This is a genomic window from Pyrobaculum neutrophilum V24Sta, assembly GCF_000019805.1.
Classification (GTDB): Archaea; Thermoproteota; Thermoprotei; order Thermoproteales; family Thermoproteaceae; genus Pyrobaculum; species Pyrobaculum neutrophilum.
Window position 1 is genome coordinate 936049 of the sequence record NC_010525.1, and the last position, 55815, is coordinate 991863.

A 55815-nucleotide genomic window follows, 5' to 3' on the forward strand; every position below is an offset into this window, starting at 1 on the left:
TGGAGGAGAGGGAGATACTCTCCATGGCCACCGTCTGGGGCTGGGAGAAGATGAGGTGCGTCCCCCCCATCGAGCCCGGCCACAGGCTTAGGGCGATCGCCGTGGCGGCGCCGTACGCGGGGGAAAAGGTGCTGAAGTTCCTCGTGAAGAGGGCCGCCCACACAGACCTCGTCGCCTTCGTGGAGGGCTCCTCTATAGAGCCGCCCCCCTCCTGAGGCTGCCCCCCGCCGCCTCCTGGTTCCTCGTCCACTTCGCCACGAACTGCCTGTAGCACTCCCTCGAGCAGAAGACCCACGGCTTGTTGACGCAGCAGGTCTTGACCACTATGGCCCCCGCGCCTACAAGCCTGCCGCAGTTGGAGCAACGGAGCTCGGTAGGCCTCTGCCTAAGCTCGAACGGCATACTCCACCAAGTCCTTGTGTATTATCTCGGCGGCTCTCCTGCCGGAGAGGAGCATCCCGCCGAAGATGGGCCCCATCCTCGGGAGGCCGTGGACGGCGCATACGGCCATGCCGGCGGCGTATAGGCCGGGCGCCACCCTGCCCGTGTGCTCCACCACGAGCTTCTCAGACACCTCGGCCCAGGCCGACTTCTCCCCCCGCACCTCCACCCCCAGCTCGGGCACCTTCCTCGACGCGATGGAGATCACCTCGGCGTCGTGGCCCGTGGCGTCTAGCACAGCCCTGGCCTGGGTGTAGAGGGGGTCCACGTGCGAGCCGGACATCTGTATCGGCGTCCACACCCACAGCAGGCCGGCCACCCTCGGCGGGTCGCCCCGGAAGATGACGTCGTCCACGTGCACCCCCAAGATTATCTTCGCGCCGGCGTCTATGGCGCCGGCGGCCAGCTTGGCTATCAGCTCGGCGGGGTCCACAGTGTAGAGGCCGTCGCCCACCGGCCTATACCTAACCCTGAAGTCCTTGAGGACCGGCACGGCCTCCTCCTGAACCACGATCTTTGGGATCATGTTGCCACCTGGGCCTATGCCTCCACCGAAGGAGAACCTCCTCTCGTATACAACCACCCTGTGGCCCCTCTCCGCCAGGTACCTAGCGGCCGTCAGCCCGGCGGGGCCGGCCCCCACCACCGCCACATCCACCTCGCTGTATTCGTAGAGGTCCTCAAGCCCGTGTTTGATTATTGCCCTTGCGATCTTCAGCTCCATAAGCAACAAATATAATCCAAATAAATAGATTTTGGACGCAGAAGCTACCCCACCACAGCCGCAGCCGGAAAACGAACAGGAGAAACGCCCCCCACCGTCGCCTACTGCCAAGGCCGCGGATTAGGCAGAGTCCACCTCAACATGTGTATGTAGAAGTGTGTAGTGTGTAGGTCCGGCCTGTCCTCAACAACGCCAAATCTGTAGCCGCATTTTCTGCAGGAGTAGATGTGGACCCCTCCGTATATGTAGACGTCGAAGCTGTCTCTCCCGGAGGCGCCGCAGTTGGGGCAACGCCACAGCTCGAACTCCCACTCGGAGCCGCATATGCACCTCGCATACGGCCTATGTCTCTCGTAGATGCCGAGGTCCTCCCGCCTCAGCACGATGAGGGAGGCGGGGTCGCCGCAGTTCTTGCAGCGGCCGCCCACCCCGCCGCTCCCAAACCTAAAGTAGAGGGCTCTCCTAACCACGTAGTCAACCAGTTGCCTCGGGACGCCCCTCCCCTCCGCCTCCCTTCTAAGCCTCTCGACGTCGACGGACTCGACGGCGTATTGACCAGGTCTGTCCACGTGTATCTCCAGACCTCTCGCGATCTGGTCGAGCTCGGATAAAAAACGGGGGGTTTCTCTCGCCTCCCTGAGGCACTCCTGGTCTTCGCCGCAGAGGGCTCTATACAGCGGCTCCACGTCTCCTCAGGTAGTTTGGCATGTGTGTTTTTGCCCAGTCTAGTGGGATGGTCCCGTCGCCGAACATGGCGTTGAGCAACGGCCTGTTGGCGGGGTGCAACACGGCGAACACGTGGAGCGCCACGAAGAGTAGCCCAAGGGCGAAGCCGACGTCGTGTAGCAACAGCATAAGCCTCGCCTCTTCCACAGATAGGCCAAGGGCATCTCTATAGACAAGCGCCACGCCGCTTATGGAGAGGAGGACCACGGACGCGATAAGCAGAAGCGCCATGTAGGCAACGAACACGTTGTGCCTCTCCATAGACGCCTTGACGTCCTCGGGAAGCGGCCTGCCGAGGAGGTAGTGCCCCGCCAGCGCCTTAGCCTCCCTAATCTGCCGGCCAAGCGGCTTGCGGAGGGCGTCGAAAATCCTCACCTTTCTAAAGAATAGCAGATTGACGGCGTACACCAGGAGCAACGCCCCCCATATGTGCCCCAGAAATCTGTGGGATGTCCTCAGTAGCTGCGCCCCCGCCGTGACGGCGTCGGTGCCCACAGCCGCCGCCAGGGGGGCGCCCACGGCGTACACCAGCGGGGCCAGCACCTCGATGGCGAATAGGGCGCCCCCAGTTATCGCCAACACAGTAAACAAAAGCAAATTCCAGTGGTGGGCTATCCTATACCCGATACTTACAACTTCTACTTTATCCATGTATAATAGCTAGGTAGAAGTTTAAAAACTTTTCTATTGTTTTTTCTCCTGTACTCTCTCCCGCCGCCAGGCGGCTAAGCCCAACACGGCGAGGGCGCCAGCGAGCGCCGCGCCCCCCACGGTCACAAGCGGCTTGAGAACCTCTCTCGCCTCCTCCACAGCCACGGGCTTGCCCTTATCCGCGAAGTGGCTATCCAAGGCAAAGCCCCTCCTCTCCGAGGTCACATAGATCCACCTGACCGAGCCGCCCACATACCTATCCACGTTGAGGCCGTAGACCTTCCTGCCCTTGGCCTCCTCCTGCCTAGCCCTCTCTATGACGTCTTTCGCGGGGCCGAAGGTGAAGACCCTCGTGGGGCACACCTCCACGCACGCCGGCTCCCTCCCGTTTTGTATCCTGTCTACGCAGAAGGTGCACTTGTAGAACTTCCCGTCGTCTCCTCTCTTCGGCACGTCGTAGGGACACGCCATCTGGCAGTAGCCGCATCCGATGCACTCGTCTTTCTCTATCACCACGGCGCCCTCGGGCGAAACCTTAATAGCGCCGACCGGGCAAGCCCTGGCACACGGCGCCTCTACGCAGTGCATACAGTTGTAGGGGAGAGGCGCCACCTCCACCTGGCTGAAGGCCACCTCGCCAGAGGGCGTCAGGAGGCGCTTCCTGGTGGCCCCCTCGTAGTAGAAGACCACCTTCCAGTCCTTTGAGGTTAGAGACTGGGGGGACGTCAACACGCCTTGGAACTGGGTGCGCTCGGCCGAGAGGCCGTTCCACTCCTTACACGCCACCTGGCACGCCCTGCATCCAATGCACTTGTCTAGGTCTACCAAGACGGCGTAGCCCTCCTCCGGCCTTGGGAACTTTATGGAGACCATGGCTACGCCCCCTCGGCCTTCTTTATTTTGCCGAGCCAGGCCTTGGACTCCTGTATGGTCGTCACCACGTCTCCCACGTCTGGGTTGATGAAGTTGGCCTGCGCCCCGGTGGTGTAGCCCAGGAAGCTGAAGGACCACACAACGTTTACGACCGGTAGCCTCCTGCCGTTTACCTCCAGGTAGGCCTCGCCCTCTGTCACATATGCCTTAAGCCTCACCGCGCCTCTCGCGGTGATCAAATCGACGTACTCACCAGGCGACACGCCAAGCTTCTGGGCGAGGGCCTTGGGGACGTAGACGAAGGGCTCAGGCACCAGCTCCGCCAGCAGCGGCACGTTCCTGGTCAAGGTCCCGCTGTGGAAGTGCTCCGTAAGCCTGTTGCTTGTCATAACCACCAGCTCCCCCGGCAACTGCTCCAGATCCTTAGGCTCGAGCGCCACCCCCACCGGCTTGCCTTTTACGATATCCGGTTGCTCGTTGAGGACGGATAGGTTGTATGGGTTGAGCCACGCCAGCGTTGGGTACCTCAGGGCGAGCTCCACGTCGGGAGACTCCACCGGCTCGGTGTGTATAGGCCACTGGAAGTTGTAGCCGGCGTACCACCCGCCCATTTCGCTTATGACCTTCAACGTGGCCGTCTTCAAGCTCCCCGACTCCTGGTAGTACCTCTTGAGCAGCTCCCTCATCTGCTCCATCTTCGGCTTGAAGGCGCGCCACCCCCCGCCGGAGAAGAAGGGCCTCTTCACGGCGGCTTTGAAGCCTGTGGTGTCCTCGTCCCAGTAGAGCGTGTCGTTGACCCAGAGGTACCTCATGCCGGTCTTTGCCGCGTACTCCTCGTAGGTGATCGTTTTAACGCCGTCTCCCTCCTCCACCGCGAACCTCCCGTCTATCTTCACGGAGCCTGTCCTGATGTATGTGATGAGGTCTAGCCCCCCGAAGAGGTCGGCCACCCCGCTCAGCCTGCGCTTGAAGGCCCTTGGGACCCAGAAGTTGTGGCCGGGTATAAACGCCGGCTTGTACTCGCCGGTGTATTCGTCTATCCACTCGCCGGTCTCTCCCGTCACCACGTACTCCTTCCCAGCGGCCTTCACCTTTGCCTCAGCCCCCAGCACCGCCTTCAGCGAGTCGTAGTTGTAGAGGAACCTCACGTTCATAGGCCAGGACCACCCCCAGTCCTTGTAGACCTTGAACTGTCTGCTGAATACGCCGTCTATCTCCCCCTCTCCCCTCAGCCTTGTGCTCCTCCTCATGGTGGTGAACTCGTCTCTGATGGGGTCGTATATGCCCTGGTAGATGAAGACGGCGAAGTTTATCTCCTTGTTTATCAGCCTCGGGTTGACCTCCGCCTCGATGGGCGACACCGGCGTGCTTTTCCCTGTGCCGCCGGAGTAGTTCCAGCTTTCGTCGGGCCTGAGAGGCCTCTCGTATATGAAGACGAGGCTTCCCCCCTTTCTGAACGCCACCCTCTCCCTCCTCACCCCAGCCGCCTCGCTGGGTAGCTGGATGACGCCCCCCCTCCTCAAGGCCTCATAGAGCTTGGTTATGATCCAGTAGTCCGGCCTGGACTCCCCCTTGGGCGGCACAGCCCTGTATGTCCACTGGATCACTCTGTTTCCGTCGGTGCGGGTGCCCTCCTTCTCCGCGAAAGACGCCGCCGGCAGGACCACGTCTGCGAACCAGGCGGTCTCGCTCTGGAATATGTCGCTTACCACCAGAAGCTCTAGGGAGGATAGGGCTGCCCACACCAGCTTGGCGTTGGGGTTCGTCACGGCTGGGTTTTCCCCGAATATGATGGCCGCCTTTATCTCGCCTGCCAGGGCCCTCCTTACGAAGGTTATCTCCGAGGAGCCTGTGCCGAAGGGGAAGTCGCATACGACTGTGCCGTTGGCTGGGTCCTCCTCGGGCTTGGTGCCGCAGAAGAGACCCCACGCCAGCTCCAGCCTACGCCAGCCGTAGAACTTGAACACCTGTAGGACCTTGGCCAGATCGGCCTTGCCCTTGTCGGGGGCGGCCGTGGAGAACTTGCCGCGGGCCCACTGGGGGACCTCCCAGCTCCACGCGTCTGGCATGCCCTGTAGCTTCCAGTCTTGGTAAAGCCTCACCTCGAAGGCGCTGGTGGGGTTTCCGTGGTAGCCGGGCAAAGAGTCCCAGCCCCCGCCCTGTACGTCGTTGGCGCCTTGGACGTTGCTGTGGCCTCTGAAGGGGTGGGTCCCGCCGCCTGGGAAGCCGACGTTGCCCAGCAGGAGCTGCACGATGGCGGCGGCGCGGATGATGTTGATCGTGGCGTTTGTGTGCTGGGTGAGCCCCATGGCCCACTGGATGACGCCGTGTTTCTTGTGGTTTGTAACAACGCCGCTGTTTTCCACGTAGATCTGGGCCACCGTCCTCAGCAGATCGGCGGGGACGCCCGATATCCTCGACACCTCCTCCGCCGTGTAGTCCCTGAGGAGCTCCTTCAAATCCGCCAAGTCGTCGTCAGTTATGTTCCACCTAGACATCAGCCTGCGGAACTCCGGAAGCTGATCTATTGGCGGGTTCCTCTCGAAGAAGGCGTAGTGGAGTATGTAGTTTAAGACGGCGGCGTCTGTCCCCGGCCTAAAAGGCACCCAGATGTCGGAGGCCGCGGCGGTTCTGGAGTACCTCGGGTCGAAGGCTATGAAGATGGTGCCCCTCTCCCTCTTCCCCTTGAGGAAGTACTGGAAAGACAGGGGGTGGGCCTCGGCGGGGCTGGAGAAGAAGAGAACCACGTCTGCCAGCGCCACGTCCTCAATGGAGGCCGTCTCGGCGCCCCAGCCGTACGTCACAGCGAGTCCCGAGACGGTGCTCGAGTGGCACTTCCTATACTGCGAGTCCATGTTGGCCGTGCCCAGAAACACCGCCAGCTTTCTGCTGAGGAAGGCCTCCTCGTTTGTCAATATGGAGGAGCCTATTATCTGGAGAGGCACGTCCTTGCCCACGTAGTAGTACCCGTCTTTCTGCGCCGGCGCCCCAGTGCTCTGCCTCCAGCGGCTTAAAATCTCGCCTAGCCTCTCCGCAATGTACTGAAGCGCCTCCGTCCAGCTGACCTCCCTCCACTTAGGCGGGTACTTCTTGGCTACAGCCACCAGCTCGTCCCAGCTCTTGGCGTTGAGGAGCTCCTCAGGGGGCGGCTTGGGGCCTGTCCTAATCAACGGCCTTCTAAGCCTAAGCTCGTTTTCCACGAGCTGGAAAGCCGCCTTGCCCTTGGGGCACAGCGCCCCCCAGTTTATGTAGGAGTCCTGTGAACCTGTGCTGTGTACCACCCTGTCGCCCGCGACGTACATGTCGATGGAGCATCCCATGGAGCAGTACGGGCATATCACCGGCACCACGGAGGCCTTAACCACCTCGGCCTTCCCACCGATCTCCCCGAGAGCCCACTGCGTCTTCCACTCCTTAAACGGCACCTGCCCCGACGCCGGAAGCGCGAAGGCGGTGCCCGCGATCGCGGCTATCTTCAGCAGGCCCCTCCTCGTCGTTGCCAGCGTCATAACACGCTCCTAGCCGCCCCCTTATCCCTCCGGCCTAGCAACTTCTTCGCCGTGAAGCAGGTGTAGTCCTCGGCGGCTTCGTAGAGGCTGGATAGGCCGTCCGCTGCCTCGGGCATCACGCCGAGTAGATCCTCAATGTCTCTCCTAACTCTTGCGTACTGGACCTCCGCCGCCTTAAGAGCGGCCTCAAAAGACTCCGGCATGCCCCCTCCTCCGACTTGGCTTATATGCCGTATTCGAGCGGGCCTCGAACAAAATTTATATGGTGGAGGGGCAGAGCGGGGTGAAGCCTCTGGTTTTTACGTTGGCCACCAGGGGGATCCCCAGCTTACAAGCCGCCTCGACCCCGCTGTAGAGGGGCCCCCGGAGTGAGACTATCGCCGAGACTCCAATGGAGGCCAGCCTATTTACGATGTCTGCCGAGACGCGGCCGGTGGTAAAGCCTATCTTCCTCTGCCCCACGAGGCCCTCCATTAGGTACCTCCCCACGAGCTTGACAACCCCGCTGTGGCGGCTTGTGTCGTGGACGACAAGCCAAACCCCGTCCACGTAGAGGGCCGAGGTGTGCATAGCCAGCTCGGGCTCGACATGCCAAACCGTGTATTTGGCGAACTCCCTCGCGAGGTCGACGGCGACGTCCAGCGGAACCTCGACGCCTTTCTTAAACTTAACGAGGGGCGCCACGCCGCAGTCCTCCGTATATGTAGAAACCGCGGCTGCTCTCCCCCTCGACACCTCGGCCCAGATCCTCCTACCCTCTATTTTTAGGCCGGCTTGGGATAGGTCGTCTATGTACCCCTCCGAGTATAAGTAGCCGTAGGCTAGAGCCTCCAGATCGACCGGAGCCGTTATGAATACGGCTGACCTCTCGCCGTTTACGTAGACCTCGACCTCAGCATCTACAGCTATCTTGATTCCCCCTACTTCTTTATACATGGCGTAACCACGAGGCCGCACCTCCTGCAGTGCCCGGCGAAAACTCCGTTCACAGCGACTCCCCGGTGGATCTCGTCTAGCTCCATGCCGTATTTCGCGGCTATTGCGGCGACAAGACTGCTTTTAACCCCCCGGAGGAGAGCCGCCACGGCCAGCTCCAGCCACGTGCCGGGATGCGTATCTGCAAGCGACGCAAAAAAGCCGCAGATCTCATCTCTGTCAAACTGGCCGAACTCCCTCTTGACTGCCTCAGCCAAAACGTCGTCGCAACCGAAGGCCCGGTAGTAGGCTAGGTAGGCACCCGCGTTGGCCTCGCATCTGCCTGCTCCACAGCGGAGAGCCCCGTCTCTGTTCAATTTCTCAACGGCGTAGTAGACGGTTGAGTTTGAAAACGGGGAGAGGGAGGCGAGGCGGTAGACGGAAAAGGACCCCAACTCCAGAGCCCTCCTCAAAACCCATCTGACAGACACGCACAATTATAATTATGTACAATATAAATTTTCACCCGAAGCCCGAGCCTGCGCCTGCCGCCTCCTCCCCCGTAGGCACTGTGGCGTTGGTGGGGGTGAAGGTTGGCAGTGTTACGTTTGCCGTGAAGTTAAGCGTCTGGGCGTGGCTTGGGTAGAGGTAGGGCGTTAGGAGGATCAGCCCAGCCGCGGACACGGCGGCGAGGGCCAGCACCCCGATGAGGAGGTAGGCGGCAAGGCTAGGCCTAGTCGCCATCTCTATCGCCCCCCTTGGGCATGTATAGGTGCAGAGGCCGCAACCGGTGCAACGTGAGTAGAGGACGCGGGGAGGCTTCAGAGCGCCGGTGGGGCATGTTCTTACACAGAGGTTGCATTTTGCGCACCTCCGCCCGTCTATCGCCGCGACTCTCCTAGTTAGCTTCATAGCGAGAGGGCTCGGGCCAGCCCCTCTCTGTGGGCCACCGAGAGGTGGGCCAGGTAGCGCTGCACGTCGAGATCTCCCGTTAGTATGAACTCCTCGACGGGGGTCGGCTTGGGCTCCCTGAGGTAGATCCACTCGCCGCATCCCCTCAGCGTGAGGAAGTCGATGTAGTTGTCCACAACGACGAAGTCCCCCTCCACACAGCCGCCTAGTCTTGGGAACTCGATTTTCACATCAGCCTCAACCCCCCGTAGCTTGAGGAAGGCCAGTTGCGCCGCTTGATACATCGCCCTTTCCCGGCCTTTTACCAGGTCGGGGTCGTAGTAGCACCTAACCTCGAACCTCTTGGTAAGGCCGTGCAACTGTCTAATGAGGCCCTCCCCCCTCGCGTAGAAGGCGTCGGAGAAGCCCGTCTTCTCGAGCAGTTGCCTCTTTGAGAGGCGGCCGTAGGCATGGGAGATGAGGAGGGGGCAGTGGGCCAGTGGGAGGGAGAGGGTTTTGCCCCTCCCCCTCAGGAGGTTTATCAAAAAGGGGTGGGTTTCGGGGACGGAGTATATGTATATCACGGAAGCTCGCGGAGGTCCGGCACCTTCGGAGGCCAGTAGTAGGCAGACTTGGCGGGCTTGGGGCCTATGCCCAGGCCCCACAGGAAGGTGCGCCTCATCCTGACCAAGTCGGGCCTCGCGCAACCGGGCGCGCCGGGCTTGGGGCACAGCACCTCTCCCCTGATTATGCCGAGTATACGTGGGAACTCCAGCCTCAGCCCGCCCCACCTCTGGGACCACAGGCTGTATATGCCCTGGGCCAGCTTGCCTCTGCTGCCGTGTGTCAGTAGTTTGTAGAAGAAGTCGAAGGCGGCCTTCGCGGCCTCGAAGTCGAACTCCATAGAGCCGTACTCCTTGGGATCCGCCTTCTCTATCTTGACCTTGAAGTGCCAGAGGTTAGTCCAGGCGATTGGGTCATTGGTCTGCGGGAGTACGAAGTCGTAGGTGGTGCCGGTCTCCTTCCACCAGACGTACTTGGCGAGGTCCCAATAGGGCATGCCCCTCTCCTTGTACAGCTTCGTAATCGCGATCTTGCCGAGCTCCTCCTCAGTGAGGGGCGCGGGGTCGGCGACCTTAGTCCACTTGAGGCGTTTCCAGTTGAAGTCCCCCGCCCGTATCTTATCCACGAGGCCTGCGCCGTCTACCTTGATGTCGACGGTCTGGAAGACCGCGGAGGTTGGGTAGGAGCCGGCGACCTCCAACACTCTGCTGTGGTTCCACCAAGCCGGCCTCCACCTATATGCGCCGTGTAGAAGCACCACGACGCCCTCCCTCACCCTGGGAGTGACCCACACCTTCGTCACCATGCTCGAGACCTCAAGGTCATTCAACGCCTGGATTAAGAACCTCACCCTCACCGCGTCGCCGGTCTTGAGGCCCAGCAGCTGGGCGTCTATGGGGTTCATCCAGAGGTAGAGCGAGGGCCACAGCTCGAAGGAGTACCACATCTGCTGCACGCGGGAGTTCTCGCCTTGGTACAGGAAGCGGGAGTTGGCGACGAAGTCGAACTCGCCCTTCCTCGGGTCGACGCCGGTGGTTAAGCCGGGGATCCTCGCCCAGAAGTCGTGAATCGGTATGACGAAGTGTAGCTTCGCGTTTATCAGCTTCTGTACCGTCCCCAAGTCACCTGCAATGGCCTTCTTTAGGTCCGCCTCCAATGGGATAATGGGTATAGACACCTCTCTCAGCTCCTGCTCGGCCATGGCCGGGTTGTACCACTCAAGCTTCAGAGTGTGGGTGACTGTGCCGAGGACGTTGAACCCGAGGTATATCTCGCCGTCGATTTCTACGCCGGCGATGCCCCCCGCCTTGTCGTAGGCCAGCTTCGTGATGGGGTCTACCCTAGCCACCTGCTCCCTCGGCACCTTCTTTAGGTAGGTCTTCTCGGCGTATACGTTAGTGTCGTGTATGACGAACTGGTACAGCTCCAGCGCCTCCACGGGCTCCAGGCCTTTGTCCTTTGAGAACTTGACGACGGTGGGCGAGTAGGCGTATACAGCCCAGTTGTACATATCCCACATCGTCGGCACCACCTGCTTCCTAATGTCGTTTACGAACTGCTCGTAGGTGATCTTCCCGTCGTAGAGGTCCCTAATCAGCTTCTCGGGCAACTGCTCGGGCGGAATGCCGAGCTGCGCCGCGTAGCGCTTGCCTCTGTTGACATCGATTAGGAAGGCCAGCCTGTCGGCGAGGCTGGGTATCTTCACCTTGGCCCCCAGGTAGTCCACCTCCTTATCCCTTAGCAGATCCTCCACTGGCTTCCCGTTTTTCTTAGCCATAAGCACAGTCTTCGCTATGGTTCTCCAGGCCAGCTCCAGATACCACTCCTCCGGCGAGATGACGTCGCCAAGGCCTATCTGCTGGTGGGCCTCAAGCGCAGATCTGTGCGGGTCCTTCGGCCTCCAGCCCATCCTCATCAAGAATATGACGTAGGAGGGCCACCGCACGCTGAACCACCTATCTGGCGCATATATGCCGGGGGCGGCCGGCTGGGGGTCGTGGCGCTCGAACCAGTGCCCCTCAGATATGCAGAGGTCTGAGAAGTAGCAGGTCTCGTTCCAGAACTGGGTCATGTGTACCTTCAGCTCCACCTTTTCTGGGTTTGCGAAGAACCTCACCCACTGGGCGCCGGCTTGATATGTGGCTGGCGGATTCACCACACGGGAAATCCATACATACACTCTGTCGGGCACCGCGAAGCCGAGGCTTCTCCAGTACTCCTGCCACTCGGGGTCGTACATCCTGAAGGGTATGGTGTTGGTGGGGTCGTAGGACCCGAAGGCGCTCTCCTCTGGCGCTATCATGTTTATGTTCCAGACGGCGGGTCCGTCTAGCTTCCTCTTCAGCACCTGGGCCGCGAGGGTGCCCTGCCACCAGTAGTACACGAAGTCGGTGTTGTGCCACGAGGCCGCGCCGGTGCCTCCCACAGTGCCGACGGCGCCTGTCAGCGCTATTAGTAAGAAGAACATCCTCGCCAGCATCCACCCGCCGTAGGTCTGGCCGGGGCCGCGCCACTGGTTTATAGACAGCGCCTTGCCCGCCGCGGCGACTTCTTTAGCTATGGCGCGTATCAAGGCGGCGGCGTTTCTGACCTCCTCCTCACTCAACGGGTCGGGCGGCGGCGTCTTGGCGTTTAGCCTCGTGACCCACGCGGCGTATTCGGGGGTGAAGTTCGCGAAGTACTCCCTTAGGAACTTCTGGAAGTAGTCCCACGCCTTGGCGTAGTCCTTTATGTAAACCACGCCGTCTTCCGTCACGCCGTATATGTCGTCGGGCGGGAGCGTCTTTATGTAGCCCATGTTGTAGAGGTGTTGCAGCAGCTTCCTATCCCTCAGGAACCAGTCCCAGTTCCACCACCTCCTGACGAACTCCCAATCCACCGCGTTTAGCTCGTTGATGAGGACGTTTGCCACAGCCGCCCACAGCCACGCCTCGGTGCCAGGCCACGGAGTCACCCAGTAGTCGGCTAGAAGCTCCGTGTGGAAGTACTTCTCCCTCACCGAGATGATCTTAGTCCCCTTTAACCTCGCCACCGCCAGCCTAGGGCCGTGGGACATTAGGAAGTGAGCAGCGTCTCCCAGGTGGCCCATGCCGTGATTGACCACCACCTTCGCCCTGTAGTAATCCGGCGAGTTGCGGTCCATGGCGATCCAGAGGTTGTTGCCTAGGCGGGCTCCAGCCGAACACAGGTTGGTGTGGCTACCGAAGGCGTGTTGTTGCTCCCAGTCTTTAACCCAGGGGTGGTGGGTGAAGTAGCCGGTCTGTAGAGGTCTGCCCTCGTGCCAGTGCAACCTCGTCGAGCCTATGGGGTTGCCCTCGACGAAGTACTCGTAGAAGGCTTTTGCGTAGTAGTCAGATACGATTTCGAGAGACTCGTCGTAGGTCACCCTAACGAAGTTGTCGTCGCCCCTGGCGCCCACCCTCTTGCCCGTCTTGGGGTCTATCTTGCTTAGTATATACACTATCCTGTCTGGGTGGGCCGCCGCGGCGGCGGCGCTCTGGCCGCGCACGCAGAGCCCCCAGTTGCTCTTGTTGAGCGGGTTGACCATTACCTTCCGCGCCAGTCTCGTGTCTTTGTCTATCCACACCACGAAGTGGCAACTCACCTCGCACCCGCCGCAGACTCCGCCGGTGGCTATGAAGTACCTCCTCTCCCTGGGCTTAGGCCACGCCTTAGCGTCGTACTCCCGCCAGTCTATCCAGTTCTCCCACCACTTCAGAGATATGGTCTTCAGCCCGTCGGGGGTGCTCACCTCGAAGGAGCCGCCCACCTCCTTCACCCCGCCAGTGGGCGGGACGCGGTATAGGGTTGGGTACCCCTTGAACTTGCCGGTGGCGCCGCTCCACCAGTTCTGGTCCTGCTCCACCTCGCTGTAGAGCTGAGCTTTTACAAAGGCGCCGGCGGCGATCCCCACCGCCATCGCCGCGGCGCTCGCCTTTAGGAAGTCTCTCCTAGAGAGGACCGCCTCCGTCATGGCCCACCCCTCTTCTTCACCTCTTCCACATACGCCTTGTGGTGCGCCATCCACCACTCAATCGGCACATAGCCTTTCGCCAACAACTGCGACTTCAGCATCGGCCAGTTGGTGGGGAAGATCGACATGATGAAGTGTATGGGGAGTGCGACGTAGAAGATGAACGCGCCGAATATGTGCAACAGCGACATGAAGCCCCTCCACCAAGGCGGTAGGATCTGCATATAGAACCACTTCTCCACCACCAGGAACAGCCCGGATACGCCCAGGAGGAGTAGCCCCAAGATGACGCCCCACACCCACATAACTTGGAACGGGTGGTAGAACGGCGTGGGCGGATACTCCTTTCTACGGCCTAGCCTGTACTCGGCGACTTCCTTAAACACGCGGAGCGCCTCGCCGAACTTCGTGATTTCCCTAAGCCCAGCCCTCTTGTCTGAGGCGGCCAGGACAATCAACACTCCTATGAGCATCAGTATTGGCCCAACCCAGTCGTGGAGTATGCTTATCAGCTGGCTGGAGGTGTGCGGCGCCGGCAGGCCTAGCGCCGCCCCAAGCCCCTCGAATATGTTGACCTCGCCGAATTTGAAGAACATGGGGAGGCCCGTTATGAAGCTGATGGTCATGCCCACGAGTAGGAACAAATGCGCAATCTGCGTAGCGGGCTTAAACCTAAGGACGTATTCCTTGCCCCCCTCGGTCTTTATCAACGGCCTCATAGCCCTAGTGCGCCGGCTTTATTAGCCCTGTCCATACCGCGCCCGCGCCGGCGATTACCAACAGCGCAATGGCCGCGTATACCAACGCCTGGCGGGTATCCCTAACTGCGTTGCTCAGCTCCGCAGTTGAGGGGTCCTTCGTCGGTCTGTACTGCTTCCAGAGCCCCAGCGCGTTTGGCTCAGGAGACCACTCGGGGTGTGCGCCGGGCTGCAGCGCAGGGTCTGCGTTTGGGTTCCAGGTGCTGAGGTCGACGACGGTGTCGACAAGAGCTCTGTTGCTGGCCTCGGCTGTGACCACTTTCTTAAACGCGCCGGCGTCTGTGTTTATGGGCCTCTCTGCTCCAAACGGCGCGAAGAAGAGCCTCGGCTTCACCACCTCCGCCACCTTGCCCACTGGCTTAATCCTCCCCTCTCTGTAGAGCTTCCCAATGAGGGAGTTGGGGTCTTCGATGTCTCCAAATATGCGGGCTCCCGTGGGACACGCCGCGACGCAGGCGGGGAGGAGGCCAGAGTAGACAAGGTGCTCGCAGAAGGTGCACTTATCCGCCTTGTTCGTACGGGGGTCTATATAGACGGCGTTGTAGGGACACGCCCTGGTGCACGCCCTACAGCCGATGCAGAGGTCCTTGTCCAGCTGGACTATGCCCGTCTCCGGGTTGTGTCTAAGAGCGCCGGTGGGGCACGAGTTGACGCAGGGTGCGTTTTCACAGTGGTTACACTGGGGCAGATGGAGTATGTAGCCAACGACGTTTGGATACTCGCCGGCGTAGTGCTCCGTTATAAACAGCCTCCATTTCCCAAGCGGTACGTCGAACTCCTGCTTACACGCCGCGACACACGCCCAGCATAGCATACAGAGGTCCTCAATCGTGGCCATCGCGAGTTTAGGCATATTCCCTTTACTGCCAAGGTCTTATATTGCAAATTTCCCAAGTCCGGTGTAGCATGGTATATAAACTAAAGATAGAAGTTTGTGGATGAGTCTCGATGAAAAGATGCAGTATGTACAGGGCTACGGTGTGCTTGTGGCGGTGAGGCAGCTGGCTAGGCTTCTCTCCGCCCCGGCTAAGGCGGGGTTCTACATCTCGGTGCCCGACGTTTTAGAGATCGCCGAGTCTCTCGGCGTGCCGGCCATGCCCCGCAACGAGCGGCAGTGGTTTTTCGAGGAGGTCATGAAGGCGGCTCTCGACATGGAGAAGCTAGACGCGTTTCTAAACGAGCTGAGCAAGCTCATAGACGAGAGGGCGAGGGAGGTGGCCACCTACGTAAACAAGTATCCAAGAGCCGGCGAGTACCTCAGGTGGAGTCTTGAGAGGGCTGAGGAGCTGAAGAAGAGGATTAGGGAGACCGCCAGGATCTACCAAGGCTTTCTAAGGCTAAAGAAAGAATACGGCGAGCCTGGCTAGGGAGGGGAGCTCCGGCTTCATATACCGCGCCGCGCCGGGGATTCCGGCTTGGCCAACCGCGTTTTTCAGCCTCTCGTAGAACTCCAGCACCTCCTCCCTCCTCGCGGCGCCCCATCTCAAGAGGAGATATGCCTCTACCGCGTGGTAAAACAGCGTCAGCTTGTCCATCGGGTCTATCCTAGAGGCTACAGAGGCGAGCGCCTTCGGCTCCGCCCCCTCGGCCAGTAGCTTCAACAACGTCTTCAGCTCCGGCCTGATGTCTAGTTTCTCCAGCTCGCCTCTGACGTCTAAGCCAGCGGCTAGGCCGGCCAGCGCCGCGATTACGTCCGCCCCCGCCTTCCTGGCGTACTCCCTAACTGCGGCGGCCTTCTTCGACGTTAGGAAGAACAAAGCCGCGGTTTGGAAGCCCCTGTATCTCCTCAGCATTTCCCGCGCCGCCTTGAACTCCCCAAGCATGATGTAGGCCCAGCCCAGGTTTAGCTTCACCACGTCTTCAAAGCTCCTCTCCAGGCGGAGAGCCGCGTGCTCATCCTCAAGGAGGCGCTTCACCTCCCTCCAGTTGCCCAGCAGAGCCTCTCTATAGGCGAGGAGGAGGTGGAGGACTCTCTTTGCCCTTATCCAGTCTTCGCCCTCCAGCTTGAAGAGCAGATCCTCAACTATCGAGAGGACGGACTCCGCCTCTCTGTACTTCCCCCGGCCCAGGAGGAGGGCTCCCAGGTTGTAGAGGGCGCTGTAGGCCTCCTCCGCCGGCGCGAGTGCGGCGGCCCTCCTGGCGAGGTATACGACGTCGGCAGTGGTGAACTCTAAATACCGCATAGCCTCGCTTAGGGCTAGAATCGCCTTCGCCTCGCCCCTCCTCCCCCCGGCCCTGCTTTCCAGAAAGTAGATAGCTAAGTCGGCGGCCACCTGCGGCGGAGCTTGGAAGAGGGCGTCGACGTATTTTGCGCTGTCTTCCAAGTATTTATTGACCCCCAGCCTCCAGAGCAACGCCTCGTAGTAGAGCCGGCGGACTGGGTCTTTTACTATCTTCAGCGCCTCCTCTAGAAGCCCCTTGGCCAGCTCCGGGTCGTACTTCACGGCAAAAAACTGAAGCCACGGCAACCTAAGCACATATGTGTCACCCCGCCTCTCGAACCACGCCCCCGGCCTAATGCCGAGTTGCCCCAGCTCCTCCTCCGAGAGGTAGCCGAGGACTGCGCCCTTTAGAAAGTCCGGCCCGAAGGACTCCACAGCTTCTAAGAACCACAGCGGCTTCAAGCCCAGCTCTTCGACGTGTTCTTTTGCGATCTTCCCAGGGTAGTTCAACTTCTCGAGGGCGGCGCAGAGGGCCTCGGGGTAGCCGCCTGTGATGTATATCAAGTCCTCGGCGGCGTCAGGCTCAGTCGCTTGGCCGAACGTTGCGAGAAACTCCAGCAGCTCCGCCTTGCTCATCGGCGGCATAACGTAGGCCCCAACCCTCCCAGCCACCTCCATCACCTCTGCAAGCGGACCTGTGGCCACCGCAAAGGCGCCGCACCTGACGGCCTTCTCAACCTCTGCAGGTGAGACTTCCACCACGGCGTAGGAGCCGCATTTTAAACCCTCGCCAACCTCCACCCCCGCGATGTTGGCTAGTCTCTTCGCCGTCGTTGAAACGCCGGATCTCCTCGGCCCTAGCAACGCGCCGGGCCTCCTCTGCTCTAGATCTGCCAGCACTGCCCGGTCAACGGGCCTGGGCCAGTAGCTACACTCCATACACCTCCCTAATCAGCTCTCTCCCAACTCCACACACAGGACACACGCCCCTCTTCTTGGGATACACCGTGCCGCAGTTGGGGCACTGCTCCACCTCGAATAGGTAGGTCTCCACGGGCTCTCCCCCCTCCACGAGCTTGATCGCGCCTTCTGGACAAGCCTCGGCGCAGAGGCCGCACTCCGCGCATTTGTAGCCGTCTACCTTTAGCATAACCTCGTCCTCGTCTACCTCAATGGCTTGTATTGGACACACGCCGGCGCATAGGAAGCATGCCGTGCACTTCTCCACGTCGATAGCCGGCCTCCTGGGGCTGACCAAGCCCAGCTCCACCGCTTTCTCTCTGTCGTAGGAGATACGCCGGGGCGGGCCCCTCTTCACCTCAAGTAAGTCGCCGCCGGCGAGCTTGGCGAGGCCCCTCCGGAGGAGCATCCTTCTGCCTACGTCGCCGCCGCGGCCTCTGATAACCCTAATTTTTAGACCCGCCTTCACCGCCTTCTCAAGCTCCTCTAGCCCCCTACCCCTGAGGCTACAGTCGTCGCATCTGGCGTCTACCGTAACCTCGCCGTATTTCTCCACCAGCCTCAGGTAGTCCTCCGCCCTTAGGCCGTTTATACAGACCCCGCCCTCTCTACAGCTGATGTAGGGCCCCAGCTGGGCTGTGAAGACGCCGGTGGGACATGCCGACATGCAGACGCCGCAACCGACGCAGAGGCTTGGCTCGGCCTTCACAAACCTCCCCTCGACGTAGAGCGCGCCCGCGGGACACACGTCAACGCATTTTCTACAGCTTGCGCCTGTCCAGAAGCCCCTGACGCACCTGCCGAAGTCAGCGTAGATTTTCATAGTCCTCAAGTAGGAACTTCACGACGAGATCCCCCACCGCCGAGTAGAAGGGCGTAGAGGCGGCCTCCCTAATGGCTATCCCGGCGAGAGGCCCCCACCTAAGTAGGTGCCGTTCTAGGAACTGGAGGGCCTCGGCGGTCTTACCCTCCTCTAGGAGTATTCCAACGAAGGCCAGCTCTAGGCCTAGGTGATCTCCGCACCGCACCCTAGCCTCCCTGAGGTCGGGCTCGTAGCCCATCTTCCTGTAGAACCTCACCACCTCGCTTGAAAGATCCGTGCATAGCAGTCCAGAGGGGTCCCTGAAGACGGACTCATAGGGGTGGACATACTGGATGAAGGTCTTTGTGTAGTCAACCCTCAGCCTGAGGTAGGCCTCTTCCCTCTTCAGCTCGCCCAACATAGCGCTTCTATAGGGCTCTGGAAGCTCGGCGGCGACCTTCTCCACCTGTGGTAGCTCGGCGGGCTCAAGCTCCTTGAGGACAAGCCTGCTTAAAAAGAAGTACATCCCGGCGCTAGACACCGTATCCAGGGCGCGGAGAAATTTGAGGCTTACTACACCTATGCGGTGTAGTAAAAACTTAAAAAACGCCGGTAGAGTAGTTCGTGGAAAATCTTCTTTCTCGATTTAGAGAGGCGTGGAAAGGCCTTATTCCCCCCCTCACGGACAACCAGAGGGCTATTTTAGAATACTGTCTTTCTAGATACCCCTCCTCCTGTAGTCCCTACGAGGTGTATAAGAATACGCCACTACAGGTATCTTCGGTCTATAAGGGATTTAGATGGCTGGTGGGCAATAGACTAGTTCTCCCGCTTTCAGTGAAATACATCGCCAACGTCAAAGCCGCCATAGCGCTTCTCTTCCACGGCAATACCTTGGCGTTGCCCTACGTGGCTAAGATATGGGGTCTGTCAGCCCCTCCTCTCTCCATCCTCGCGTGGCTTATAATCCTAGGCGCGTCGCTTTCTAAGCTCGGTTTTGATCTAAGGTCGGCCTACATTTGTTCACCCCACGGAGCCGCCGCGTACATCTCAGAGCATATCCGCGGAGGATTTAGGTCGCTTAGCGACACTCTCGGCATAGAAAAAGAGATTCTGGTGAAATCTTATGAAGCTCACCTCGAAATTATGAAGCCTTATATGTTTAGAAGAGGCAACGTAGAGATCTTCATAAGAGTTCGAAATGGGAATGTTGATATAATTGCGGCTAGATGTCCCAGGTGGAGGACGTGTTCCCACGAGTTTCCCGACGAATGTCCAGAGACGAGGAAAATCGTCTATGCTTCCGCTCCACGTTAAGGGGGCGGGGGTTAGGAACCTCCTACGCCACTTCCCGCCGCTGGCCTACCTCGTCTTGGTGGAGTTCGAGGGAGGCGACGCGTCCGACGAGGCGGAGGCCATGGGCCTGCCGCGGGAGCTGGGGAGCTACGTGAGACAAGCCGTAGAGCGGCTTGAACGGGAGCTGTTGGCCGAGGTCCTAAGCCGGCTGAGCCAAGACCAGCAGTTCCTCAACGGCCTCCACCAGTGGATCTCACAGGCCGTAATCGGGAGGGAGGAGCTGTGGGGCCCCGCATCGCTCTACATCAAGCACCTCTACTGGGAGGCTGAGGAGGGGCCCTACAGCCGCTGTATGGAGGCCGAGGAGCTCGAGGCCTACCTTGCGATGGCTCAGGGCCGGCCGGAGCAACTGAGGGCCGCCGGCCTCGTCTACTGGAGGTACGACCCAACCCTCTCGAGGCATCTCTACTGCTCCCCCCGATGGTACAGCGCCGTCTTCCAGCGGATCTCCGCCGCGGTTAGGGAGGAGCTGGGAGGTGAGGCCTACGCCTACGTAATGAGCTTTGTGGAGAGGCTCTTCTGGAACCCCAGGGGCTACGCCTACTTCAGATCCGCCGTCTTTAAAGACACGCCTGTGGTGCCCTACGACGAGTTTGTGGGCGACGCCGCGACGCTCCCCGGCGTCTTCGACGGCCGGAGGCTCAACCCCACCTACAGAGAAGCCGCCAAGAAGGCGATCTTCCAAGTGGAGCGCATAGACGCGGCGGCTCAGCTAGACGAGGAATTCGGCGTGTATGTAGACGGCGGAGAGGTGGTGGCCCCCACGGTGGAGGCTGTGGGCCACAAGATGCTGGCGAAGTACCGGGGCAAGAGGGTGGTAGCCCTCGCCAAATTCGACATAGAGATACCCAAGCTCAAGCCCAAGCTGGAGATCTACGGCGTAGAGATAAAGCCACGCCGCCACTACCTCAAAACAACAGCCCCCTCAGAACCCCCCTAAAGACGCCAACCCCACCCCCAAGAGCCGCCGCGCCCAACACGGTAGCCCAACTCGCCGAAGACCCCCCTCCACAACGCCGCCGAAAGCTCTAGCCCCCACCCTATGCGGCCACGCCCGCCACGCCAAGGCGAATCCCCCCACCAGGCAGCGCCACATAAACCAGAGCCTGAAAAACTCAACCCTAAAACCTCCTCAAACGGCGCGCGTGTTAGCCTCAAAGGGGACACGGCGGATGTGACTCCCACCCCTAAGGCGTGGCTTCCCGAGGGCTCGGCCGTTGCCCGGGGGCCGCGGCGGAGCGGGCACCGCGGCGGGGCGTCCCCCCGCCGGGGCCATCTTGCGTGTTTTTTTGGGCGGCCGTGTGGCGCGTACCGCTATTGCTTTCTCCGCCCTCTTCGCCGCTCTGCCATTAAAGGCTCTAATCCACCCCCGCCCTGATGGCGGGCTGTTGTAAGAGCCGAAGACCTGCCCGCCCGCCGGCCACGGCCGGGGGCCGTCAGTTTTTTATAAGGCTCTCTAGAGATATAACGTGAGTGTTGCAGAGGAGGTTAGGAGGGTTTTGCTTGAGCATCCTGAGATTATTGCTGAGGCTATCGAGGCTAGGCCTGAGGTTCTCTACAGAGCTCTCGCCAGGCTTACGCCGTGGCAAAACCTAGCCACCAAGGAGGACGTGAGATCGCTGAGAGAGGAGATGCAGAAGATAGAGGAGAAGATGGCCACCAAGGACGATATAAAGGATCTTGAAGCAAGGATGGCCACCAGAGAAGACGTGAGAAGACTTGAGGAGCAAGTGGGAGAGGTGAGAAAAGTAATGGCTACGAAGGACGATCTCAAGGCCTTCGCTACAAGGGAGGACGTTAGGAGGCTTGAAGAGCAGCTGGACGAAGTGAGGAGAGTTATGGCTACGAAGGAGGATCTTAAGGGCCTCGCCACAAAGGAGGAGCTCAAGGCGCTTGAGGAGAGGATGGCTACGAAGGAAGATCTGAAGGCTCTTGCCACGAGAGAGGAGCTGAGGGGTCTCGAGGAGAGGATGGCCACAAAGAGGGACGTGGAGGAGCTGTGGAGGGCTATCAACAGGCTGGAGAGGAAGCTGGACGCGCTGGGGGCCAGATGGGGGGTAATCAGCGAGGAGGCGTTTAGGGAGGGGATGAGGGCAATGTTGAGGGAGGCCGGGTGGTCGGTGTCTAAGGAGGTCCTCTACGACAGGGAGGGCTACGTATACGGCACCCCCTCTGAGGTGGACTACGACGTGGTGGTCAGAGACGGGAGGCTGATAATCGTCGAGATCACGTCCTCGCTGAAGCGGAGCGACCTGCCCACCATAGTGAAGAAGAGGGAGCTCTACGAGAGGGCCAGGGGGGCCAAGGTAGCCGCCGTCTACGTAGTCACCCCCTACATAGACGACAGATACCCCGAGCGGGTAAAGGCCATGGCCAAAGACCTAGGGCTGGAGGTGGTCTACCCGGCCCCACCCCAGGAGTAGCAACAGATAGAGGGTCAGGGATTTGGGAACACCTGCGGCGGCGCGGTAACGAAGGCCTCTGGTGGACGGCTCAGTCATCTCGCCGGCTGGGGTCGTTGAGTTGCGGTTCGCCTACAGCCGCTAGAGGTCTCCGGGGGCTACGATGTCTATGCCGTACTCCTTTGCCTTGGCTCTGACCAGGTCTGGGTTTCTGTCGTGTATAAACGGCGTCACCACTATCACTCTGTCCAGCGGCCTGCCGGCTGTCCGCTGGTAGAGCTCCGCCTTCTTTTTGATGTACTGGAGATCTCCCCTCTTGAGGGCGGCTGTGAGCTCTACAGCTATTGTTTTGCCGTCTTTAGCCACGACGTCTAGCTCCACCTCCGCCGGGTAGCCGTATACGTAGCCCTCGCCGTCGTAGTAGACCCACCGCTCCACCGTGTATCCCGCGTCGCGGAGGAGCTCCCTCACCCCCTCTCTATATACATCCTCGCTAACTACCCCCCATCTAGCCCCCAGCGCGTTGACATACGCCATGATGCGTTTTTCAAACGCCACATGTTCATCCTTCGTAACCATAACTCTTCTCACCTCTCCCACTTGCTCCTCAAGTCTTCTCACGTCTTCTCTGGTGGCCATCCTTGCTTCAAGATCCTTTATATCGTCCTTGGTGGCCATCTTGGCCTCAAGGGCTCTCAGCTCCTCTCTCGTGGCAAGAGCCTTCAGATCTTCCTTCGTCGCCACTCTAGCCTCAAGAGTCTTTAGATCCTCTTTAGTGGCGAAGGCCTTTATATCGTCCTTGGTGGCCATTTTGGCCTCAAGAGTCTTAACCTCCTCCTTGGTGGCCATCTCTCTCCTCGTCTCCTCAAGCCGATCCTCAAGCCTACTGACGTCGTCTTTAGTTGCCAAGTGTTTTAGGTCATCTTTGGTGGCCATCTTCTCCTCTATCTTCTGCATCTCCTCTCTCAGCGATCTCACGTCCTCCTTGGTGGCTAGGTTTTGCCACGGCGTAAGCCTGGCGAGAGCTCTGTAGAGAACCTCAGGCCTAGCCTCGATAGCCTCAGCAATAATCTCAGGATGCTCAAGCAAAACCCTCCTCACCTCCTCTACCACGTATATACATTTTTGTTTTTTAATAACTTATCGCCCTCCAGAAGTCTAGTTCGTATCTCTGGATCGCCTTTGCTACGAAGCGGTATCTTGGCCAGTCGAGGTGGCGCTGCGCCACCCCCTCGGCCAGCTCCTCCAGCTCTGTGTAGGGGCCTGCGAAGAGGTCCATGAACCTGGTGTTTCTCACGCCGTTTTGCCTCGCCCACGCGGCGAAGGCGGCGCAGTTCTGGCCCCACACTGGGAGGTTTACGGCGGCGGCTACGGCTAGGTCCCCCATGGTGCCGTTTAGCGCCAGCCAGGAGAGGAAGTGGGTGTAGGCCACGGCGGTGGGGTCAAGCAGATCCCAGGAGAACTCCACGCCGAGCTCTGCGGCGAGTTCCCAGAAGGCCTTTAGGGCTTCCCAGTCGCCGTCTATGAGCATCTTGGCTAGTCTGTACTCGTCTGGTTCTCTGGCCTTGGCCATGGCGGCTGAGAGGGCCTTCAGGTCGTGGGGGACTATGTAGAGCTGGTTGGCGACGAAGCGCCTAAGCGCCTCGCGGCTGGGCTTGGCGGCGGCTAGTATCTCCCTGTTTAGGGGCTCGAGCTCCCGCCTAAGCGTCTCAATGACCCTCATAGGCGGCCTGCCAGAACTTGAGCTCGTATATCGACGCCTGTCTGAAGTAGGGCCAGAGGGCCTCCGGCGGCGCGCCGGAGCTTTCCAGCAGGGCGCGTAGCTTCTCCACGAGGGCGTTGTACTCCGGCGTTAGGTAGACCGAGGCCCACCTCCTATACAGGGGGACGGGGTTCCTCTCCAGCGCGTCTCTGTGCCTCTGGGCTATCTCGGCGTAGCTCCAGAAGCAGGGTAGGAGGGCCGCCATGCACTGATAAAAGCCCTCCAGGGAGCAGACGGAGAGGAGGTAGGACATGTAGCTCACGTTTACGAAGTTGGGCTCGGCCCCCTCGGCGTCTTTCAGCGTGAGGCCGGCCTCCCTCAGGAGGGCCTCGTAGTTGGCCATCTCCCCCGTGACGGTCCCGTGGGCCAGCTCCAGCGCCGTCTTCATCTGCTCCACGCCGGGGGCTCTGGCGGCGGCTAGGGAGAGGGCCTTGGCGAAGTTGACGAGGTAGTTGTAGTCCTGTAGTAGGTAGTACCTGAACTTGTCCATGGGGAGGGAGCCGCGGTAGACCTCCACGACGAAGGGGTGGCGGAGGATCTCCTGCCAGATGGGGTCTGCCCAGGCCCGTAGCTTCTCGGTGGCCATATCCCCCCTCTGTCTTGCACATAAAAATTTTTTATATGGAAGTCATCAGCCTTTTATGGCCGAGTGGAAAAGGGTTCACTGGACTCTCTTCTCGATAGTCTCCGCCAGCTTTTTCCTAGACGGGGTGCTCTTCAGCCTGGTCCCCACAACCATATATCTGACAGATCTGGCGCAGCAGGCCCCTCTCATATTTGCCGTCAACTCCCTGGCCTTCATGTTGGGGGCCTTCCTCCTCGGGAGGCTGGGGGACGCGGTGGGGAGGCGGCTGGGCCTCGTCGTATCCCTCGCCGTATATACGGCCGGCGCTTTGTGGTTCGCCGCGGCGTTTTGGGCCGGCGGGCTCGACCTGGCGTCCGCCCTCCTCTCCACCTCCGTGATCAACTTCGGCGTGGGGGGCGAGGTGGGGCCGGCCTACGCCGCCCTCGCCGAGTTTTCGCCGCCTAGGCGGAGGGGCGCCGCGCTGATGCTCTCCGCCAACTTCTGGAACATCGGGGCGGCGGCCATAGCCGTGGCCTCCCTCTACTACACGGCGCTGGCGGCGGACCCCAAGACCGCCGTCTTCTACACATTCCTCACCGCCGTGGCGCTCGCCGCCGTCGTCCTTCTGGCGAGGCTCCACATACCCGAGTCCCCCCGGTGGCTCCTCGCGAGGGGGCGGGTGGACGACGCGAGGGCTCTGGCGGAGAGATACGGCGTCCCCCTCCCCAGGGCGCAGCCGGCGTCTTCCTCGCTGAGGGGCTACTGGGGGAGGGTGGCCGTCTTGGCGGCCGCCTTCACCGCCCAGCTACTGACGTACAACATCGCGGCTTACTACCTCCCCTACGCCCCGGGCTTCGCCTACGGCGCAGACGCGGCTGCGGTGAACATCGCCGTGGCCAACGCCGGGGCTGCGGCCGGGGCCTTCCTACTCCTCCCGCTGATAGACAGATCTAGGCGGGCGTCCTTCCTGGCGGCCTTTCTCGGCGGCTTGGCGACCGCGGCGGCGCTGGCCGCGGCCCACGGGGCCCCAGCCTCGCTCTACCTCGCCGTGCTCTTCGTCAACCTGGTCTTCTCGGAGTGGGCGTGGGCGGCGGTGAGCGTGCTGGAGAGCGAGCTTTTCCCCACAGCCGTTAGGTCGACGGCCGTGGGGGTGGTGACCGCGGCGGCTTGGCTGATAAACGCCGGCGCCGTCTTCACAGAGGGCGCCCTAGGCGCGGGGGCCTTCTTCGCCCTCCTCGTAGCCCTGTGGGCGGCTGGGGCGGCCGCGGCGGCCTACTGGCACAGGAGGGGCGTGGAGAGCGCGGCGAGGGAGCTGGAGGAGCTGGCCTAGCGCCTCTTGGTCTCCGGCAGGGCGTACACGGCGGCGGGGACGGCGAGCCAGAGGAGGGGCACCGCCGCTAGGGCGTAGAGGCCGGCCGCGGGGTAGAGCCAGGGGCCGAGGATCATCCCCACCCGCGCGGCGGAGCCGGCGGTCCCGACGGCGAGGCCTCTGACGTGTTCTGGGAAGAGCTCGGGCGTGTAGGCGTATACCACCCCCCAGGCGCCTAGGTTGAAGAAGTTCAGCGCGATGGCCGACGCGTAGAGCTGGGGCAGGTCTGCGCTGTATATGAGGGCGGCCGCCGAGGCGGCGGAGCCGAGGAAGAAGACAGCGGCGGTGGGCCTCCTCCCTATCCTCTCCACTAGGTAGGCGGCGGTGAGGTAGCCGGGGATCTGGGCAACCGTCGTAATTAGCATGAACTGGTAGGTCTGCACCTCGGCAAGCCCCCTCTCTCTGACGAGGATGGTGGGTAGCCAGAGGAAGACTCCGTAGTATCCAAACGCCAGGGCCAGCCATATGTACCACACGGGGTAGAGCCGCCTAGCCTCAACCGGGGCGGCCCCCCGGGGGGCTGGCTTGTGCTCCGGGAGGGCGGCCCTTATCACCGCGGCGTATAACGCGGTGAGGCCGAGGAGGAGCAGGGAGGTTCTCCAGCCGAGGCGGGGGAAGAGGAAGTAGGCCACGGCGGCTGCCGCCAACGCGCCTAGGGACCAGAAGCTCTCTAGAACCACCACGTTTCTCCCCCTCCTCTCCGGCGGCGAGAGCTCAGACACGTACGAGGCGACGACGGGGAGCTCGCCGCCTAGGCCCAGCCCTGCGATGAGGCGGACCGCCGCCAGCTCCCACCCGTTTTTTACGAGGGCTGTGGCGGACGTGGCGAGGCTGTAGAGGAGGAGCGTGGCGGTGAAGACGGCCCTCCTCCCCAGCCTATCCGACAGTCTGCCGAAGGCGGTTGCCCCTATCAACATGCCGAGGTTGTTGGCCAGCACGACGGCGGACTTCTCCCAGACCCCCAGCCCCAGCTCCGCCGCAGACGCCACCAGTATGTACGAGAGGAGGAGGACGTCCATGGCGTCGAAGAGCCAGCCCACGCCTGCCACCGCGATGAGCCTTAGCTCGGGCACCACGGGCCGCGCTACCCCTCCCCATTTAAGCATATATACGTCAAATCTTTCCCCCGGCCCCGGGGTCTCGTGGAGGAGGCGGCAAATTTTTATTCTATGTTGGTAAAGGGGGTTGTGAGGATTGTGGAGGTGGAGGCGGAGGACGCGGTGTTGGCGGAGGCGCTTAGGAGGCACGGTGTGGAGGTGAGGAGGGGGGCCCCGGTTGTGGCGGTGTACGGCAGAGACCGGGACATCCTCAGGGCTTTGAGGAGCGAGGAGAGGCCGGTGCTGGGGGTCTCGCCGCCGGGGGTAGACGCGAGGCTGGCGGCTCTCGAGCTGAGGGAGGTGCCGCTCCTGCCCGACCTCGCCCTGGAGGTGGTGGACGTGGTTAGGGTCGAGGCCGAGAGCGGGGGGCAGAGGGTGGTGGCCATCAACGAGGTGGCTCTCCTAGCCGCGGAGCCGGCCTCCTTCGTCCGGTACTCGCTCTACGTAGACGGGGCCTTCGTATTCAACGACCTGGGGGACGGCTGCCTCGTGTCCACTCCGGTGGGCTCCACGGCGTATGCGCTGTCTGCGGGCGGGGCGGTCGTCAGCCCCAGAGCCGACGTGTTGGAGGTGGTGCCCGTCAACTCGGCCCTTAGGAGGCCGCCCCACGTCTTCCCCTCCGACGTCCGCATAGAGCTGAGAGACGTGAGGAGCAGATCCGACGTATACTTAATCGGAGACGGGGCGGAGAAGATCAGATACAGGGGGTACGCCGCCGTGGCCAAGGCGGGGACGGCCAAGCTGGTCGTCCGCCCCCAGAGGCCGAGGGCGGCGCCGAGGTTGCCCCCCAGCGTCCAGCTGGTAAAGAGGGTCGTCGAGGAGAGGGGGCCGCTTACGGCCTCCGAGGTGGCGGCGCTGACGGGCCTCTCGCCCAGGACCGTGAGGTACGCCCTGGAGAAGCTCAGGGAGGCGGGCCTGGTTAGGTCCACCGTCGACCCCACTGACCCCCGGAGGCGGATCTACATGGCATAGCTTATAAAGAGCCTACGGGCGGGGGGCGTGATTGCGTGTAGAGGGGTGGGGAGGAGGTTCGGAGGCTTCTGGGCCCTCAGGGGGGTGACCTTCGAGGTGGGGAGGGGCGCGGCGGTGGCAGTGCTGGGGCCCAACGGCGCTGGGAAAACCACGCTGGTGAGGATCTTGACCACCGAGCTGGCGCCCACCGAGGGGGCGGCGGAGGTGGCCGGCTTAGACGTGGTAAAAGACGCGGAGAGGCTTAGGCGGGTCATCGCGGCTGTGCCGCAGGAGGCTAGGCCGATAGATTTCCTAACCCCCTACGAGTTCGTCCTGAGCTACCTCCTCCTGAGGGGGCTCCCCCTGAGGGAGGCGAGGAGGAGGACAGCCGAGGCGCTGAGGCAGTTCGGCCTGTGGGAGGCGCGCGGCAGGGAGCTGGACGCGCTCTCCGGCGGGATGAAGAGGAGGACGCTCGTCGCCGCCGTGTTTGCATCCGAGGCGGAGGTGGTCTTCCTCGACGAACCGACGACGGGGCTCGACGCCTACTCCAGAAGGGTGGTGTGGAACGCGGTGGCTGAGCTGAAGCGCCGCGGCGCCACAGTCGTTTTGACCACCCACTACGCCGAAGAGGCGGCGGCTCTCGCCGACTGGGTGCTGGTGCTGAAGGGGGGCCGCGCCGTGGACTTCGCCCCGCCGGCTAAGCTGGTGGAGAAGGTGCCGGGGAGATACGTCGTGGAGGTGTACGGCGGCGCGGAGTTGGAGGGCCGCGCCGTGGCCGAGGTGGGGGGCAGGAGGCTGTACTACGTGGACGCCCCCGCCTACGTGGAGGGGGCCGTGGTGAGGCCGAAGTCCCTGGAGGACTACATCCTTCTCAACGTCGGCGCGGCTGGGGGCCATGAAGGCGATTAGAGACGCGCTGGTGATAGCTTGGGTAAACGGCTGGATAGCCGCCGTCCGGGGCTGGGTGTGGGTGCTGGCAAACGCCGCCACCCCCCTGTCTTTCCTAGCCATCTTGGGGGTCTACGGCGGCGTAGACGGCCTCAGGTGGGGGCTCGCCGGCGGCCTCGTGTGGACTGTGGCCTCCAACGGCATCTCGCTGATAGGCGACGCCGCCTACTACCGCCTCGCCATTAGGTACCAGAGCATGCTCGTGGCCGCGCCGGTGTCTCCCGCCGGATACGCCCTAGGCCTCGCCCTCAGCTCCTTCGTCTTCTCCCTCCCCTCCCTGGCCGTCTACGCGGCGGCCGCCCTCTGGCTTGGGGTGAACCTCCTGGCTCCCCAGGCCGCATACGCCTTCGTCATGTTGTGGCTGGCGTCAGCCGGCGTGGGCTTCACCCTTTCGTCCCTGGTTAAACACATGAGGTACGCCTGGTCCCTTCCCCAGATACTCTCCACCGTCTTCACCGTGGCCGCCCCCGTCTACTACTCAGCCACGCTTCTGCCGAGCCCCTACCTCGGCCTTCTGTTGCCCACGGGGGCCGCCGCCGTGATCATACAGGAGGCCGCCGGCTTAGCCAACTACGGCCTGGGGGCGCCGGCCGCCGCGGCTCTGGCGGCGCAGAGCGCCCTGGGGCTGTACTCCCTCTTCAAGCTGGCCAGGTGGAGGGAGCCCTAGATGTACACAGGCGGGACGCCCCCCGACTCGGCCACCACCTCCACCTCAACCCCGATGTAGACCGACTTGAGGACCACCTTCACATACGGCGGGTTCACCGCCGCCTTGATCTTCTCCATGAGGTCCACCGCCAGCTCCTCGTGCAGTATCTCGCGGCCTCTGTAGCTGTCCACCATCCGCTTGAACTCCTCTATCGCCAGCGCCCCGCCCCTCGGCATGTACTCCACCGTGACCTCGAAGCTGTCCACCACCTTGCTGATGGGGCACACCGCCTCCCCCCTCGTCTTGAGCCGGACGAGGGTTGGGCTTCTGGAGAGCTTTAGGACGGGCTGGTGGGCCATGTGGCGCGGCGCTTCTGGGCTATATATCAGTTTGCGCCGAGGCGCAGGTAATATCTACAACAGGCCGTAGCAATCTATTTATACCGCCCCAGTTCTATATGGATCTCGCCTTTCGCGGAGTTACCGCCATCTACGGGAGGCCCGGCGCGGGCAAGACGAGCCTCGCGATGCGTATAGCCCACGGCTACCTCGCCGCCGGCAAGAAGGTGCTGTGGGTATCCCTCTATGAGGACAAGGAGACCTTTCTCGCAAACGCGGCTAAGCTGGGGTACGACCTCTCCCGGGCCGAGTTCTGGGACATGATCTTCGTCAAGCCGGACGTGATACTGAACCAGATCATATCCGCCATCTCGCAGGGGGAGTACCACCTGGTGGTCGCCGACTCCCTCTCAGCCCTCGTGGAGGAGGGCCAGAGCAGGGAATGGCTCATCAACGCGGTGTATAGGGTCTTCAAGCCGGCCAACATAGACTTCGTGGGGATCGCCGAGGAGGAGACCGTGACGCCTCTCGACTACATAGCCGACAACCTCATCCGCCTGGAGCTCAAGATGGAGAACGGCGTCGCCGAGAGGAGGATGTACGTGGTGAAGTCCAGGGGGAGGAGGGCAGGCTACTACGTGGAGTTCGACATCTTGGAGGGGAGGGGGGTGGTCTTCATCGACGAGCTCCCCCAACCCAGGAGGAGGGCGCCCTGGGGCAAGTGGCTGGACTCCCTCTCCAAGGCCTTCGGCCCCATAAAGGGCGGCTGCGTCTACCTCTTCTACGGCAGAGCCGCCACTCCTCTTCTGGCGAAGGCCGCCGCCGAGCTCTCCAGGGAGGGCTACAAGGTGCTCTACCGTGTTTTCGCGGGGGACCCCGCCGCCGTGGCGTCGCTGATTGAGAAGTTCGGGGGGCGTGCCACCGTCCAGAGGGCCGCCCCGGCGCCCATGAGCCACTTCGCCCACGTCAAAAGCTTCTACGAGGCCCTCGCCGAGACCGACGCCGACGTCGTCATCTCAGACGGGGTAGACGTGGAGTTCCTCGTCTACGGGAAGAAGGCCTTCGAGATCAACCGCTTCGAGGCCGAGGAGCTGAAGAGGTTGGGCATAGCTCTCCTGGCGAGGGCCGACCGGGACTACGGCTTGAGGTATATTGCAGACGCGGTGGCGGCGGTCGGAAAAGAGAAGGCCGTGGTCTACACCCCCGCCGGCGTCGCCGAGTGCCGCTACGAGACGCAGCCGGAGCCCCGCCTCGCCTGCTAGACGTGTGCATCGCGATCGAGGGCCGGGTCTACCTCGGGGGGCGCCTGGCCAGGTTTAAGCTGGGCCGAGGCAAGACGCTCCAGTTTTCCAACAGACACCTGGTGCTCCCCGGGATGGTGGATATACACGTCCACTTCCGGGGGTGGGAGCTGTCCTACAAGGAGACCCTTGAGGGGGGCGCCGCGGCGGCTCTCGCCGGCGGCGTTGTGGCGGTGGGCGATATGCCAAACACGAGGCCCCACATCAGAACCGCCGAGCTCTACAGAAGGCGCATGGAGGAGGGGTCCCGCCTCCCCGTGGTGTACCGCCTACACATGGGGGTGCCCCGGGACCTCGCTGAGTTAGACGCCGCCCGGCCCCCCACGGTGAAGGTCTACCCGGAGGACGTGGCGGAGTTCGGCTGGGGACACGTCGAGGCGCTCATGAGGAGGTGCGCCGGCCTTGGATGCGCCGTCGTCTTCCACTGCGAGGACCCCTCCCTCTTTAGAGACGGCGAGAGGCCCCCCGAGGCGGAGCTGGCCTGCGTGGAGAAGGTGAGGCGGCTGGCGGTGGACACCGGGGCCAGGGTGCACCTAACCCACGTCTCTCTGCCCCAGACGGTGGACGCGGCCAGGGGCTGGGCCACGGTGGACGTCACCCCGCACCACCTCCTCCTAGATAGAGAGAACTGCCGCCTGGGCGGGCTCTGCCTGGTGAACCCCAGGCTTAGGGAGCCCCGGCAGAGGAGGGAGCTTCTGGCCCGCCTCGCGGCGGGGCTAGTCGATATGTACGCCACCGACCACGCCCCACACGCCCTGGAGGAGAAGCTGTCCGCCGCCCCCCCGCCGGGCATCTGTAGCCTAGAGGTGGCCCTCCCCCTCCTCCTATCCCTCTGGAGGAGGGGGGTCATCGCGCTGGAGGACGTGGTGAGGCTCTACTCCTACCGGCCGGCGCGCTTCCTGGGCGTCAACGCCGACCCAACCGCGGGCTACTTCACAGTGGTGAGGCTGGAGGAGTTCGCCGTGAGGGGGGAGGAGTTCGCTGGGACATGCCGCCACACGCCCTTCGAGGGGTTCAAGGCCTTCGGCAGGGTGGTGGCCACGGCCGTCGGCGGCAGGGTGTATTTCAGAGACGGCGAGGTGGAGGAGCTGTGCTAAATCTGCACCACCCGCCATACATATTTGGGCGGGAGGTACCGACACCCGTGAAGTGTCCACAAGCCGTCGTGATAGGGGGGAGGAGGGTGGAGCTGGATAGATGCCTCCCGAAGAACCCCGGGGACTGGAGCCACGAGCTCGCCAGAGCTCTAGCCGAGGCAAACGGCATATCCTACAGCCAGCTGGTCCAGCGGGTTGTGGAATACGTCAGGAGGTTCTGGCTGGAAAACGGGTCCTGCCCCCCGCTGTCTGTCCTCGAGGCCGACCTGGGGGTAGACAGGCGGACCGTCATGGAGAGCTTCGGAGGTAGCTACGACGCCATCTGCATACTGGCGGGGGCCGAGCCCCCCTCGGGCTGCCTCTCCAGGGTCCTAGCCGGCGTCTAAACCGCCGACTTATACACCAGCTCCACCACCCCGGTGACCTCCGCTTTGATGCCCAAAGCCGCGAACACCCGCCGAAGCTGGGCTTTACAGGTGGCGCAGGGCCGCACCGCTGTGCCGAACTCAACGCCGCCGTAGGCCCTCCTCCAGTAATGTACAGCGAGGTCGAGCGCATCGGGCGCGATAAGCCCGCCGCCCCCCAGACAGCAGACGGACTCCCCCGGGTTTTTCCAAAGCTCGACGTACTCCCCCACCGCGGCCTTGAGGAGCGCCCTGGGCTCCCTCACGAGGGGGGCGGCGCCGCGGGAGTAGTTGCAGGGGTCCATATACACCACCGGCCTGGGAACCTCCACCGGCTTCAGCCTCAGCCGGCCCCTCTCGTGGGCTCTGTAGAGGAGCTGGAGTATGTGCAGAGCCGGCCTGGGCGACCTCGGCGCGACGATCCGCGAGAAGACGTGCCAGCCGTGGCCGCACTCGCCTAGAACCACCACCTGCGGCCGGACTCTCCCGATCTCCTCCAGATACATACCCGCTATCTTGTACATCGCCTCGGTGCTTAGGTAGTAGCCGTAGTTGGCCACCTCGGCCAGCCTGAGGCTAACCACCACGTCGAACCCCAGCTTGTTCAAGAGGTAGATGTAGCCCCTGAGGGCCACGTCGAACTCGAAGACGTCTGACGACGAGGGGAAGAGCAGGGCGGCGGCGCGCCCGGGAGCAGCCTCCGCCCCCGAGGGATCTCTGTAGGCGGCGCCGTCGTAGAGGAACACCCGGGGGGCCTCCCCCCTCTCCTTCTCTATGGCCTTCGCCGCTGCCCTCACCGCGGCCGCCACCGCCCCCGGCGTTAAGCCGACGTTGTTCCCCCTCCGCAACATGTTCTCCACGACCTTCGAGACGTAGGGCGGCGGCCGGCCCGACTTAGACAAGACGTCCCGAATCTGCCTCGTCACCTCAGCCACGTCTATCCCCGTGGGGCAGAAGTAGGCGCAACGTTTACACATCGTGCAGAGGTGGAAGCTCCGCGTCAGTTCATCCCAGGAGGCGCCTTTGAGAAGCTGGAGCCTCCCCATGGGGGAGTTCCTCAGATCTCCCGTGGCCACGTAGGAGGGGCACACATCGACGCAGTTGCCGCACCGCATGCAGGCGGAAACCGCCGAAGAGACATACGGGGGGAGCTCCACGCGGGAGGGTGCGCTCCCCCCCCTTTAACGCCGCGCCTCGTGCATTCTCTGCACCACACCGCTTTTAAACACCGCCGCGTCTCTCCCACATGCTTGCCGCGTTTCTGGCGGTCTTCGCCGTGGCGGCCGCCGTCGCCCTGCACAGAGCCTATAGGTCGTACTCCACATCTCCCACCGTCGCCGCCCCCCAGGACCTCACGAGGTTTTTAACCATGGGCGCGTTGAGGGACCGGAGGCGTAGGGCGTTGGCCCTGGCGTTTCACGCGGCGGTGGCCACGTCGCTGGGAGGCCACCTGTTTCTGCTGGTGGAGGAGGTGCCCCCGCTGCTCCCCCGCGTGGGAACCGCCGTCGGCCTCGCCGCGTTAGCCCTACTCGCCGTCTTGGCGGCGGCGCGCGGCGTTCGGAGAGCCCCCGTCTTCGCCTCCGCCTTGGCCACGGTGGCCACCGGCGTAGCCATGGGCCTCGCGGCGCCGAGGGAGGAGCTGGTGAAGCTGGCGTGGTCCTGGCCCGCCTCGCCCAGCGCGGCGGGTCTCCTCCTGGCCGTCCACGTGGCCAGCGCCTCGGCTTTAGCCCTCTCGCTGGCGTATACATGCCACATCTCCGCGCCGGCGGTGTACCTGGCCGCCAGGTTGGTTAAAAAACCTAAGTTCAAGTTTATAAATATGTGAAACTGTAGACCACCATGGAGAAGAGGGACAGGGTAAATATCGCGGTCGCTAAAGCGGTGGCCGAGCTGCTTGCCAAAACGGCGGAGGAGCTCGGCATGACTCAGTACGCGCTGGCTAACCAGATACTCTCCGTGGGACTTGAGCTCGTCCGCATGGGCTACAGCCCGAGCCAGATACGGGAGGTGGCGCTGTTCTACAAGATAATGACGGAGCTGGAGAGCCTCCCCGTTCCGGGGCGGCTTATGGATAGGATGATAGTGGAGGTGGCCTCAGTAGACGCGGAGGCTGTGTACCGCGCTTGGTGCGACGCTGGGAAGATGCTGGCGGCCTACATCAAGGCCGTCTTCGGCGATCTTGAAAAGGCGGTGGAGCTTGCGCCATATCTCGCCAAGGTTATCCCAGCCAAGCGCTTCGACGTAAAAGCCCAAGGCGGCAATTTCCAGCTAGACGCGGTGGGGGTTGGCTACAGCATTGAGAGCGTCCAGGCAACTGCACGCGCCGTGCAGTGCCTCCTGGAGGAGGTGGGGTACGAGGTGAAGGAGGTGGTTACGGCGCCTGGGGTCCTGCGGGTATCCGCCGCGAAAAAATAGATGGCCATCTCCCTTCGGGGGGTAGAGAAGGCGCTGGGGCGCTTCCGGCTCGGCCCCATAGATCTGGAGGTGGGGAGGGGGGAGAGGGTGGCCCTGGTGGGCCCCTCGGGCTCCGGCAAATCCACCCTCCTCAGGCTGGTGGCGGGACTCGCCAGGCCGGACAGAGGCCGGGTGTACATCGATGGGGCCGACGTCACAGGGGTGGAGCCGTGGAGGCGCGGCGTCGGCTTCCTCTTCCAGACGCCGGCTCTCTTCCCCTCCCTCACGGTGCTGGAGAACGTGGCGGAGCCGCTCCTCTCCCGGGGGGTGCCCAGGGGGGAGGCCAGCAGGAGAGCCGCCGAGGTGCTGGAGCGGCTGGGCCTAGGCCCCCTAGCCGGTAGGTACCCGCCGGAGCTCAGCAGAGGCCAGCAGCAGAGGGCGGCGCTTGCGCGGGCGCTGGCCGCGGAGCCCCCCGTCCTCCTCCTGGACGAGCCCCTCACCGCGCTTGACCCCCCGCTGCGGGGCGAGGTTCTGCCGTATATATACGAGGCGACGAGGGGTAGAACCGTGATATATGTGACACACGACTTCGAGGAGGCCACCTTCATCGCCGATAGGCTCGTCGTGCTGATGGATGGACGCGTAGCCGCAGAGGGGCGGCCGGCCGACCTCTTCGAAAACCCGCCCAGCCCCAGAGTCGCTCACTTCCTGGGCTACAGCAACAGGCTTAAGACAGAGTGCGGACACCTCTACTTCCGGCCCTGGGACGTGGCGCCCGGCGGGAGATACAGGGGGAGGGTCGTCGCCGTTTGGTACAGAGCGGGCAGACACGAGGTGCTGGCCGAGGTAGACGGCCAACACGTGAGGTTGCTCCTCCCCCAGCCCCCCGCCGGGGGGTACGTGGAGTTCGACGTGGCCAGGGGGAGGTGCTTCCCCCTAGAATGAGTAGGGCCTGGGCCGGATCAGCCGCGACGCGGCCACAGCCGCCATAACCGCCGCCGCCAAGACGGCCGAGTAGAAGTGGCCGGCCTCTATCAACTCCGGAGCCCGGGATGTGAGAAGCCGGGCCGCCGCCGCGGCGATGGTGGGCTCCCCGCCCGCGGTGAGTATGTAGGCGAGGGTGGTCTCGGAGAGCGACGCGGCGAAGGCGAGGAGCCACGCCTGGACGATGGAGGGCCCGAGAGCCTCCGCCGCCGCCCTAACGACGCACCTCGTGGGGCCGAGGTAGAGGACGCAGGCCTCCCTCACGTCCGACCTGATCTTATCCCAGGAGGGCTTCAGCAGGGAGTAGACGAGGGGGGTTAGGACGAGGGCGTGTGCGGCGGCCAGGGCGATCAACGTCCCGTAGAGCGGCTGCGCCAGGTAGAAGAAGCCCAGGGCGAATACGCTCCTCGAGAGAGATAGAGACGCGGCGTAGGCCACAGCCGGCGCCTTCGACGCAGCCGCGTCGCCCACGAGAAGGAGGAGCCCCATGGCCAGTGCCGCCCCCGACGAGACGAGGGCCACCTGAAGGCTGTTGGCCAGAGGCCGGGCGAGGTCCCCCACGGCCCTGGGGCTGGCCAGCGGGGCGAAGATGTAGGCCGCCACAACGGCGAAGTATAGAGCTACGGCGGCTGAGGCCGCGGTCGCGGCGGGGCCAACCCGGGGGGTGGAGGGGGCGGGGCCGGCGGGAGGAGGCGGCGGGATCTTGAAGAAGGGGGCCGCCAGAGCGGCCGAGGCGGCGAGGGAGACGAGGACGAGGGGAGCCGCCAGGGCTGTGGAGGCGAAGGAGGTGGCGTAGAGGTAGACCAAGAGCTCCACCGTCGGGTAGCGGCCGCCGAGTAGAAGAGGCGTGGTGAAGCTGAGGAAGCTGAAGACGTAGGTGGTGTAGAGGGAGTAGAGTAGGGAGGGCTTGAGCTCGGCGAGGAGAACCCTGGCGGCTGTGGCGCGGCGGCGGGTGTAGAGGGCCAGCGCGTCCAGGAGGTCGGACGGGATCGACCTGAGGTTGGACTCCAGGAGGAGGGCTGAGTAGGGGCCGTAGTAGACGCCGTGGGCGAGCACTATCCCCCAGGGCCCGTACATGAAATCGCCGTGGAGGCGCGCCAGCGCGTCCACCGTCGAGAGCGCCGGCGCGAAGAAGGGCACCAGCGCCACCGGCTTCAGCCAAGGCGCTCTGACGTAGGCCGGCAGGAGGGCTAGCCCAAGCGCCGTCGAGAGGAGGGCCGAGGCGGCCGCCTGCCCCGCCGTGAAGAGGAGAACCCACAGGGAGTAGGGGTCCAGCTGGGGGGAGAAGCCGAGCTTCGCAAACAGCGCCGCATACGGCGTTGTGAACAGGGCTAGGAAAAAGAGGGCTGGAAGCCCGTGCGGCTTCACCCAGACGCGATCTCCCTCTGCCACCTCAGCCTCCACTCGTCGGCTTTGGACCCCAGCGCCGGGTTGTAGACGACGACGGACTGCGGCCTCGGGAGGCCCAGGTTGTTTTTAACCACGGCGTCTGGCCTAACCGGGAGCATGTAGTTGTAGGGGTCGACCAGGTCCTGCCCCTCCTTACTCAGCGCGAATTTGACGAACTCCAGGGCCAGGTCCCTGTTCCTGGCGTTTTTCAACACGGCCACCCCCTCCTTGTATAGGAAGGCGCTGTACGTCGCGGCCTTCATGCTGGGGGTCCCGGGGTCGATGGCGTGGCTGTACCACGAGAGGGCGATCAAAACATCCCCCCTCTTCAACGCGCTTCTCAACGGCGTGAAGCCGGACGGGTAGCCGATCTTGGAGATCTGGCTGGACAGCTGCTTGAGGTAGCGCCAGCCCTCCTCCTCCCCCTTCACAGACATGACCCAGGAGAGCACGGCGAGGCCGGTGCCCGACTGGACCGGGTTGGGATATGTGATAAGCCCCCTGTACTCCGGCTTCAGAAGATCGTCGAGGGTCTGAGGCGGCTTGAGGCCCCGCGCGGCGAGGGCCGACTCGTTGTAGACGATCCCGATGTAGGACTTGTCAAGCGGGTAGACGCAGCCGTGGGGATCCCAGTACTCCTCGGCCGGCACCCCCTCCACCTTGAAGCCGGGGCAGTAGAGCACGCCCTTCTCCACCAGAACGGTGTAGTAGAACTCGGGCACCCCGATGGCCACGTCCCACGGCGGGTTGTCCCTGTTTCTCACCAGCTCGTTCACCATCTCCACCGCCCCCCCAAGCGCCACAAAGGTGGCGTTTACCCCATACCTCTCGCTGAACCTCCTGGCCAGCTCCCTGCCCAAGTCGCCGATGCCGGCCGGCCCCACGATCACGAGCTTCCTCTCCATCTGCTGCTGGAGGGACTGCCACGCCATGAGGGCCGCCAACACGGCGGCGACGACCACCACAGCCGCCAATAAACCCCTAATGGACATGGCAAAGACCACGAATCTGTTTATAAATATTGGCTATTGGGGAGACGTGATGAGACGGCCGTGACTGGAAAAGTGAAGAGGTGTTTCTAAGCTGACTAGAAGGCCTCCACGAAGTCCGTCGGCTTGGGTATCTCCTCCTTCAGCCCCTTCTTCTTCCTCAGCTGCTTCACCATGTCGGCTAGGATCGACTCAGGCATAGGCGCCCACCTGGAGAACTGCATAGACCAGAAGATCTTGCCGGCGGCCGCCGCCCTCAGCTCGTCGCTGATCGTGAAGGACTCCAGGACGGGAAGCTCGGCCCTGAGGTAGGCCATGTACTCCTGCTGAGTCATATCCAGTATCTTGCCCCTGTGTTTGTTGAGGACGGAGGTCACGGCGCCGATGTAGTCCGGCGCTACCTTTATGTCCAGCTTCATAAGAGGCTCCAGTATGGTGGGCCTCGCCGACAACACCGCGGCGAAGATGGCGTTCTTCGTAGCAGGCATGATCTGGGCGGGCCCGCGGTGGGCTGGGTCCTCGTGGACAACGGCGTCTGTCAACACCACCTTGAGCCCCCTCATGGGCTCCTGCGCCAGAGGGCCGGCCTCCGTGGCCCACCTAAAGCCCTGCACTATGTAGTCGCGGATCTCCCTCAGGTACTGGATGCCCGAGGTCCTGTCCACGATGAGGTTGAAGAACCTGTCGTCTATGGCCCAGATGCCCCTGGCCTCGTCGGCGTCCCAGCCGGCCTTCTCCCTGAGGATCTTAGCCCTCTCCCTCGGGTCCTGATCCTCGGTGATCTCCCTGGTGGCTATGAGCTCTATGGTGGTCTCGTCAAGCGGCTCCACGTAGAAGTAGAGGCGGTTGTGCTTATTCGGCGACTTGCCCTCCCACACCTGCGACCTCTCCCTGACGGTCTCCCTGAAGCGTATCAACGGCGGAGACACCGTGAACTCAGTCTTGGTCCTCTCCTTCAGCAACCAGGTGGCGATCTCCAGATGCAACGTGCCGACGCCCGACAGCAGTATCTGCCCCGTCTCCTGGTCGATCTTGAGGTCCAGGGTCGGGTCCTCTATGACCAGGTCCTTAAGGGCCTCCACGAGCCTGGCCAGCTCCGCAGGGTTCTTCGGCTCGATCGCCACCGTCACCACCGGCTCCGAGATGTACCTCATCTTCTCAAACGGCGGGATCTCCGACAGCCTGGGGTCGACGAGGGTGTCGCCGGCTCTCGCCTCGTCTACGCCCATGAGGGCAACGATGTTGCCGGCGGGCATGTATGGCACTATGATCCTCGACGGGCCCATGTAGATGTAGGTCTGGAGGACCTTCTTCTTCATCTTCCTCCCGATGATGTATATCTCGTCGCCCTCCCTGATGGTGCCGGAGAAGACGCGGCCTGTGGCTATCAACCCGGCGTGCGGGTCCTTGTTGACCTTGCTCACGGCGATCACCGTCGGGCCGTTGGGGTCGGCCTCCAGGAGGGCTTTCCCAATCTCGCTGTTGAGGTCGCCCCTCCAGAGCCTCGGGATTCTGTACTTCTGCGCCACGTTAGGCGGCGGGACGTGCTCGATGATCATGGTGAGGAGGGTCTTGTAGAGCGGGAACTCCTGCGCCAGCTGGTCCACGTACCCCTTCTCGTAGGCGTCCACGATGTTGCTGAACTTTATGCCGGCCTTCTGCGCCATGGGGATGGTGATGCCCCACTTGTGCAGGGCGGAGCCCATGGCCATCTGGCCCTTGCCCGGGTCCACCTTCCACTTGTCCTTAAACTCCGGCGGGGCGAACATGTCTATCAAGGCGTTGAAGTCCTTCACTATGGTCAAGATCCGCTGCTGGATCTCCTGAGGCGAAAGCCTAAGCTCCTTGATCAAGCGGTCTATCTTGTTTATGAAGAGGACAGGCCTAACGTACTCCTCCAGCGCCTGCCTCACCACCGTCTCGGTCTGCGTCATCACCCCCTCTACCGCGTCCACCACCACCAAACCGCCGTCCATAACCCTCAGCGATCTGGTGACGTGGCCTGTGAAGTCCACGTGGCCCGGCGTATCTACGAAGTTGATCAGATAGGGCTTCCCCCCGTACTCGAAATAAAGCGATATGTTCGCCGCCTTGACCGTCATCTGCCTCAGCTGCTCGATGGGGACGTAGTCCATGGCGAGGGCCTTCCCCGCCACCTTCGGCGATAGGAGGCCGGCGCCCATCAGCAGAGAGTCCGACGTGGTGGTCTTCCCGTGGTCCACGTGGGCTAGAGTGCCGGCGTTTCTAATCTGGGCGGGGTTTCTAGCTATCGCCAAAATCTCGTCCAGCTGCTTTTCCACTACCCTCACCGCTGAAGACATGCCCCCCCTAGAGAGCTACTATATTAATTTTTTGTTCCCCGGCACGCCTCCTCCACCTCCGGCCTATACCCCGACGCCTCCCCCCGCCACGCCACGGACCCCTCCCTCAGCGCGTAAACCCACCGGCAGCAGCCCAACACGTCCAGGTGGTGGGTCGTAACCACCACGATCCGCCCCGAGGAGTACTCCCCCAAAACCCGCATGGCCCTCCCCCTCCAGTCCCCGTGTAGGTTGGAGAGAGGCTCGTCCAGGAGGAGGAGGTCCGCCTCCGAGGCCAGCGCCGCGGCGATGACGAAGCGCTGCCTCTCCCCCCCGCTGAGGGTAGACCACCTACGCCCCGCCAGCCCCAGCACCCCCAGCGCCTCCATGTACCGCCGGGCCGCCTCCACGTCCCCCCGCTCCACCGGCCGGGGGGAGAACCTAGACCTCCCCGACAGCACCACCTCCCCCGCCGGCGCGTCCGGAGGCACGTGGAGATCCCCCACGTACACCCTAGAGGACACCCCCACGTATTTAACCCACCCCCCGTCGGGCTTGAGGAGGCCCGCCAGGATCTTGAGGAGGGTGGTCTTCCCCGAGCCGTTGGGCCCCACCACGCAGGTGACCCCCGGCTCCAGCCTGCCGGAAGCCCTCAGCAGAAAGCCGCCGAGCCTCTTCTCCACGTCAAACTCTACGTACATACCTCCACATGAGGAGGGCCGCCGCCGGCGCCCCCACGATAGACAGCACCACGTTAGCCGGCACGTCCCTCGGCAGGAGCAACCTCATGGCGAGGTCCGCCCCCAGCGAGAGGACGGCCCCCATAGCCGCCGCGTCGAAGAGGACCCTGTCCACCCTGTGGCTACCCGCCGCCCACCGGGCCATGTGAGGCGCTAGAAGGCCCACGAACCCCACAGGCCCCACCGACGCCACGGCCAGCCCCGCCCCCGCCGAAGCCGCCGCCACCGCCAGCGCCGACGCCCTCCTCACGTCTACCCCCAGGCCGGCGGCCGCCTCCTCCCCGTGGACAAGCGCCGAGATGTGCCGCGAGTTTAGATACACCGCCGCCAGGAGGAGGGCGGCCGCCCCAGCCACGGCCCACCCCAGGGCGCCGGGGGGGTAGGCCCCGTAGCTCCCCTGCAGGCCGAGGTATATGTAGCCCAGCTCCTCCGGCGGGAGCAGGAGGAGGGCCAGCTGGAGGGCCGCCCCGGTGAGGAAGGCGGCGAGGACACCCGCCATCAGCACCACGTAGAGAGACGCCCGCCTGGCGAGGGCGGTGAGCCCGGCCACCGCCAGAGCGGCCCCCGCCACGGCCCCCAGGAAGTAGCCCAGGTAGGGGAGGCCCCACAGGCGCCAGAGGAGGTACGAGCCGAGGGCGGTCAACATGGCGGAGCCGCTCACCCCCAGGAGGTAGGGGTCCGCCAGCGGGTTCCTCAGGGATGTCTGCAGCAGAAGCCCCGACATCCCCAGGAGGGCGCCGGAGACGGCTGCGCCGAGGGCTCTGGGGAGCCTAACCGCGTCCACTATCCCCCAGTCTAGGCCCGCGGGGCCGATGAGGAGCTCGGCGGAAAAAAGGAGGGGGGCCGCCAGGAGGAGGAGCCGCCTCACTGCAGATGCACAAAGAGGGTGAAGTTGCCGGGCGGCGCCACCTCGGGGTGTATGATCCACACCAGCTCCTCCAGCAGCCGCTCGGGGTAGGCGTTGGCAAGCTGGTAGAAGGCGGGGCTGTAGGCGTAGACCCTCCCAAGCACCACCGGCCTCAGCTCCGCCAGCCTCGGCTCCACCTTGAGCAGATCCCTCACGCTGGATACGCCGTAGCTTGACCAGATCAAGACGTCTACGTCGTTTTTGTGCTTCAGCACCACCTCGAGGTCCACCCTGCTGTAGTTGGCGTAGGCGTACCTCCCGCCGGCTGTCCTGATGAGGTCCCTCACGCCAGCCCCCGCGGGGTACAAAACGCCGCCGAATATGGTGAACCACGCCACCCTGGGCCTGTCTAGGTCGGCCACGAGGGATGCCAGGGAGCTCCACCTCGCCTCCACCCTGTCGAAGATCTTGACGGCGTCGTCCGTGGCGTTGTAGAAGGCGGCTATGAACTTAATCCACTCGGCTCTCCCAAGGGCCGTCTGCTCCTGGAACTCGTTAACCACGGCGTAGGGGATCCCCAGCTGGTCCAGCTTCTTCACCACGGACTCGGTGCCGTATGGGCCGGGGTAGTAGAAGACAAACACCACGTCGGGCTTCAGCGAGGCGATCTTCTCGAAGTCCGGCGAGTAGGCCGGCCCCACGTCGGCTATGGTGCCGTTGTTAAGCATCGCCTCCACCTCCGGGAGGTACCACCGGTACTCCCTCCCCCACATTATCCCCACGATCGACCTAAGGACGTCCGCCCTGCCCGCCTCTTTATACAGCCTGTAGGCCATGGCCACCTCGGTGGAGGACATGTAGACCGCCCTCTTGACGGGGTAGTACACAACAGCGTCCGGCCTGTACTTCGCCCTGTAGTAGTTGGCGAGGTCCTGCGACATGCCCCGCGGCAGGAGGAGTATCCTCCGCCCAAGGGCGTCCCTCAGGATATAGACGTCGCCCTCGTACTGTATGGAGAAGAGCCTGGCGTACCTCACCGGCACGAAGCCGGAGGGCCTCCCCGATATCTCCCTCAGCAGCTTGGCCTCCCTGTAGGCGGCTGCCGCCGTCGAGTTTATAGACGACAGCTTGGCCTCCACCCCCGCGAGGCCCCTCGACACCTCCGCCCCAACCGCCTCCACCCTAGACTGGAGCTGCGCCAGCTTGTCGTTCACCGCCTGCACCGCGTAGTACGTCTGTACAAAAGCCGCCGCGGCGACGGCCAGCGCCACCGCGGCGAGCAGGTAGGCGAGCCTGGACTGCATAAGCTGGAGATAGAGCCACTATATAAGCTCTTCGGGCCCCACCACCGCCTCGGCCTCAGCCAGCGGCGTAACCCACAGGGTGCCCCCCTCCGCCGCCCTCCTAAACGCGGCCTCGGCATCCTCCGGCCTCCCCCCCTTCGCCACGTACTCCCCGATGGAGACGGCCCTATTCGCCGGGCTCCTCCACGCCACCCTCCAGACGTAGTCGAAGTACCTAAGCCTGTAGGGGGGAGGAGACCTGGGCTTCAAAGCCTCCGACACGGCCCTCCTCGCCTCCTCCAGAGACCTCGCCGACTCCACCACCACCTCGAGATAAGCCACGTCCCCCACCACGTCGTAGTCCACGTAGTAGGAGTAGGCGATGCCCGGCGTCCTCAGGAGGTTAAAGAGGACCGACTTGGTCCCAGACTCCAGGTGGAAAGCCGCCCCGTGAAGCGCGGCGAAAGCCGCCGCGGGGTCCCCAACCGCCACCCTCACAGCCCTGGCGTAGTACACCCCGTCGACCTCCCGCCTCTCCACGATCCTCCCCGGGCCCGACCCCGCCGTGGGCCTCGGCCTAGGCGGGGCCTCCCCCTCAAGCCCCCCAAAGAGCTCCACCGCCTTCGCGACGGCCTCCTCCCCAAACCCCCCCGACAGCACCACGAAGGTGTTCCCCGGCGTGAACCACCTCCGCTTAAACTCCAGGAGGTCCCCCAGGGAGATGGACTCCACAGCCTCCGGCGTGCCCCCCACCGGGTCCCCCCAGTCAGAGTCGCCGAAGAGGGCCCTAACCCCCAGCTCCCCAACCCAGTCCGAGGGGTCCTCCCTAACCTGCCTAAGCTCAGAAAGCACCACGTCCCTCTCCCGCTCCAGATCCGCCTCATCAAACCGCTCGTTGGCGTACAGCCGGAAGGCCAGCTCCACCAGCCCAGCCGCCGACTCGGAAACCCCCTCCAAAACCAGGAGGAGGACATCCCGCTCCGTATAGGCGTTGTTGGACCCCCCCAGCGACTCCACAGCCTCATCCACGTCGAACCCAGGCACCCGGAACAGCATATGCTCCAGCAGGTGGGTAATCCCCCTCCGCCCCCTCTCCTCAAACAGCGACCCAACGCCGACCCCCACCACCACAGCCGCCGTAGGCGCGGCAAACCTATCCAACACAAGCCTCACCCCGTTATCCAGCAACACGCACCCCCAAACCACGCCATATATAAACTTGGCAACGCCAATCCCCAACCCCCGACGCCGCAACACGGGCCGCGAGCCCCCCCGCCGACCCACGCCTAGCTCTTCCCGTAAAAGACGTAGTCGCTAACCGCAACCCCGGACTCCCCCAGCCGCCTCCTCAGCTCCCCCGGGTCGGGAACAGCCTCCGCCCGGGTCCCCCCGGGGCCTCTAGACAGGAAGTAGATCCTCTCAAGGTCCACCAGGTCCACAACCACGGGGGAGTGCGTGGCGAGGAGAACCGGCACGTCAAGCCCGTTAAACACGTCCACGACGTACTCCAGAAGCCTCGCGTGCATGCTGTTCTCCACCTCGTCCACGAGGAGCAGCGAGGGCCCCAGATCCACCGCCAGCATCAGCACCACCAGCTTAAGCAGGCCGTCGGGGATGTTGGAGGGGGGAAGCTCCACATCCCCCTCCCTGGCGACAAGGAGGGCGCTGTTGTAAAGCTGCCTAACCTCCAACACGACGCCCGGAAAGAGGACGGCCAGAGCTCTGTCGACAGACTCCGGGTTCCTCCCAAACCTCCCCCTGTAGCTAAACAGCACCGCGGCCACGTTCCGCCCCCGCTCATCAAGCACATCCCCGCCGGCGATAGGCACAGGCTCCACACGCTTCTCCACATGACGGAGAAAGACCATCCTCCCGAGAACCCACCTCACGGCTCCCAAGACATCATCCAGACAGAACCCCAGCGGCGGCCCCACGCGGACCCCCCTCGGCCTCCTGGCCCTCCCCAACGCGACCGGGTACGGCAGGAGAGTCCCCCCGGCGACTTGGCTACACGCCAGCAAGTCCTCCGACGCCCACCCCCTCGGCCCCGGCCACAGCACGAGCCTAAGGCCCTCGAGGTGTAGCGGCGCCTCCATGTCCCACCTATACGAGACGACTGCCCTGCCGCCCTCCTCCTTGGGCTCGGCCAGTTTGAAAGGTATGTGTTTCATATTTTCCTTGATCCACTTCATCGCCCTGTCGAAGTCCTCCTTTGGGGCCGTGATGGCGATGCCTCCTCTGTCTATCTCCGCCTGGGTGTCGCCGATTTTCACCACGTGGCGGACGGGCTCAATCGTCTCGTAGGGCTGCGGCCTGTACCTGAGGTAGGTGGTGAACTCCGCGTAGGCCGACAGCCACTCCCCGCCCGCCTCGCCGTAGAGCTCCAGGCCCAGGCCAAGCGCCACCTCCCGCCTCGGGTCCCGGCCGTAGATCACGTCAAGCGGCGAGAGGTAGTCCGGCGCGTGTGGGAGATACGGCGAGGCCGCCTCCACCAGAGCCCTCCTGGCGAACCTAACCGCCTCCAAGACGTTGGACTTCCCAGCCCCGTTCGCCCCCACCAGGAGGTTCACCCCCGGCCTCAGCTCAAGCTCCAGCTCCCCGATACTCTTGAAATTCCTAACGACGACCTTCCTAACAAACACATACACACATGCGCCATATTCCCCGTTTAAATGCACTCGCCCCACGCGCAAGAGGCGGAAGATTTTTAAGCTAGAGATTATATATAGCAGGGCCGGCGGGGGCCCTCCAGGGTCGGCTTGCGCGCGGTTCGTCAGAGGTCGGCCTAGCGGAGGTGCATCATCCCCCCTCATCGGGCTTCCCCCGGCCCCGGAAGAATCCTCCTTTTTAGGCACCTGCAGTACGGTCGGCGGACTGGGGGGCGCCGGGGATCTCGCTAGGGCTTGAGGACGACCTTCACCTCGCTGGGCTGGAGGGCCCTCTCGAAGGCCTCTCTCGCGTTGCGTATCCCCGCAACCACGGAGGTTATGAGGGGCTTCACGGCGCCCTCCCTGATGAGCTTGATGGCGTGTCTGAACTCCCTGTATGTGCCGCATCTAGTGCCCACTATCCTCAGCTCCTTGACCACCGCCGGCGTTAGGTTGGCGGGGGAGGGGGAGCCGGGGGTGGACTTGAGGTGTATCACGCCGCGGGGCCTCGCTATCTCTATAGCCGTGTTAATCGCCGAGGGGTCGCCGCTGGCCTCAAACACGACGTCGAACCCCAGCGGCGCGTTCTCCGCCATGTACTCCCCCAGCTCGCCCAGCTCCACCACCTCCAGACCCAGCCCCCGGAAGAGGTGCGCCTTGGCGCTCCCCCGCCTAGCCACCACCACCGGGTCGAACCCCCTGAGGACCTGCGCCGCGAGGTAGGCCATGTTCCCCGTCCCCAGGATGGCCACCTTCGCCCCCGGCGGAGGCGGCACCTGTGCAAGGGCGTTCAACACAGCCGCCAGCGGCTCCACCTGGGTGGCGGCGGCCGGGTCCAGCCCCTCGGCCGGGTGGAGGGCCTCCAGAGGCGCCACGAAGTACTCCGCCATCCCCCCGTCAAAGTCGATGCCAAGCGTCCTCTTGTAGGGGCAGTGCGTGTAGAGGCCCGCTCTACACATCTCACACCTCCCACAGGCGAAGTTGATCTCGCTGACCACGACCCTCCCATCCAGCTCGCCCCCCTCCACCACGCCCACCACCTCGTGCCCCGGCACAAGAGGCGACTTAAACAGCCTGTAGGTCCCCCTGTAGAAGGCCTTGTCAGTGCCGCAGACCCCAACCGCCAGAGTCCTCACCAGCGCCCACCCCCGCTCCGGCCTAGGCACAGGGATCTCCTCCACACGGAGATCCCCCGCCCCGTACAACCTAGCCGCAAGCATACGGAGAGAAGTGTAGGGAAAATAAATATGGCGGCTTCTCCAAAGCAAGCCCGCCTTCGATTCCCACTTGTGACAGTTTGCATTTACTTTACTCGTTATGTTTATATTTTACTTTCTTCAAAGGATTATGTATACAATTACCACATATGAAAAGCGGCGGACCTACACAGTAGTTGCGTATGTGGGCACTGCGGTCTTGGTGCGGCGGGGGGTTCCGAAAAAGTTGGTAGAGCAGGTTCTACGCGGCGCAGCCCCGCGGAAGAGGTGGTTGGGCGGAAGAGCTGCGTCCTACAAGTCTGAGGCGGGCGCAGTATTAAGGCTCTTCCCACTTGACTACTTCGCCCAGTTTTGCACAGACGGTCTGAGGCTGCCGTACGTAGATGAGCTCATGAAGGCCGCATACAAGTCGGGACTTCTGGACCTACCAGTTAGGCCGGGGACTATAAAGGTGTGGATCGAGAAGGGACTCGACGGCGTTGCAGACGAGGATGAAGACATCGACCCGAGGTGCTTCATACGCCGATATGGGAAATACCACCTAGCCACACCCCCATGGTGTTGCACAGGATCATGACTATGCTCAGACGCGACAGCGTCTGTCAGTGCCTAGAGATCACAGATCCAAGCGGCCATGGCCTAGAATACTTCAACAAATGCCGCTATGTCCCCGTAAGTGTCGTAGATACAATAATCAACGGCATCCTTGAAGGCGGAATACCGAAACTTTTCATAGTATCAGCTTCGCAGGGATACGGCAAGACAACGGCGTTCTTATATCTAAGGAAAAAGTTGTTCAACGAGGGAGTCGCAGACGAGGAAAAGAAAATTCACAGATACATTGTGGCGTACACCAAAGCAGACCCAAATCTGGATCTTATGATGGAGAACATAAAATCCAGCATAAAGCTACAATTTTCTCAATACATACACGAGCGAACCTTACAATCGCTTGCCGTAGAAAAGATCCAAGGATGTTTTACAGACTTGTGGATGTGGCTTGAGTTCCTCAAGCTAGTCGATTTCCCCGTGGTAGTTCTAATAGACGACGTCAAACCCACAGAACTTGATAAAGTCGCGGAACTCATACGAGGACTTGCATCAACCGGCATTGTGAAGGCCGTGGCCATCGCCCTGCACGCAGGGTATGGGAAAGAAGTCTCACAGAGACTTAACGAGATAGGAGCGTCGAGCAGATACGACGTTAGAGTTATTACGAACGATCACTTTGTCCCCTCCGGGGGAGCCCTCGAGGAACTAAACAGCTTTACGGAACAGCTGTTCAAGGACCAAGGCGATTGGCAAGCCATCGCCGAGGTATTCAAAAGCCTATTCTACAATTTCGGCGCCCGCGTCGCCCTTAAATTCGCAGAGGCATACCGATGTAAACGCAAGGAGGACAAAGGCGATCTAGCCCTCCTATCTAACAAGATCAGAGATGCGCTTCTAGAAGCGGCCATAAAAGACGGCTTGCCAGCTCAACGCGAGAAGGAAGTGGCCCCCCATAGAAAGTGCGACGTCGTAATCCAGAACAAGTGCGTAGAGGTTAAGGTGGTAGGGGACCCAAACTACGAGCTTAAGAAAGAAGGCTACAGCCCAGACCTATACCTCATCGTGGGTAAACAAGCCGGCATTAAAAACGCCGTCGTCGTTGATATAAACGCGCGAAAGCTCACCTCTGCTCTAGATAAATCGCTTGGGCTAACGCCCAACGATATGGCAAGCGCGGACAAGGGACGTGTTTATGAGCTAGCCGCGCGCGCCATAGTCGGCTACGTCAAGGACAAAGTTTACGAGGCGTTAAACGTCCATCCGAGACGCACCAGCGAAGTCGTCGAAACAGTAAAGAAGCTGTGCATCCAAATTGGCCTATCGGAAATCAATAGGAGCGAGCTAATTAGGCGCTACGGCACAATTCTCAAAGAACTATCAAGAAAACTAGGCATCCCAGCGCCGACAAAAGCGTCAGATGTAGACACACTCATAAACGCCCTAGCTCAGTACTACACAGGAAACGGCTTAGGCACACCGCCACTGAGGAAAAGCGACGATTCACGGGTCAAATGCGTAGCAACAAAAAGCATGTAAAACAGACGCGCGGCGCAACGCCAACCCAGCGCCCAGACCTCCCGGCACACCGCCTTAAGACCCCTTCTAGAATGTCCGCAACGTACAACCCGCCTTGAGCCTCCCCCAACGCCGCGCGTTGGAGGAGCAATGTTTATAAACTTCACTATCAGTTTAACTTGATGGTGAAACAGTATGTTTTGATAGTGAAGGGGGTGTGGAAGTTCTTCGGCGGGGTGGTGGCCAACGAAGACGTGAGCCTCCGGGCGGGGGAGGGGGAGGTGGTGTCGGTGCTGGGGCCGAATGGGGCGGGGAAGACCACCCTCCTGAGGCAGATATACGGCGAGCTTAAGCCCGACAGAGGCGTCGTCCAGATCGCCGGCCTCAGCCCCAGGAAGGCGAAGGAGAGGGGGCTGGTGGGGGCGGTCCCCCAGGAGGCGTCCCCCTTCCACGGCCTCAAGGTGGTGGAGCATGTGGAGATGGCCGCGAGGCTTCGGGGGGTTCCCAAGGGGAGGGCCAGGGAGTGCGCCAGGGAGGCCATATACGCGGTGGGGCTCGGGGGGCGGGAGAGGGATTTGGTGATGAGCCTCTCCGGCGGGATGAGGAGGCTGGTGCTGGTGGCGTCGGCAATGGCCTGCAGGCCCAAGCTTATACTGCTTGACGAGCCCACCGCCGGGGTAGACGTGCAGAACAGGCGGAGGATCTGGGAGGCTGTCAAAGCCGCCAAGGAGGCCGGCTCCGCCGTCGTGTTGACCACCCACTACATCCACGAGGCCGAGGAGCTCAGCGACGTCGTCTATCTGCTAAACAGGAGAGTTCTGATGCGGGGGGCGCCGGCCGAGCTCAAGAGGCTCCTCCCCTGGGTCGAGGTGAGGACCGACGACCGCGTCGTTAGGGTGGAGTGGGACAAGGCGGTGGAGATAGTGGCGGAACTCGCCAGGCGGAGGGCCAGGTTCGAGCTGAGGGAGCCCACGCTCGAGGACGTCCTAACCGCCGTCTGGCCATGAGGCTCGGCAACGTCCTGGTCATCGCCAAATACATGGTGCTCGCCACGAGGGGGTGGCACATAACCCTGGCGTGGTTCATGGTGCCCTACCCCCTCCTCTGGCTGTGGCTACTGAAGCTGGTGGGCTACCCAACCTACGTCGAGCACTTCGTCGTGGGGACCGTCCTCTCCACCGCCTTCCAGATGCCCTACGTCGTCACCGCCCAAGACGTCGCCTCCATGAAGCACTGGTCTAGGCAGTACTCCCTCCTCCTGGCAAACGGCGCAGACCACTTGGAGATAGCCCTCAGCTACCTGGCCCAGTCCACGGCGACTACGGCGGGCGCCTCCGTCCTGTTGCTGGCCGCCTCCGCCGCCGTCGCCGGCGTGGCCTACGGCCCCGCCCAGGTGGCGGCCGCGGCCGGGGCCTCCGCCCTCATCTCGGCAGCCTCCTGCCTCCTCGGCTACGCCCAGGCGATAGGTATAAGAAACCCCGCGTTGTCCCAGCAGATGGCCCAGATCGTGCCGTTGCTCCTCATCTTGGTAGCCCCCGTGTACTACCCCGCGGACCTCCTCCCAGAGCCTCTGAGGGCCGCCAGCCACCTCCTCCCCACCACCTACATGGCCTACGCCCTCCGCGGCGCCCTCGCGCTGAACCCCGAGGAGGCCGCCAGAGGAGCCGCGGGCATCCTGGCATACGCCGCCGCCTCGGCGCTTGTGACGATATACGCCGTGAGGAGGGAGCAGAGACATGGCTAGCGTAGATGTCTTCTCCGGAGGACCTGCTACGGGTCGCCAAGGCGCTATCCCACCCCCTACGGCTGAAGATACTCCTCCACCTAGCCAGAAGGCCCACCTACATCCAGGACATAGCCCAGACCCTCGGAATCCCCTACGCGCTGGCCCACATGCACCTCAAGGTGCTGGAGGAGGCCGGCCTGGTGGAGGGGACATACGTGGTGGAGGAGAAGCCCAAGCCCCACCTCCGGAAGATCTACCGCCTCCGAGACTTCAAGCTGGTGGTAGACAGGCAGGTCCTGGAGGAGCTGGCCAAGTCCCAGGACTCCCAGCGGGGTCGATAGCCGCCATGCTGGCGTCGTCCCTAATAATCGGGGCGGGGGTGCCCGTGGCCCTCTTCTATATAGCCTACAAAACCGCCTCCTGGGTCTTCCTAGCCGCCGCGGCCCTCCTGGGAGCCCTCGCCATATTCTGGGGCGCCGTGATGGCGCTGGCGGCCTTCGTCCCCATACTAGACTACGTAGACGCCCTAGCCGAGGAGAGGGGAAGCCGCCTCAACGCCTACAGAGCCCTCGCCAGGAGCCTCCTCGAGGAGCTAGACGAGGTCAACGCCGTCCTCAAGGAGATAAGAGACGAGCTGAAGAGACTGGGCGAGACATGACCGAGCTGAAATACGCCCAGGCCGGCGACGAGGAGGTCCTCCAGATGATCAGACAGAGGCTGAGAGAGATGAGGCAGCTCCTCGCCGAGATAAGGGAGATGCTCAAGGTCAAGTAATGGCCGAGAAATTCGACAGATACTACGAGTACTACAGCCGCAGGAGGAGGGGGCCGCGCACCATAAACCTAGGCCTCGTCAAGCTCAACCTGGGGGGAAGACCATCCATAGAGGTCAGGGGAATCCCCAGGAGGCCCAGAGGCCCCCCCGGCGGCACAACCCTCGAGACGGCCGAGGGAGAAGACGTAGCCCTCAAAAACGCCGTCGTCCAGCGGGTCGCCGGCAGGCGAGTCAAACTCTACAACTGCGATGCGGACTACGTCGAAGGAGAAGAGGTAACCCTAATCAACACACACGCCAAGGAGGTCACAGCCACCAGGGCAAAACTCATCAACAGCCACGTAAAAGTCCTGAGATACAGAGAAAGCTACACCGCAACCAACTCCGTCGTGGAAAAGCCAGAAAAAATCGCCGAACACCAACGAGGACGCCCACAGACGCCGCAGTAGACCCCCCTCCCACTCCCCCCACCCCCCCCCCCACCGACAAGCAGACCCCGCAGGGACCCCCGCCGCACCCCACTCCCTCCGCCAAAGGGCCCACACCCCGCGGCCGCAGGCGGCCGAGCACCCCGGGACGGCGCCCACATGCCGAAGGCACAGCAAAAGGCCCCTATAGCACCCCCCAGCGCGGGCGGCAACTTTATATGTCCAGGCCGACCACCTCCAGTGGACCAGGAGGAGCTGGCCGTCCTCCGCCACCTCAAGAGGGCCAACGTGGACTACGGCAAATCCATCGCGGTAAACACGGGCATCCCCCTACAGAAGGTCCTCGACATCCTGGAAAAGCTTGAGGCCCTCGGCCTCGTCGAGCGGGTAAGAGGCGGCAAAACCCTCAAGCGGACCGAAGCCCGATACAAGCTAAGCCACGAGGTGCGGAAGCACCACGTCTACTACCGCCTCACCAGAAAGGGCAGACACCTCCTAAGGCAGGAAAGGGGGCAGAACCCCTAGACGCTAGACACAGAATCCTCGGAGGCCGGTAGCCACCCCACGGCGCCGAGATTCATATAAAAACCGGGGCGGCGGGGGAGACATGCGGGTGGCCATCAGAGACTTCAAAAGCGTCGCACACGCCGAGCTGGAGATAGCCCCCCTCACCATACTGATAGGCCCCCCGGCCGGCGGCAAGTCAAACATACTAGACGCCCTCGCCGTCTTGGGCTACCCCGCCAGGCTCCTACGCCTAGACGAGGAATACGGCGGCGCTAAAAACGCCCTGGAGCCGTTGGGACTGGTTGCCAGGTACACGGACCCCAGAGCCCTCTTCCGAAACTACGACCTAACCAAGACCCCAACCGTGGAGACGCCCAAATACTCCGTCTCCATCCACTACAGGCGGGGCCTACAGGTGAAGGCAGGAGACGCGACAGCCGAGATAAATATGGAGCACCTCACCGGTGAGGGCGACCTGGCCCCCCTCCAGGACATCCTCGTGGAGACCCGCCTCTACGGATACGACAGATACGGCCTGCCGGCCACGGGGTGCCGGCAGGGCCACTGCGGCTTCTACGACTACCTAACCACCCAGGTGAGGTTCACCCCCCACAACATCCTAAGCGACCTCGGCTGGAACATACGCCGAGTCATCAGGTACACCCCAGACGTCGTGAGGGAGATCAACGAAGCGCTTTCGGAAAGGCTCGGCGAGAAGATAGAGCTCAAGGTGTCCAAGGACGGCGCCATCGCCATCTACGACTACGACTACGAGGTTACGTCGCCCTCCGTATCCGAGGCACTATTCCGGCTGATCTACTACCTAGCCGCTCTGAGGTCCGCCGCCAGCTACGCCAAGCTCCACGGCCTAGAGGGGCGCCTCGTCGCCGCGCTGGAGGAGCCCGAGGCGCACATATTCCCCTTCCTCCTGGACCTGCTCGCCGACCACATCGCCCAGGCCGCCTCCACCGTCCACGTGGTGCTCGCCACCCACAACCCACTCCTCGTCTCAGCCCTATGGGACCGCGCCGCCGGAGTCAAAACATACTACATCCACCGCGACAAACACGGCGCCACAACCGCCGCCGAAATAGACATAGAGAAAATGGCACAGGACCTGGCCACCGCCGAAGACATCATGCTCACGCCCCCCGCCGAAATCCTCGCCAAATACGCCAAAAGCCCCGCGACGCCAAGCGCCACGCCAACCGCCGCCTAGCAGAACAGCTGAGGAATCACGGCTTTATAACGAACCTGAGACACGCCGGCAACTACGGCAGAGACATGATACTGGCCAAAGTCGCAGAGAAAAAAGGCTGCAACGCGGAGGGCCCAACACTCCTGGTCATAGACTACGAACTGGGTGACGCCAGAGTCTACATCGAGGAAAACTTCGACATCGTCGAGACCAACGCGCAGTGGAGCACCCACCTGGCGCGGTTCAGGAGGTGCCAAAACGTCGCCGCCGTGATCTTCGACCCAGCGATAGACCACGAAAAAGGCCCAATATGCAGAGCAGACCCCAACCTCTGCCAAGGCGACAACAGGAGGAGGATCAAGTCAAAAGACGCATGCCGCCAGCTCGGCGAGGTGCTGAACAACCACCTCCAGCCGCTAGTCGCCTGGATAGCCCAAAACATCCCCAAACTCTACACATGGTAAAAGAACAGCCTCAGAAACGCCCGCTTCGCCTCCAACTCGTCGCGTCTCCTCAGCGCGTCGGCGAGCTCGCCGAAGAACTCTCTAGTTCTAGTAACACCAAATTTATTTTCGAACTCAGCGAGCTCAGCGGCCGCCTCCCAGTCGCCGTGTAGGTAGAAGACAGCCGCGCGGAGAAACTGCTGGAGGGAATCAGCCGCGTATTTCCACGCCTCCCACCGATCTACTTTCGCCTTTTTCGCCAGCTGGTATCTGCGGCTGTCCCCCTTTGAGATGGCGTCGTACAGCTCCTCTATTATGCCGGCGGCGTGGCGCCACACAGCATTCACCCTTGGATCAGCTATGCTATCTATTACTCTCTTCATGTACTCCAGATCCAACTCCTTTGCCGCCTCTATTGCCTTCTCCACGTAGTTGCGGTCACACATGGCAAGGATGGCTAGAGCCGCCGCGTAGGCTCTTGGATTTTTCATCGATGCTTTCAGCGCCTCCTCGACCTCGCCTCCCCGACATCTATTAGGTTGCCCCTCCATGGCCTTAGCCGCCTCAGCCACAGCGAACTGGGCCGCGGCGTCTGCGAAGATCTCCAACGTCAAAAACGGCTCCTTCTCTTTTGCTTCTTTCCAGAGCTTTTGGAAATTCCAACGCTCCCCTCCCACATCCCACTCAAACACCTCCTCCTTGGAGGAGAGGTATGCAATACGGCCAAGGTAAGATATTGAAGTTATACGGTTTGACTCAATGACATTCCTCCTCAACACCTCTTCGAAGTGCTTCCGCGCCTCCTCCCAAGCGCCTTGGACGAAGTATACCCGACCTTTCAGATGGTGGAGGTAACGGCGCCATTCCTTCAGCTGAAGTTCGTACTTCCCCTTGGGGTCTCCGCCCGCTACAGACAGCCACTCCTTCAGCCCCTCCTCCCGCTCCACGTCCAGCTCCTCCAACTCCCCCAGCACTTCCTCAGCCTCTTTCAAAGCCGACAGCGGGTCGCCGCCTCTGTACATCTCGTACTCAACCTCAGTGAAGAGGTACTCCAGACGCGCCACCCTCCTCAACGCCCCATCTCCAATCCTCCCCACTAGAGCCTCTGCTCCTTTCAATACTACGTCCGCCGCCACTGGCCTTCTCTTCGCAACAGCCGTCAACGTCAACGCCTGGAGCGTTTTTACCACGTCGTCGCCCTCAAGCTCTGGAACTGAAAACGGCACGCTACCGAGCAATTCCGCAAAATTCCGGAGATAAAGTGCTATCAGATGCGGTAGTTCTTTCGGAAGCCCATCGGCTTTTTTTCCCAACCTTTGCCAGAGCTCCTCGATGACATTGTTATGGAACTCTAATCCCACGAGCGGCACGTGTTGAAGCGCATATGCGCCCCACCTGAATGCGTGCCTAGCCAACTCCTGTACCTCGTCGCCGCCGCACCCAACGGTCTTGCACCTCTCCCAGAGCCAAGTGACGTGGCTTAAGGCGCTAAGCAACATTCGGTCTGTGTATTTTCCGCTTTTCTCTGACTCCCACGTCAATATTTTGAGTAGTGCCTTCCTAACGAGGGCTTGCTCCTCGCGCGCCTCGTCTAGCGCGTCGACTAGGTGACGCCACTTCCACCACTCCTTCCTAAGGCTGTAGACAAGCAGTTTCCTACCATCCCACTGCTCCTCATCCCTCTCGACCAGCC

At 62.5% G+C, this 55815-nt stretch carries 58 protein-coding genes (2 of these 58 cut by a window edge); 25 read left to right on the forward strand and 33 right to left on the reverse strand.

Annotation, left to right across the window (positions count from 1 at the left end; translation table 11 throughout):
- Positions 1-215: the 3' end of an amidohydrolase family protein gene (locus tag TNEU_RS05260; RefSeq protein WP_012350401.1), read on the forward strand. The gene continues 841 nt to the left of window position 1, outside the view; the window shows 215 of its 1056 coding nt (coding positions 842-1056); the start codon falls outside the window, past its left edge; the stop codon is at positions 213-215.
- Here the strand turns inward: TNEU_RS05260 and TNEU_RS05265 are convergent.
- The 14 genes from TNEU_RS05265 to TNEU_RS05330 form a co-directional block, all read right to left on the reverse strand.
- Complete coding sequence (locus TNEU_RS05265) at positions 193-402, reverse strand: hypothetical protein (protein ID WP_012350402.1); 210 nt, start codon at positions 400-402, stop codon at positions 193-195. The two genes, TNEU_RS05260 and TNEU_RS05265, sit on opposite strands and share 23 nt — an antisense overlap.
- On the reverse strand, positions 386-1165 hold the full coding sequence (locus tag TNEU_RS05270) for a sulfide-dependent adenosine diphosphate thiazole synthase (protein ID WP_012350403.1): 780 nt from the start codon (positions 1163-1165) through the stop codon (positions 386-388). Before TNEU_RS05270 ends, TNEU_RS05265 begins: the two co-directional genes overlap by 17 nt.
- A gap of 101 nt (positions 1166-1266) precedes the next feature.
- On the reverse strand, positions 1267-1851 hold the full coding sequence (locus TNEU_RS05275; protein WP_012350404.1) for a formate dehydrogenase: 585 nt from the start codon (positions 1849-1851) through the stop codon (positions 1267-1269).
- Positions 1835-2542: a cytochrome b/b6 domain-containing protein gene (locus TNEU_RS05280; protein WP_012349725.1), complete on the reverse strand. Its 708-nt coding sequence runs from the start codon at positions 2540-2542 to the stop codon at positions 1835-1837. Before TNEU_RS05280 ends, TNEU_RS05275 begins: the two co-directional genes overlap by 17 nt.
- A 33-nt stretch (positions 2543-2575) precedes the next feature.
- Positions 2576-3415 (reverse strand): 4Fe-4S dicluster domain-containing protein, encoded by an 840-nt coding sequence (locus tag TNEU_RS05285; RefSeq protein ID WP_012350405.1) that lies wholly within the window; start codon positions 3413-3415, stop codon positions 2576-2578.
- A 2-nt stretch (positions 3416-3417) separates the two neighbouring features.
- Positions 3418-6924 (reverse strand): molybdopterin-dependent oxidoreductase, encoded by a 3507-nt coding sequence (locus TNEU_RS05290; protein ID WP_012350406.1) that lies wholly within the window; start codon positions 6922-6924, stop codon positions 3418-3420.
- Positions 6921-7127, reverse strand: coding sequence for a hypothetical protein (locus tag TNEU_RS05295; RefSeq protein WP_012350407.1), 207 nt, complete (start codon positions 7125-7127; stop codon positions 6921-6923). Before TNEU_RS05295 ends, TNEU_RS05290 begins: the two co-directional genes overlap by 4 nt.
- 55 nt (positions 7128-7182) lie before the next feature.
- Positions 7183-7860, reverse strand: a complete 678-nt coding sequence (locus TNEU_RS05300; RefSeq protein WP_012350408.1) for a sulfurtransferase FdhD — start codon at positions 7858-7860, stop codon at positions 7183-7185.
- A complete protein-coding gene (locus TNEU_RS05305) occupies positions 7845-8330 on the reverse strand; it encodes a hypothetical protein (protein ID WP_012350409.1) in 486 nt (161 codons plus the stop codon). Before TNEU_RS05305 ends, TNEU_RS05300 begins: the two co-directional genes overlap by 16 nt.
- A gap of 31 nt (positions 8331-8361) precedes the next feature.
- Positions 8362-8751, reverse strand: coding sequence for an ATP-binding protein (locus tag TNEU_RS05310; protein ID WP_012350410.1), 390 nt, complete (start codon positions 8749-8751; stop codon positions 8362-8364).
- The gene (locus tag TNEU_RS05315) at positions 8748-9314 is read right to left on the reverse strand and encodes a hypothetical protein (RefSeq protein WP_012350411.1); all 567 of its coding nucleotides are present in this window, start codon (positions 9312-9314) and stop codon (positions 8748-8750) included. Before TNEU_RS05315 ends, TNEU_RS05310 begins: the two co-directional genes overlap by 4 nt.
- On the reverse strand, positions 9311-13267 hold the full coding sequence (locus tag TNEU_RS05320) for a molybdopterin dinucleotide binding domain-containing protein (RefSeq protein ID WP_012350412.1): 3957 nt from the start codon (positions 13265-13267) through the stop codon (positions 9311-9313). Before TNEU_RS05320 ends, TNEU_RS05315 begins: the two co-directional genes overlap by 4 nt.
- On the reverse strand, positions 13264-13986 hold the full coding sequence (locus TNEU_RS05325) for a cytochrome b/b6 domain-containing protein (RefSeq protein ID WP_012350413.1): 723 nt from the start codon (positions 13984-13986) through the stop codon (positions 13264-13266). Before TNEU_RS05325 ends, TNEU_RS05320 begins: the two co-directional genes overlap by 4 nt.
- Before the next feature lie 4 nt (positions 13987-13990).
- Positions 13991-14878 carry a 4Fe-4S dicluster domain-containing protein gene (locus tag TNEU_RS05330; RefSeq protein WP_245521933.1) on the reverse strand — a complete coding sequence of 296 codons (888 nt, stop codon included), beginning with the start codon at positions 14876-14878 and terminating at the stop codon, positions 13991-13993.
- An 85-nt stretch (positions 14879-14963) separates the two neighbouring features.
- Between TNEU_RS05330 and TNEU_RS05335 the strand changes: the two genes are divergently transcribed.
- Positions 14964-15392, forward strand: a complete 429-nt coding sequence (locus tag TNEU_RS05335; protein WP_012350415.1) for a hypothetical protein — start codon at positions 14964-14966, stop codon at positions 15390-15392.
- On the opposite strand, the gene TNEU_RS05340 is transcribed toward TNEU_RS05335, so the two are convergent.
- From TNEU_RS05340 to TNEU_RS05350, 3 genes are read right to left on the reverse strand one after another with little or no spacing between them, the layout of a single operon-like run.
- On the reverse strand, positions 15363-17126 hold the full coding sequence (locus tag TNEU_RS05340) for a hypothetical protein (RefSeq protein ID WP_012350416.1): 1764 nt from the start codon (positions 17124-17126) through the stop codon (positions 15363-15365). The genes TNEU_RS05335 and TNEU_RS05340 overlap by 30 nt on opposite strands.
- Positions 17116-17970, reverse strand: a complete 855-nt coding sequence (locus tag TNEU_RS05345) for a 4Fe-4S dicluster domain-containing protein (RefSeq protein ID WP_012350417.1) — start codon at positions 17968-17970, stop codon at positions 17116-17118. Before TNEU_RS05345 ends, TNEU_RS05340 begins: the two co-directional genes overlap by 11 nt.
- Positions 17954-18490, reverse strand: a complete 537-nt coding sequence (locus TNEU_RS05350; RefSeq protein WP_012350418.1) for a TorD/DmsD family molecular chaperone — start codon at positions 18488-18490, stop codon at positions 17954-17956. Before TNEU_RS05350 ends, TNEU_RS05345 begins: the two co-directional genes overlap by 17 nt.
- Before the next feature lie 83 nt (positions 18491-18573).
- On the opposite strand from TNEU_RS05350, the gene TNEU_RS05355 reads away from it, so the two are divergent.
- From TNEU_RS05355 to TNEU_RS05365, 3 genes are all read left to right on the forward strand, one after another.
- Positions 18574-19266 (forward strand): hypothetical protein, encoded by a 693-nt coding sequence (locus TNEU_RS05355; RefSeq protein ID WP_012350419.1) that lies wholly within the window; start codon positions 18574-18576, stop codon positions 19264-19266.
- Entirely contained in the window at positions 19247-20245 is a 999-nt protein-coding gene (locus TNEU_RS05360; protein ID WP_012350420.1) for a hypothetical protein, read from the forward strand. The genes TNEU_RS05355 and TNEU_RS05360 overlap by 20 nt, the downstream gene beginning before the upstream one ends.
- A gap of 529 nt (positions 20246-20774) precedes the next feature.
- On the forward strand, positions 20775-21728 hold the full coding sequence (locus tag TNEU_RS05365) for a PD-(D/E)XK nuclease family protein (RefSeq protein ID WP_012350421.1): 954 nt from the start codon (positions 20775-20777) through the stop codon (positions 21726-21728).
- Positions 21729-21848: 120 nt separating this feature from the next.
- Here the strand turns inward: TNEU_RS05365 and TNEU_RS05370 are convergent, their stop codons facing one another.
- The 3 genes from TNEU_RS05370 to tenA are packed head-to-tail and all read right to left on the reverse strand — an operon-like array spanning position 21849 to position 24055.
- On the reverse strand, positions 21849-22820 hold the full coding sequence (locus TNEU_RS05370) for a DUF3782 domain-containing protein (protein ID WP_012350422.1): 972 nt from the start codon (positions 22818-22820) through the stop codon (positions 21849-21851).
- 19 nt (positions 22821-22839) lie between these two features.
- Positions 22840-23430: a thiaminase II/PqqC family protein gene (locus tag TNEU_RS05375; protein ID WP_012350423.1), complete on the reverse strand. Its 591-nt coding sequence runs from the start codon at positions 23428-23430 to the stop codon at positions 22840-22842.
- A complete protein-coding gene (tenA, locus tag TNEU_RS05380; RefSeq protein ID WP_012350424.1) occupies positions 23417-24055 on the reverse strand; it encodes a thiaminase II in 639 nt (212 codons plus the stop codon). The genes TNEU_RS05375 and tenA overlap by 14 nt, the downstream gene beginning before the upstream one ends.
- A 55-nt stretch (positions 24056-24110) precedes the next feature.
- On the opposite strand from tenA, the gene TNEU_RS05385 reads away from it, so the two are divergent.
- Positions 24111-25364, forward strand: coding sequence for an MFS transporter (locus TNEU_RS05385; RefSeq protein ID WP_012350425.1), 1254 nt, complete (start codon positions 24111-24113; stop codon positions 25362-25364).
- On the opposite strand, the gene TNEU_RS05390 is transcribed toward TNEU_RS05385, so the two are convergent.
- The gene (locus TNEU_RS05390) at positions 25361-26509 is read right to left on the reverse strand and encodes an MFS transporter (RefSeq protein ID WP_012350426.1); all 1149 of its coding nucleotides are present in this window, start codon (positions 26507-26509) and stop codon (positions 25361-25363) included. The genes TNEU_RS05385 and TNEU_RS05390 overlap by 4 nt on opposite strands.
- Before the next feature lie 63 nt (positions 26510-26572).
- Between TNEU_RS05390 and TNEU_RS05395 the strand changes: the two genes are divergently transcribed.
- Genes TNEU_RS05395 through TNEU_RS05405 form a run of 3 tightly spaced genes read left to right on the forward strand, consistent with a single transcriptional unit; the run spans position 26573 to position 29066 of the window.
- Positions 26573-27472 (forward strand): helix-turn-helix domain-containing protein, encoded by a 900-nt coding sequence (locus TNEU_RS05395; protein WP_245521935.1) that lies wholly within the window; start codon positions 26573-26575, stop codon positions 27470-27472.
- 27 nt (positions 27473-27499) lie between these two features.
- Positions 27500-28360: an ABC transporter ATP-binding protein gene (locus TNEU_RS05400; RefSeq protein ID WP_012350428.1), complete on the forward strand. Its 861-nt coding sequence runs from the start codon at positions 27500-27502 to the stop codon at positions 28358-28360.
- Positions 28347-29066 carry an ABC transporter permease gene (locus TNEU_RS05405; protein ID WP_012350429.1) on the forward strand — a complete coding sequence of 240 codons (720 nt, stop codon included), beginning with the start codon at positions 28347-28349 and terminating at the stop codon, positions 29064-29066. The genes TNEU_RS05400 and TNEU_RS05405 overlap by 14 nt, the downstream gene beginning before the upstream one ends.
- On the opposite strand, the gene TNEU_RS05410 is transcribed toward TNEU_RS05405, so the two are convergent.
- Positions 29063-29407 (reverse strand): GTP cyclohydrolase I, encoded by a 345-nt coding sequence (locus TNEU_RS05410; protein WP_012350430.1) that lies wholly within the window; start codon positions 29405-29407, stop codon positions 29063-29065. The genes TNEU_RS05405 and TNEU_RS05410 overlap by 4 nt on opposite strands.
- Positions 29408-29505: 98 nt before the next feature.
- On the opposite strand from TNEU_RS05410, the gene TNEU_RS05415 reads away from it, so the two are divergent.
- Genes TNEU_RS05415 through TNEU_RS05425 form a run of 3 tightly spaced genes read left to right on the forward strand, consistent with a single transcriptional unit; the run spans position 29506 to position 32170 of the window.
- Positions 29506-30648, forward strand: coding sequence for an RAD55 family ATPase (locus TNEU_RS05415; protein ID WP_012350431.1), 1143 nt, complete (start codon positions 29506-29508; stop codon positions 30646-30648).
- Between the two features lie 2 nt (positions 30649-30650).
- On the forward strand, positions 30651-31784 hold the full coding sequence (locus tag TNEU_RS05420; protein ID WP_012350432.1) for an amidohydrolase family protein: 1134 nt from the start codon (positions 30651-30653) through the stop codon (positions 31782-31784).
- Between the two features lie 47 nt (positions 31785-31831).
- Complete coding sequence (locus tag TNEU_RS05425; RefSeq protein WP_012350433.1) at positions 31832-32170, forward strand: TusE/DsrC/DsvC family sulfur relay protein; 339 nt, start codon at positions 31832-31834, stop codon at positions 32168-32170.
- Here TNEU_RS05425 and TNEU_RS05430 read toward each other — a convergent pair.
- Entirely contained in the window at positions 32167-33345 is a 1179-nt protein-coding gene (locus TNEU_RS05430; RefSeq protein WP_012350434.1) for a (Fe-S)-binding protein, read from the reverse strand. The two genes, TNEU_RS05425 and TNEU_RS05430, sit on opposite strands and share 4 nt — an antisense overlap.
- Positions 33346-33434: 89 nt before the next feature.
- Here TNEU_RS05430 and TNEU_RS05435 point away from each other — a divergent pair, with 89 nt between their 5' ends.
- From TNEU_RS05435 to TNEU_RS05445, 3 genes are read left to right on the forward strand one after another with little or no spacing between them, the layout of a single operon-like run.
- Complete coding sequence (locus TNEU_RS05435; protein ID WP_012350435.1) at positions 33435-34013, forward strand: hypothetical protein; 579 nt, start codon at positions 33435-33437, stop codon at positions 34011-34013.
- Between the two features lie 14 nt (positions 34014-34027).
- On the forward strand, positions 34028-34603 hold the full coding sequence (locus TNEU_RS05440) for a hypothetical protein (protein ID WP_012350436.1): 576 nt from the start codon (positions 34028-34030) through the stop codon (positions 34601-34603).
- Positions 34604-35527 carry an ABC transporter ATP-binding protein gene (locus tag TNEU_RS05445; RefSeq protein ID WP_012350437.1) on the forward strand — a complete coding sequence of 308 codons (924 nt, stop codon included), beginning with the start codon at positions 34604-34606 and terminating at the stop codon, positions 35525-35527.
- On the opposite strand, the gene TNEU_RS05450 is transcribed toward TNEU_RS05445, so the two are convergent.
- The 9 genes from TNEU_RS05450 to TNEU_RS05490 all read right to left on the reverse strand — a co-directional run bounded on the left by TNEU_RS05450 (position 35519) and on the right by TNEU_RS05490 (position 46982).
- A complete protein-coding gene (locus TNEU_RS05450; RefSeq protein ID WP_245521936.1) occupies positions 35519-36970 on the reverse strand; it encodes an ABC transporter permease family protein in 1452 nt (483 codons plus the stop codon). The two genes, TNEU_RS05445 and TNEU_RS05450, sit on opposite strands and share 9 nt — an antisense overlap.
- Positions 36931-37947, reverse strand: coding sequence for a thiamine ABC transporter substrate-binding protein (locus TNEU_RS05455; protein WP_012350439.1), 1017 nt, complete (start codon positions 37945-37947; stop codon positions 36931-36933). Before TNEU_RS05455 ends, TNEU_RS05450 begins: the two co-directional genes overlap by 40 nt.
- A 95-nt stretch (positions 37948-38042) precedes the next feature.
- Positions 38043-40265 carry an elongation factor EF-2 gene (locus tag TNEU_RS05460; protein WP_012350440.1) on the reverse strand — a complete coding sequence of 741 codons (2223 nt, stop codon included), beginning with the start codon at positions 40263-40265 and terminating at the stop codon, positions 38043-38045.
- 23 nt (positions 40266-40288) lie between these two features.
- Entirely contained in the window at positions 40289-40945 is a 657-nt protein-coding gene (locus tag TNEU_RS05465) for an ATP-binding cassette domain-containing protein (protein WP_012350441.1), read from the reverse strand.
- Positions 40929-41852 carry an iron chelate uptake ABC transporter family permease subunit gene (locus TNEU_RS05470; RefSeq protein WP_012350442.1) on the reverse strand — a complete coding sequence of 308 codons (924 nt, stop codon included), beginning with the start codon at positions 41850-41852 and terminating at the stop codon, positions 40929-40931. Before TNEU_RS05470 ends, TNEU_RS05465 begins: the two co-directional genes overlap by 17 nt.
- Entirely contained in the window at positions 41849-43135 is a 1287-nt protein-coding gene (locus tag TNEU_RS05475) for an ABC transporter substrate-binding protein (protein ID WP_012350443.1), read from the reverse strand. Before TNEU_RS05475 ends, TNEU_RS05470 begins: the two co-directional genes overlap by 4 nt.
- Positions 43136-43153: 18 nt before the next feature.
- Positions 43154-44305: a M16 family metallopeptidase gene (locus tag TNEU_RS05480; protein ID WP_148682370.1), complete on the reverse strand. Its 1152-nt coding sequence runs from the start codon at positions 44303-44305 to the stop codon at positions 43154-43156.
- 95 nt (positions 44306-44400) lie between these two features.
- Positions 44401-45762: an AAA family ATPase gene (locus tag TNEU_RS05485; protein ID WP_012350445.1), complete on the reverse strand. Its 1362-nt coding sequence runs from the start codon at positions 45760-45762 to the stop codon at positions 44401-44403.
- A gap of 248 nt (positions 45763-46010) precedes the next feature.
- The gene (locus TNEU_RS05490) at positions 46011-46982 is read right to left on the reverse strand and encodes an MDR/zinc-dependent alcohol dehydrogenase-like family protein (protein ID WP_012350446.1); all 972 of its coding nucleotides are present in this window, start codon (positions 46980-46982) and stop codon (positions 46011-46013) included.
- Positions 46983-47109: 127 nt separating this feature from the next.
- On the opposite strand from TNEU_RS05490, the gene TNEU_RS05495 reads away from it, so the two are divergent.
- From TNEU_RS05495 to TNEU_RS05540, 10 genes are all read left to right on the forward strand, one after another.
- Complete coding sequence (locus TNEU_RS05495) at positions 47110-47556, forward strand: hypothetical protein (RefSeq protein ID WP_148682371.1); 447 nt, start codon at positions 47110-47112, stop codon at positions 47554-47556.
- Complete coding sequence (locus tag TNEU_RS05500) at positions 47535-49067, forward strand: hypothetical protein (RefSeq protein ID WP_187146716.1); 1533 nt, start codon at positions 47535-47537, stop codon at positions 49065-49067. Before TNEU_RS05495 ends, TNEU_RS05500 begins: the two co-directional genes overlap by 22 nt.
- Before the next feature lie 161 nt (positions 49068-49228).
- Positions 49229-50053, forward strand: coding sequence for an ABC transporter ATP-binding protein (locus tag TNEU_RS05505; protein ID WP_012350449.1), 825 nt, complete (start codon positions 49229-49231; stop codon positions 50051-50053).
- Entirely contained in the window at positions 50050-50790 is a 741-nt protein-coding gene (locus TNEU_RS05510; RefSeq protein ID WP_012350450.1) for an ABC transporter permease, read from the forward strand. The genes TNEU_RS05505 and TNEU_RS05510 overlap by 4 nt, the downstream gene beginning before the upstream one ends.
- Positions 50791-50795: 5 nt before the next feature.
- On the forward strand, positions 50796-51113 hold the full coding sequence (locus TNEU_RS05515) for an ArsR/SmtB family transcription factor (RefSeq protein WP_012350451.1): 318 nt from the start codon (positions 50796-50798) through the stop codon (positions 51111-51113).
- A gap of 5 nt (positions 51114-51118) precedes the next feature.
- Positions 51119-51430: a coiled-coil domain-containing protein gene (locus TNEU_RS05520; RefSeq protein ID WP_012350452.1), complete on the forward strand. Its 312-nt coding sequence runs from the start codon at positions 51119-51121 to the stop codon at positions 51428-51430.
- 115 nt (positions 51431-51545) lie between these two features.
- On the forward strand, positions 51546-51995 hold the full coding sequence (locus TNEU_RS05525; RefSeq protein WP_012350454.1) for a hypothetical protein: 450 nt from the start codon (positions 51546-51548) through the stop codon (positions 51993-51995).
- A 219-nt stretch (positions 51996-52214) separates the two neighbouring features.
- A complete protein-coding gene (locus TNEU_RS05530; RefSeq protein WP_012350455.1) occupies positions 52215-52499 on the forward strand; it encodes a DUF2250 domain-containing protein in 285 nt (94 codons plus the stop codon).
- Positions 52500-52581: 82 nt separating this feature from the next.
- A complete protein-coding gene (locus TNEU_RS05535) occupies positions 52582-53700 on the forward strand; it encodes an AAA family ATPase (protein WP_012350456.1) in 1119 nt (372 codons plus the stop codon).
- A 65-nt stretch (positions 53701-53765) separates the two neighbouring features.
- Positions 53766-54143, forward strand: coding sequence for a hypothetical protein (locus tag TNEU_RS05540; RefSeq protein ID WP_012350457.1), 378 nt, complete (start codon positions 53766-53768; stop codon positions 54141-54143).
- On the opposite strand, the gene TNEU_RS10255 is transcribed toward TNEU_RS05540, so the two are convergent.
- On the reverse strand, positions 54131-55815 hold the 3' portion of the coding sequence (locus tag TNEU_RS10255; RefSeq protein ID WP_012350458.1) for an ATP-binding protein. The gene runs 1306 nt beyond the window's last position; only the last 1685 of its 2991 coding nucleotides appear in the window; the start codon falls outside the window, past its right edge — the gene reads right to left on this strand; it ends in the stop codon at positions 54131-54133. The two genes, TNEU_RS05540 and TNEU_RS10255, sit on opposite strands and share 13 nt — an antisense overlap.

Bases quoted from the DNA above. Each gene is read 5' to 3' on its own strand.
- TNEU_RS05265 (WP_012350402.1), bottom strand. From the start codon at position 402: ATGCCGTTCGAGCTTAGGCAGAGGCCTACCGAGCTCCGTTGCTCCAAC.
- TNEU_RS05270 (WP_012350403.1), bottom strand. From the start codon at position 1,165: ATGGAGCTGAAGATCGCAAGGGCAATAATCAAACACGGGCTTGAGGAC.
- TNEU_RS05280 (WP_012349725.1), bottom strand. From the start codon at position 2,542: ATGGATAAAGTAGAAGTTGTAAGTATCGGGTATAGGATAGCCCACCAC.
- TNEU_RS05285 (WP_012350405.1), bottom strand. From the start codon at position 3,415: ATGGTCTCCATAAAGTTCCCAAGGCCGGAGGAGGGCTACGCCGTCTTG.
- TNEU_RS05290 (WP_012350406.1), bottom strand. From the start codon at position 6,924: ATGACGCTGGCAACGACGAGGAGGGGCCTGCTGAAGATAGCCGCGATC.
- TNEU_RS05295 (WP_012350407.1), bottom strand. From the start codon at position 7,127: ATGCCGGAGTCTTTTGAGGCCGCTCTTAAGGCGGCGGAGGTCCAGTAC.
- TNEU_RS05300 (WP_012350408.1), bottom strand. From the start codon at position 7,860: ATGTATAAAGAAGTAGGGGGAATCAAGATAGCTGTAGATGCTGAGGTC.
- TNEU_RS05310 (WP_012350410.1), bottom strand. From the start codon at position 8,751: ATGAAGCTAACTAGGAGAGTCGCGGCGATAGACGGGCGGAGGTGCGCA.
- TNEU_RS05320 (WP_012350412.1), bottom strand. From the start codon at position 13,267: ATGACGGAGGCGGTCCTCTCTAGGAGAGACTTCCTAAAGGCGAGCGCC.
- TNEU_RS05325 (WP_012350413.1), bottom strand. From the start codon at position 13,986: ATGAGGCCGTTGATAAAGACCGAGGGGGGCAAGGAATACGTCCTTAGG.
- TNEU_RS05330 (WP_245521933.1), bottom strand. From the start codon at position 14,878: ATGCCTAAACTCGCGATGGCCACGATTGAGGACCTCTGTATGCTATGC.
- TNEU_RS05335 (WP_012350415.1), top strand. From the start codon at position 14,964: ATGAGTCTCGATGAAAAGATGCAGTATGTACAGGGCTACGGTGTGCTT.
- TNEU_RS05340 (WP_012350416.1), bottom strand. From the start codon at position 17,126: ATGGAGTGTAGCTACTGGCCCAGGCCCGTTGACCGGGCAGTGCTGGCA.
- TNEU_RS05345 (WP_012350417.1), bottom strand. From the start codon at position 17,970: ATGAAAATCTACGCTGACTTCGGCAGGTGCGTCAGGGGCTTCTGGACA.
- TNEU_RS05360 (WP_012350420.1), top strand. From the start codon at position 19,247: ATGCTTCCGCTCCACGTTAAGGGGGCGGGGGTTAGGAACCTCCTACGC.
- TNEU_RS05375 (WP_012350423.1), bottom strand. From the start codon at position 23,430: ATGAGGGTCATTGAGACGCTTAGGCGGGAGCTCGAGCCCCTAAACAGG.
- tenA (WP_012350424.1), bottom strand. From the start codon at position 24,055: ATGGCCACCGAGAAGCTACGGGCCTGGGCAGACCCCATCTGGCAGGAG.
- TNEU_RS05385 (WP_012350425.1), top strand. From the start codon at position 24,111: ATGGCCGAGTGGAAAAGGGTTCACTGGACTCTCTTCTCGATAGTCTCC.
- TNEU_RS05390 (WP_012350426.1), bottom strand. From the start codon at position 26,509: ATGCTTAAATGGGGAGGGGTAGCGCGGCCCGTGGTGCCCGAGCTAAGG.
- TNEU_RS05395 (WP_245521935.1), top strand. From the start codon at position 26,573: ATGTTGGTAAAGGGGGTTGTGAGGATTGTGGAGGTGGAGGCGGAGGAC.
- TNEU_RS05405 (WP_012350429.1), top strand. From the start codon at position 28,347: ATGAAGGCGATTAGAGACGCGCTGGTGATAGCTTGGGTAAACGGCTGG.
- TNEU_RS05410 (WP_012350430.1), bottom strand. From the start codon at position 29,407: ATGGCCCACCAGCCCGTCCTAAAGCTCTCCAGAAGCCCAACCCTCGTC.
- TNEU_RS05415 (WP_012350431.1), top strand. From the start codon at position 29,506: ATGGATCTCGCCTTTCGCGGAGTTACCGCCATCTACGGGAGGCCCGGC.
- TNEU_RS05435 (WP_012350435.1), top strand. From the start codon at position 33,435: ATGCTTGCCGCGTTTCTGGCGGTCTTCGCCGTGGCGGCCGCCGTCGCC.
- TNEU_RS05440 (WP_012350436.1), top strand. From the start codon at position 34,028: ATGGAGAAGAGGGACAGGGTAAATATCGCGGTCGCTAAAGCGGTGGCC.
- TNEU_RS05445 (WP_012350437.1), top strand. From the start codon at position 34,604: ATGGCCATCTCCCTTCGGGGGGTAGAGAAGGCGCTGGGGCGCTTCCGG.
- TNEU_RS05455 (WP_012350439.1), bottom strand. From the start codon at position 37,947: ATGTCCATTAGGGGTTTATTGGCGGCTGTGGTGGTCGTCGCCGCCGTG.
- TNEU_RS05460 (WP_012350440.1), bottom strand. From the start codon at position 40,265: ATGTCTTCAGCGGTGAGGGTAGTGGAAAAGCAGCTGGACGAGATTTTG.
- TNEU_RS05465 (WP_012350441.1), bottom strand. From the start codon at position 40,945: ATGTACGTAGAGTTTGACGTGGAGAAGAGGCTCGGCGGCTTTCTGCTG.
- TNEU_RS05475 (WP_012350443.1), bottom strand. From the start codon at position 43,135: ATGCAGTCCAGGCTCGCCTACCTGCTCGCCGCGGTGGCGCTGGCCGTC.
- TNEU_RS05490 (WP_012350446.1), bottom strand. From the start codon at position 46,982: ATGCTTGCGGCTAGGTTGTACGGGGCGGGGGATCTCCGTGTGGAGGAG.
- TNEU_RS05495 (WP_148682371.1), top strand. From the start codon at position 47,110: ATGTATACAATTACCACATATGAAAAGCGGCGGACCTACACAGTAGTT.
- TNEU_RS05500 (WP_187146716.1), top strand. From the start codon at position 47,535: ATGGTGTTGCACAGGATCATGACTATGCTCAGACGCGACAGCGTCTGT.
- TNEU_RS05505 (WP_012350449.1), top strand. From the start codon at position 49,229: ATGGTGAAACAGTATGTTTTGATAGTGAAGGGGGTGTGGAAGTTCTTC.
- TNEU_RS05510 (WP_012350450.1), top strand. From the start codon at position 50,050: ATGAGGCTCGGCAACGTCCTGGTCATCGCCAAATACATGGTGCTCGCC.
- TNEU_RS05515 (WP_012350451.1), top strand. From the start codon at position 50,796: ATGTCTTCTCCGGAGGACCTGCTACGGGTCGCCAAGGCGCTATCCCAC.
- TNEU_RS05520 (WP_012350452.1), top strand. From the start codon at position 51,119: ATGCTGGCGTCGTCCCTAATAATCGGGGCGGGGGTGCCCGTGGCCCTC.
- TNEU_RS05525 (WP_012350454.1), top strand. From the start codon at position 51,546: ATGGCCGAGAAATTCGACAGATACTACGAGTACTACAGCCGCAGGAGG.
- TNEU_RS05535 (WP_012350456.1), top strand. From the start codon at position 52,582: ATGCGGGTGGCCATCAGAGACTTCAAAAGCGTCGCACACGCCGAGCTG.
- TNEU_RS05540 (WP_012350457.1), top strand. From the start codon at position 53,766: ATGATACTGGCCAAAGTCGCAGAGAAAAAAGGCTGCAACGCGGAGGGC.